The organism is Bradyrhizobium sp. BRP20, assembly GCF_020194215.1.
GTDB lineage: Bacteria > Pseudomonadota > Alphaproteobacteria > Rhizobiales > Xanthobacteraceae > Bradyrhizobium > Bradyrhizobium yuanmingense.
Map to the genome: position 1 here is coordinate 1 of NZ_JADYVY010000028.1, position 55,507 is coordinate 55,507.

At 64.7% G+C, this 55,507-nt stretch carries 55 protein-coding genes, 1 tRNA gene, 1 other RNA gene and 1 pseudogene (1 of these 58 cut by a window edge); 23 read left to right on the top strand and 35 right to left on the bottom strand.

The window, feature by feature from the left end:
• Positions 1-95: 95 nt before the first annotated feature.
• The 4 genes from I6F33_RS35075 to I6F33_RS35090 form a co-directional block, all read right to left on the bottom strand.
• A complete protein-coding gene (locus I6F33_RS35075) occupies positions 96-1,031 on the bottom strand; it encodes a transporter substrate-binding domain-containing protein (RefSeq protein ID WP_225114352.1) in 936 nt (311 codons plus the stop codon).
• 89 nt (positions 1,032-1,120) lie between these two features.
• A complete protein-coding gene (locus I6F33_RS35080; RefSeq protein ID WP_225145570.1) occupies positions 1,121-1,711 on the bottom strand; it encodes an SCO family protein in 591 nt (196 codons plus the stop codon).
• A gap of 24 nt (positions 1,712-1,735) precedes the next feature.
• Positions 1,736-1,930: a hypothetical protein gene (locus I6F33_RS35085; protein ID WP_036014155.1), complete on the bottom strand. Its 195-nt coding sequence runs from the start codon at positions 1,928-1,930 to the stop codon at positions 1,736-1,738.
• A 145-nt stretch (positions 1,931-2,075) separates the two neighbouring features.
• Complete coding sequence (locus I6F33_RS35090; protein ID WP_036014153.1) at positions 2,076-2,597, bottom strand: hypothetical protein; 522 nt, start codon at positions 2,595-2,597, stop codon at positions 2,076-2,078.
• A gap of 280 nt (positions 2,598-2,877) precedes the next feature.
• Between I6F33_RS35090 and I6F33_RS35095 the strand changes: the two genes are divergently transcribed.
• The 7 genes from I6F33_RS35095 to I6F33_RS35125 all read left to right on the top strand — a co-directional run bounded on the left by I6F33_RS35095 (position 2,878) and on the right by I6F33_RS35125 (position 10,672).
• Positions 2,878-4,536, top strand: coding sequence for an FAD-binding dehydrogenase (locus I6F33_RS35095; protein ID WP_225127023.1), 1,659 nt, complete (start codon positions 2,878-2,880; stop codon positions 4,534-4,536).
• 3 nt (positions 4,537-4,539) lie between these two features.
• Complete coding sequence (locus I6F33_RS35100) at positions 4,540-5,457, top strand: PHB depolymerase family esterase (protein WP_225145571.1); 918 nt, start codon at positions 4,540-4,542, stop codon at positions 5,455-5,457.
• Positions 5,458-5,591: 134 nt separating this feature from the next.
• Positions 5,592-5,942 (top strand): RidA family protein, encoded by a 351-nt coding sequence (locus tag I6F33_RS35105; protein WP_025032572.1) that lies wholly within the window; start codon positions 5,592-5,594, stop codon positions 5,940-5,942.
• 113 nt (positions 5,943-6,055) lie between these two features.
• Complete coding sequence (locus tag I6F33_RS35110) at positions 6,056-6,421, top strand: nuclear transport factor 2 family protein (RefSeq protein WP_036026464.1); 366 nt, start codon at positions 6,056-6,058, stop codon at positions 6,419-6,421.
• A 250-nt stretch (positions 6,422-6,671) separates the two neighbouring features.
• Positions 6,672-9,257, top strand: coding sequence for a ligase-associated DNA damage response DEXH box helicase (locus I6F33_RS35115; protein WP_225145572.1), 2,586 nt, complete (start codon positions 6,672-6,674; stop codon positions 9,255-9,257).
• A gap of 42 nt (positions 9,258-9,299) precedes the next feature.
• Complete coding sequence (pdeM, locus tag I6F33_RS35120) at positions 9,300-9,971, top strand: ligase-associated DNA damage response endonuclease PdeM (protein ID WP_050995974.1); 672 nt, start codon at positions 9,300-9,302, stop codon at positions 9,969-9,971.
• Between the two features lie 269 nt (positions 9,972-10,240).
• Positions 10,241-10,672, top strand: coding sequence for a hypothetical protein (locus I6F33_RS35125; RefSeq protein ID WP_036026470.1), 432 nt, complete (start codon positions 10,241-10,243; stop codon positions 10,670-10,672).
• Positions 10,673-10,733: 61 nt separating this feature from the next.
• On the opposite strand, the gene I6F33_RS35130 is transcribed toward I6F33_RS35125, so the two are convergent.
• Complete coding sequence (locus I6F33_RS35130) at positions 10,734-11,537, bottom strand: DUF2865 domain-containing protein (RefSeq protein ID WP_225145585.1); 804 nt, start codon at positions 11,535-11,537, stop codon at positions 10,734-10,736.
• Positions 11,538-11,754: 217 nt separating this feature from the next.
• Positions 11,755-12,318, bottom strand: a complete 564-nt coding sequence (gene pyrE / locus I6F33_RS35135; protein WP_036014130.1) for an orotate phosphoribosyltransferase — start codon at positions 12,316-12,318, stop codon at positions 11,755-11,757.
• Positions 12,319-12,502: 184 nt separating this feature from the next.
• Here pyrE and I6F33_RS35140 point away from each other — a divergent pair, with 184 nt between their 5' ends.
• The gene (locus tag I6F33_RS35140) at positions 12,503-13,129 is read left to right on the top strand and encodes a glutathione S-transferase family protein (protein WP_036026473.1); all 627 of its coding nucleotides are present in this window, start codon (positions 12,503-12,505) and stop codon (positions 13,127-13,129) included.
• A gap of 159 nt (positions 13,130-13,288) precedes the next feature.
• Here the strand turns inward: I6F33_RS35140 and I6F33_RS35145 are convergent.
• From I6F33_RS35145 to I6F33_RS35155, 3 genes and pseudogenes are all read right to left on the bottom strand, one after another.
• Positions 13,289-13,925, bottom strand: a pseudogene (locus tag I6F33_RS35145) (LysE family translocator).
• 266 nt (positions 13,926-14,191) lie between these two features.
• Positions 14,192-17,290 carry a DNA polymerase I gene (polA, locus tag I6F33_RS35150; protein WP_225145573.1) on the bottom strand — a complete coding sequence of 1,033 codons (3,099 nt, stop codon included), beginning with the start codon at positions 17,288-17,290 and terminating at the stop codon, positions 14,192-14,194.
• A gap of 248 nt (positions 17,291-17,538) precedes the next feature.
• A complete protein-coding gene (locus I6F33_RS35155) occupies positions 17,539-18,606 on the bottom strand; it encodes an acyltransferase family protein (RefSeq protein ID WP_225145574.1) in 1,068 nt (355 codons plus the stop codon).
• Positions 18,607-18,808: 202 nt separating this feature from the next.
• On the opposite strand from I6F33_RS35155, the gene I6F33_RS35160 reads away from it, so the two are divergent.
• The 4 genes from I6F33_RS35160 to I6F33_RS35175 all read left to right on the top strand — a co-directional run bounded on the left by I6F33_RS35160 (position 18,809) and on the right by I6F33_RS35175 (position 25,054).
• A complete protein-coding gene (locus I6F33_RS35160; protein ID WP_225134013.1) occupies positions 18,809-20,125 on the top strand; it encodes a UDP-glucose/GDP-mannose dehydrogenase family protein in 1,317 nt (438 codons plus the stop codon).
• A gap of 118 nt (positions 20,126-20,243) precedes the next feature.
• The gene (hrpB, locus tag I6F33_RS35165; RefSeq protein WP_225145575.1) at positions 20,244-22,718 is read left to right on the top strand and encodes an ATP-dependent helicase HrpB; all 2,475 of its coding nucleotides are present in this window, start codon (positions 20,244-20,246) and stop codon (positions 22,716-22,718) included.
• A gap of 127 nt (positions 22,719-22,845) precedes the next feature.
• Positions 22,846-23,358, top strand: a complete 513-nt coding sequence (locus I6F33_RS35170) for a TIGR02281 family clan AA aspartic protease (protein ID WP_225145576.1) — start codon at positions 22,846-22,848, stop codon at positions 23,356-23,358.
• Positions 23,359-23,554: 196 nt separating this feature from the next.
• Positions 23,555-25,054, top strand: coding sequence for a phosphomannomutase/phosphoglucomutase (locus tag I6F33_RS35175; RefSeq protein WP_225145577.1), 1,500 nt, complete (start codon positions 23,555-23,557; stop codon positions 25,052-25,054).
• A gap of 162 nt (positions 25,055-25,216) precedes the next feature.
• On the opposite strand, the gene I6F33_RS35180 is transcribed toward I6F33_RS35175, so the two are convergent.
• From I6F33_RS35180 to I6F33_RS35195, 4 genes are all read right to left on the bottom strand, one after another.
• Positions 25,217-25,726 carry an Lrp/AsnC family transcriptional regulator gene (locus I6F33_RS35180; protein WP_025032510.1) on the bottom strand — a complete coding sequence of 170 codons (510 nt, stop codon included), beginning with the start codon at positions 25,724-25,726 and terminating at the stop codon, positions 25,217-25,219.
• A 97-nt stretch (positions 25,727-25,823) separates the two neighbouring features.
• Positions 25,824-26,741, bottom strand: coding sequence for a sugar kinase (locus I6F33_RS35185; protein ID WP_225145578.1), 918 nt, complete (start codon positions 26,739-26,741; stop codon positions 25,824-25,826).
• Between the two features lie 12 nt (positions 26,742-26,753).
• The gene (gene nudC, locus I6F33_RS35190; protein WP_225127009.1) at positions 26,754-27,698 is read right to left on the bottom strand and encodes an NAD(+) diphosphatase; all 945 of its coding nucleotides are present in this window, start codon (positions 27,696-27,698) and stop codon (positions 26,754-26,756) included.
• A gap of 10 nt (positions 27,699-27,708) precedes the next feature.
• Positions 27,709-28,128 carry an HIT domain-containing protein gene (locus tag I6F33_RS35195; RefSeq protein WP_036041788.1) on the bottom strand — a complete coding sequence of 140 codons (420 nt, stop codon included), beginning with the start codon at positions 28,126-28,128 and terminating at the stop codon, positions 27,709-27,711.
• Positions 28,129-28,327: 199 nt separating this feature from the next.
• Here I6F33_RS35195 and ffs point away from each other — a divergent pair.
• The 5 genes from ffs (at position 28,328) to I6F33_RS35220 (ending at position 31,829) form a co-directional block, all read left to right on the top strand.
• An RNA gene (ffs, locus tag I6F33_RS35200) (signal recognition particle sRNA small type) lies at positions 28,328-28,424 on the top strand.
• A 95-nt stretch (positions 28,425-28,519) separates the two neighbouring features.
• A complete protein-coding gene (locus I6F33_RS35205; RefSeq protein WP_036014106.1) occupies positions 28,520-30,355 on the top strand; it encodes a DNA polymerase III subunit gamma/tau in 1,836 nt (611 codons plus the stop codon).
• Between the two features lie 26 nt (positions 30,356-30,381).
• On the top strand, positions 30,382-30,702 hold the full coding sequence (locus I6F33_RS35210; protein ID WP_036014105.1) for a YbaB/EbfC family nucleoid-associated protein: 321 nt from the start codon (positions 30,382-30,384) through the stop codon (positions 30,700-30,702).
• Between the two features lies 1 nt (position 30,703).
• The gene (gene recR / locus I6F33_RS35215; protein WP_036026497.1) at positions 30,704-31,306 is read left to right on the top strand and encodes a recombination mediator RecR; all 603 of its coding nucleotides are present in this window, start codon (positions 30,704-30,706) and stop codon (positions 31,304-31,306) included.
• A gap of 88 nt (positions 31,307-31,394) precedes the next feature.
• Positions 31,395-31,829 (top strand): hypothetical protein, encoded by a 435-nt coding sequence (locus I6F33_RS35220; RefSeq protein ID WP_036041781.1) that lies wholly within the window; start codon positions 31,395-31,397, stop codon positions 31,827-31,829.
• Positions 31,830-31,963: 134 nt separating this feature from the next.
• On the opposite strand, the gene I6F33_RS35225 is transcribed toward I6F33_RS35220, so the two are convergent.
• The 3 genes from I6F33_RS35225 to I6F33_RS35235 form a co-directional block, all read right to left on the bottom strand.
• Entirely contained in the window at positions 31,964-33,325 is a 1,362-nt protein-coding gene (locus I6F33_RS35225; protein ID WP_109145456.1) for an MFS transporter, read from the bottom strand.
• A gap of 195 nt (positions 33,326-33,520) precedes the next feature.
• Positions 33,521-33,823 (bottom strand): GIY-YIG nuclease family protein, encoded by a 303-nt coding sequence (locus tag I6F33_RS35230; RefSeq protein WP_225140955.1) that lies wholly within the window; start codon positions 33,821-33,823, stop codon positions 33,521-33,523.
• 133 nt (positions 33,824-33,956) lie between these two features.
• Positions 33,957-35,150 (bottom strand): DNA recombination protein RmuC, encoded by a 1,194-nt coding sequence (locus tag I6F33_RS35235; RefSeq protein ID WP_225145579.1) that lies wholly within the window; start codon positions 35,148-35,150, stop codon positions 33,957-33,959.
• A 168-nt stretch (positions 35,151-35,318) separates the two neighbouring features.
• Between I6F33_RS35235 and def the strand changes: the two genes are divergently transcribed.
• From def to truA, 3 genes are all read left to right on the top strand, one after another.
• Positions 35,319-35,846 carry a peptide deformylase gene (def, locus tag I6F33_RS35240; RefSeq protein WP_036041776.1) on the top strand — a complete coding sequence of 176 codons (528 nt, stop codon included), beginning with the start codon at positions 35,319-35,321 and terminating at the stop codon, positions 35,844-35,846.
• A gap of 136 nt (positions 35,847-35,982) precedes the next feature.
• Positions 35,983-36,906, top strand: coding sequence for a methionyl-tRNA formyltransferase (gene fmt / locus I6F33_RS35245; RefSeq protein WP_225145580.1), 924 nt, complete (start codon positions 35,983-35,985; stop codon positions 36,904-36,906).
• Positions 36,907-37,044: 138 nt separating this feature from the next.
• Positions 37,045-37,782, top strand: coding sequence for a tRNA pseudouridine(38-40) synthase TruA (truA, locus tag I6F33_RS35250; protein WP_036014097.1), 738 nt, complete (start codon positions 37,045-37,047; stop codon positions 37,780-37,782).
• A 170-nt stretch (positions 37,783-37,952) separates the two neighbouring features.
• On the opposite strand, the gene dapE is transcribed toward truA, so the two are convergent.
• The 11 genes from dapE to rpmH form a co-directional block, all read right to left on the bottom strand.
• A complete protein-coding gene (dapE, locus tag I6F33_RS35255) occupies positions 37,953-39,119 on the bottom strand; it encodes a succinyl-diaminopimelate desuccinylase (RefSeq protein ID WP_225145581.1) in 1,167 nt (388 codons plus the stop codon).
• Positions 39,116-39,760: a DUF805 domain-containing protein gene (locus I6F33_RS35260; protein ID WP_036014086.1), complete on the bottom strand. Its 645-nt coding sequence runs from the start codon at positions 39,758-39,760 to the stop codon at positions 39,116-39,118. The genes dapE and I6F33_RS35260 overlap by 4 nt, the downstream gene beginning before the upstream one ends.
• A 139-nt stretch (positions 39,761-39,899) precedes the next feature.
• The gene (gene dapD, locus I6F33_RS35265; protein ID WP_074448081.1) at positions 39,900-40,745 is read right to left on the bottom strand and encodes a 2,3,4,5-tetrahydropyridine-2,6-dicarboxylate N-succinyltransferase; all 846 of its coding nucleotides are present in this window, start codon (positions 40,743-40,745) and stop codon (positions 39,900-39,902) included.
• A gap of 199 nt (positions 40,746-40,944) precedes the next feature.
• Positions 40,945-41,634, bottom strand: a complete 690-nt coding sequence (locus I6F33_RS35270) for a pyrimidine 5'-nucleotidase (protein ID WP_225145582.1) — start codon at positions 41,632-41,634, stop codon at positions 40,945-40,947.
• A gap of 14 nt (positions 41,635-41,648) precedes the next feature.
• A complete protein-coding gene (locus I6F33_RS35275) occupies positions 41,649-42,635 on the bottom strand; it encodes a DUF1036 domain-containing protein (protein ID WP_225145586.1) in 987 nt (328 codons plus the stop codon).
• 161 nt (positions 42,636-42,796) lie between these two features.
• A complete protein-coding gene (argB, locus tag I6F33_RS35280; RefSeq protein ID WP_036014067.1) occupies positions 42,797-43,684 on the bottom strand; it encodes an acetylglutamate kinase in 888 nt (295 codons plus the stop codon).
• Positions 43,685-43,849: 165 nt separating this feature from the next.
• The gene (locus I6F33_RS35285) at positions 43,850-44,215 is read right to left on the bottom strand and encodes a DUF423 domain-containing protein (protein WP_225114333.1); all 366 of its coding nucleotides are present in this window, start codon (positions 44,213-44,215) and stop codon (positions 43,850-43,852) included.
• Positions 44,215-44,868, bottom strand: coding sequence for a ribosome biogenesis GTP-binding protein YihA/YsxC (gene yihA, locus I6F33_RS35290; RefSeq protein ID WP_225145583.1), 654 nt, complete (start codon positions 44,866-44,868; stop codon positions 44,215-44,217). Before yihA ends, I6F33_RS35285 begins: the two co-directional genes overlap by 1 nt.
• A 170-nt stretch (positions 44,869-45,038) precedes the next feature.
• On the bottom strand, positions 45,039-46,889 hold the full coding sequence (yidC, locus tag I6F33_RS35295) for a membrane protein insertase YidC (protein WP_036014059.1): 1,851 nt from the start codon (positions 46,887-46,889) through the stop codon (positions 45,039-45,041).
• Between the two features lie 16 nt (positions 46,890-46,905).
• On the bottom strand, positions 46,906-47,292 hold the full coding sequence (gene rnpA, locus I6F33_RS35300; RefSeq protein WP_109145452.1) for a ribonuclease P protein component: 387 nt from the start codon (positions 47,290-47,292) through the stop codon (positions 46,906-46,908).
• A gap of 27 nt (positions 47,293-47,319) precedes the next feature.
• On the bottom strand, positions 47,320-47,454 hold the full coding sequence (rpmH, locus tag I6F33_RS35305) for a 50S ribosomal protein L34 (protein WP_008542748.1): 135 nt from the start codon (positions 47,452-47,454) through the stop codon (positions 47,320-47,322).
• 350 nt (positions 47,455-47,804) lie between these two features.
• Here rpmH and I6F33_RS35310 point away from each other — a divergent pair, with 350 nt between their 5' ends.
• Positions 47,805-49,304 (top strand): HAMP domain-containing sensor histidine kinase, encoded by a 1,500-nt coding sequence (locus I6F33_RS35310; protein WP_036014057.1) that lies wholly within the window; start codon positions 47,805-47,807, stop codon positions 49,302-49,304.
• Between the two features lie 296 nt (positions 49,305-49,600).
• Positions 49,601-49,677, top strand: a tRNA-Arg gene (locus I6F33_RS35315).
• Between the two features lie 259 nt (positions 49,678-49,936).
• Here the strand turns inward: I6F33_RS35315 and I6F33_RS38690 are convergent.
• Both I6F33_RS38690 and I6F33_RS38695 read right to left on the bottom strand, forming a co-directional pair.
• On the bottom strand, positions 49,937-50,104 hold the full coding sequence (locus I6F33_RS38690; protein ID WP_225140945.1) for a hypothetical protein: 168 nt from the start codon (positions 50,102-50,104) through the stop codon (positions 49,937-49,939).
• A gap of 127 nt (positions 50,105-50,231) precedes the next feature.
• Positions 50,232-50,651 (bottom strand): SEC-C metal-binding domain-containing protein, encoded by a 420-nt coding sequence (locus I6F33_RS38695; RefSeq protein ID WP_369418358.1) that lies wholly within the window; start codon positions 50,649-50,651, stop codon positions 50,232-50,234.
• 137 nt (positions 50,652-50,788) lie between these two features.
• Here I6F33_RS38695 and I6F33_RS38700 point away from each other — a divergent pair, with 137 nt between their 5' ends.
• Positions 50,789-51,013 (top strand): hypothetical protein, encoded by a 225-nt coding sequence (locus I6F33_RS38700; RefSeq protein ID WP_225140943.1) that lies wholly within the window; start codon positions 50,789-50,791, stop codon positions 51,011-51,013.
• Between the two features lie 255 nt (positions 51,014-51,268).
• On the opposite strand, the gene I6F33_RS35335 is transcribed toward I6F33_RS38700, so the two are convergent.
• The 6 genes from I6F33_RS35335 to I6F33_RS35360 all read right to left on the bottom strand — a co-directional run.
• The gene (locus I6F33_RS35335; protein ID WP_225140941.1) at positions 51,269-52,573 is read right to left on the bottom strand and encodes a hypothetical protein; all 1,305 of its coding nucleotides are present in this window, start codon (positions 52,571-52,573) and stop codon (positions 51,269-51,271) included.
• Positions 52,574-52,802: 229 nt separating this feature from the next.
• Complete coding sequence (locus I6F33_RS35340) at positions 52,803-53,399, bottom strand: competence protein CoiA (RefSeq protein WP_225140939.1); 597 nt, start codon at positions 53,397-53,399, stop codon at positions 52,803-52,805.
• A gap of 111 nt (positions 53,400-53,510) precedes the next feature.
• A complete protein-coding gene (locus tag I6F33_RS35345; protein ID WP_225140938.1) occupies positions 53,511-53,948 on the bottom strand; it encodes a hypothetical protein in 438 nt (145 codons plus the stop codon).
• A 3-nt stretch (positions 53,949-53,951) separates the two neighbouring features.
• Positions 53,952-54,503 (bottom strand): hypothetical protein, encoded by a 552-nt coding sequence (locus I6F33_RS35350; RefSeq protein WP_225140936.1) that lies wholly within the window; start codon positions 54,501-54,503, stop codon positions 53,952-53,954.
• A gap of 47 nt (positions 54,504-54,550) precedes the next feature.
• Positions 54,551-55,072, bottom strand: coding sequence for an SbcC/MukB-like Walker B domain-containing protein (locus I6F33_RS35355; protein WP_225140934.1), 522 nt, complete (start codon positions 55,070-55,072; stop codon positions 54,551-54,553).
• On the bottom strand, positions 55,053-55,507 hold the 3' end of the coding sequence (locus I6F33_RS35360; protein WP_225145584.1) for a hypothetical protein. The gene runs 484 nt beyond the window's last position; the window shows 455 of its 939 coding nt (coding positions 485-939); its start codon lies beyond the right edge, outside the window; the stop codon is at positions 55,053-55,055. The genes I6F33_RS35355 and I6F33_RS35360 overlap by 20 nt, the downstream gene beginning before the upstream one ends.

The window sequence follows — 55,507 nt, forward strand, 5'->3', positions numbered from 1 at the left end:
GGACCGGGAATTTCAGGCGTGGTGAATGGGTATGACGCGCGCGTGATGATCTCTGCGATCGTCCGCACTCCCGCTGCAGGCGGAGAGGCGAAAGGTCAGAACGGACTGACCGAGAAATACCGTAGCCAGAGATCGGTGTAGCGGCCTTTTTCCCAGATCCGGAACATCGCCCAGTTCAGGGCCTGGCGCAGCACGTCGTTGCCCTTGCGCACGGCGATGCCGATGCCTTCGCCGAAGAAACGGCTCTCGACGAATGGGCCGCCGGAGAAGGCGCAGCAATCGGCCGAATCCGTGCCGTTGATCCAGAACGCCAGCGAGATGGCGTCGCCGAAGATGAAGTCGACCTCGCCTCTGCGCAGAGCTGCGCGCATCGCATCGTCATTGGGGTAGGCGTGCAGCTCGGCGTCGGTGAACATCGCCTTGAGATACGCCTCGTGCGCCGAGCCGGCGATGGCGCCGACCTTCTTGCCCTCGAGATATTCGGGGCGGATCTCCGGCATCACCGCATCCTTGCGCGAGACGAAGCGCGCCGGCACGCGGTAATAGGGATCGGTGAAGTCGACGCGGGCGCGCAGCTGCGGGCTCACCGCCATGGAGGCGATGATGGCATCGCCCCGGTTGGAGGTGAGCGCATCGACCAGCGTCTCGAAACGCCGCATCTGCACCGTGCAGGTGACCTTGATCTCCTCGCACAGGGCGCGGGCGAAATCGACGTTGAAGCCGGCCGGATTGCCGTCCGCACCGGTGTAGTTGAACGGCGGATAGTCGGTCTCGGTCAGGAAGCGGATCACGGTCAGGCGGGACAGGTCCGGCCGTTCGGGGCGCCGGCGCGGGTCCCAGAACCCGGGCACCGCCTGCGGGGCGGCCTGGGGCGCCGCCTGAGGGGTGGTCTGAGGTGCCGTCGGCGCCCGCTGGACGGGGGCTTGCGCGTTCGCCTCGGTGAGGCCGCCGAGCAGGCAAAGGCCAGCAGCCAGCCCTGCCAGCAAGCCACGGACAGATTTGAGCGATTTCGCCTGTTGCGATGGAGCCATCGGCCGAAGGAATGAATTTCGTCGGGATCGGAGGGCCTTATAGACCATCCCGCCGGGAACGCGAGCGCCGATTGTGGGCAGCGTGAAGCTCAGAGATACCGCTTCAAATCAACCGCTGCCTCTTCCGGCGTCCGCTTCAAATTGAACGGCGAGACGAACCTGCCCTCGCGGTCCATCAGGTAGATCAGCGCGGTGTGGTCCATCGTGTAATCGCCGTCCTTGGTCGGGACCTTCTTGGCATAGACCCGGTAGGAGGAGATCACCTTGGCGGTCTCGGCGGGGTCGCCGGACAGGCCCTGGAGGTGCGGATCGAAGCTCGACAGGTAATCCTTCATCGTCGCCGGCGTGTCGCGCTCGGGATCGACCGAAATGAAGATGGCATTGACCTTGTCGGCGTCCTTGCCCAGCGCGCGCAGCACTTCCGAGATCTCGAACAGCGAGGTCGGGCAGACGTCGGGGCAATGGGTGTAGCCGAAGAAGATCAGGGTCGGCTTGCCCTTCAGGCTCTTGTCGGTGACGGCCTTGCCGTTCTGGTCGGTCAGCTGGAACGGGCCGCCGATCGCGGCCGGCTGTGCCACCTTGCCGACCCCGCCCATGGCCCAGAACATGATCAGGAGCCCGACGACGAGGCTTGCGGCGAAGGCGGTCGCGATCACCAGCGGACGGGTGGCGGAGCTCATGGGCGGAAAACTTCCTGTCGCAGGTCAGAAGCAGGCGGCAAAGCCGGTCCTGATCATTTCGAAGAACACCTGGCTGCCATAGTGGAACCAGAGCGCCAGCGCGCCGATCACGGCGAGACCGCCGATTGCAGCGCCCGCCCACAGCAGCACGGATGGCATCCGCCCGGCAGTGGGCGAATTGTCCGATAGCCGATGTGCCGGGTGCAGCGGTTGAGCCATGACAACGATCGGGACGAAGGCCCCGGTTCCCTGGCTTTCAGATAGGCTTTGCGCCGGCTGCGGGCAAGGCGCCGCCAGCAGGCAAGGCTCCGCCAGCTGGCAAGACGCCGCGGCGGCGCCAGAGGACGCCGCCAGCCTGTGGATGTCAGTGGAGGAGCTGGCCCCGGGCGGATTCGAGCGGCTCCGCTTGCGGGAGCGACCGGCGCGACGGCCTGGTCGTCGAGGCCTGCGCGTCCAGGTAGCACGGCTTGTACATGGCCTGGAGCTGCTTGCCCCTCAGGAAGAGCATCCGCGGGGTGAGGCCGCCCCGCTGGCCGATCCAGCGCCTGATCTGCGAGGGATACATCGCATAGAGCATCTGGGTCGCTTCGGGATTGGTGATGGCGCGGCCGTTGGCGCCGAAATCCCACGCGGCATGGAAGCCCAGCGTCGCATGCGAGGTCACGCAGATCCGGTCGTGCGGGATAGCACCGAGAACGATGGTACAGGCCGAGGCGCAGAGGCCATCGATGATGACCGTCTCGCCCGATTGCCTGAGGTCCTGGTACTTGTCGACGTAGGTTCCGATCCGGCCGCCGCGGTCATCCGCGATCCGAACCACCGCGTGAGAAGCCCCCATGCCTGCGATCAAGAGAACCGCCGCAAGCAACCCCGTCAGAAAATTCATTTTCCCCCGCCCCAGTCGAATTCGAATCTGTGTGTCAGGTGATGATGCACGGCTAGCGTCGGTCGTAACCGAGGCTTTGTCTAGGCAGGCCTGCTGGCTCAAAACAAATTAAATCCAGTGTTGCGTCCGCGCTGCACCCGGCGGTCTCCATCCCAAAGTGGAACAAGTTAACGAGGTCTTGCGCGCCATACCCTTGATCTCAGTTGCAACCGCTGGCTTCAATCCGGGCAACTACAGGGGGGAACCCTTGAGGAGGAGAAGAACTTGGAGGGGGAAGCGCATGGTTCAAGAAACGGATGTCATCGTCGTCGGCGCGGGACTGTCGGGCCTCGTTGCCGCCACCGAGATTGCCGATGCGGGCAAGCGCGTGATGGTTGTCGACCAGGAAGGCGAGCAGTCGCTGGGGGGCCAGGCGTTCTGGTCGTTCGGCGGATTGTTCCTGGTCGATTCGCCGGAGCAGCGCCGGCTCGGCATCAAGGACTCCTACGAGCTTGCCATGCAGGACTGGCTCGGCACCGCCGGCTTCGACCGCGACGAGGATTTCTGGCCGCGCCAATGGGCCGAAGCCTATGTGGCCTTCGCGGCCGGCGAGAAGCGCGGCTGGCTGCGCGCGATGGGCCATCGCTTCTTTCCCGTGGTCGGCTGGGCCGAGCGCGGCGGATATGATGCGATGGGCCACGGCAATTCGGTGCCGCGCTTCCACGTCACCTGGGGCACCGGCCCGGGCATCGTCGAGCCGTTCGAGCGCCGCGCGCGCGAGGCGATGAAGACCGGCCGATTGATCTTCCGATTCCGCCATCGCGTCGATGCGCTCTCGGTCACCAATGGCACGGTGGATGGCGTCAGCGGCGTCGTTCTTGCGCCTGATGATGCAGAGCGCGGCAAGAGCTCCTCGCGCAACGTGGTCGGTGACTTCGCGTTGAAGGCGCAGGCCGTGATCGTCGCCTCCGGCGGCATCGGCGGCAACCACGAGCTGGTGCGGCAGAACTGGCCGGAGCGGCTCGGTGAGCCCCCGAAGTTCATGATCTCCGGCGTGCCCGAGCATGTCGACGGGCGCATGATAGGCATCACGGAAAAGACCGGCGCACGGCTGATCAATCGCGACCGCATGTGGCACTACGTCGAGGGCATCCAGAACTGGAACCCGATCTGGCCGCGCCACGGCATCCGCATCCTGCCGGGTCCTTCCTCGATGTGGTTCGACGCCACAGGCACGCGGCTGCCGGCGCCGCTATTCCCGGGCTCGGACACGCTCGGTCAGCTCAAATACATCATGTCGACCGGCTACGACTATTCCTGGTTCATCCTGACCCAGAGCATCATCAAGAAAGAGTTTGCGCTGTCGGGCTCGGAGCAGAACCCGGACCTGACCGGCAAGAGCTGGCGCATGACGCTTCGCCGCGCCACCAACAAGGGCGCGCCGGCGCCGGTGGAGGCGTTCAAGAGCCATGGTGTCGACTTCATTGTCCGCGACAAGCTCGATGAGCTCGTTGCGGCCATGAACAAGCTCGCCGGCAGCGATCTCCTCAAGCTCGAGCACATCAGGATGCAGATCGAGGCGCGTGACCGCGAGATCGCCAATCCCTACGTCAAGGATGCGCAGGTCATGAACATCCACAATGCGCGCCGCTATATCGGCGACAAGTTGATCCGCACCGCTTCCCCGCACCGAATCCTCGATCCCGCGCATGGACCGCTGATCGCGGTGAAGCTCAACATCCTCACCCGCAAGACGCTGGGCGGCTTCGAGACCGATCTCGACTCCCGCGTGTTCGGGGAGGAGGGCCGCGTCATTCCCGGCCTTTACGCCGTCGGCGAGGCCGCCGGCTTCGGTGGCGGCGGCGTGCATGGCTATCGCTCGCTGGAAGGCACCTTTCTGGGCGGCTGCCTGTTCTCGGGCCGCAATGCGGGCCGTGCCGCCGCCAAGGCAGTGGGCTAGACCATGCGGCGGCGGATGCGCATCGCCACGCTGATCGCTGCTTTGACGGCAGCTTCGGCTGCGTCCGCCGATACGGTCGATGTCAACGGGGTGAAGCGCTCCTACACCGCGCAACTGCCAGCCAAGCGGCCCGCACCGCTCGTAATCGTGCTGCATGGCAAGACCCAGCGCGGCGCCGACATGGTCACACGGACGGCCTGGCCGCAGGTCGCCAAGCGCGAGGGCCTCGCCGTGGTGTTTCCGGACGGGCTCAACAACGCATGGGCGGACGCGCGCACCAAGGCGGGGCCGGCCCTGCGCGGACCACCGGTCGGCACCGATGACGTCGCCTTCATCGCAAGGCTGGTCGAGAAGCTGGTGGCCGACGGCACGGCCGATGCGAAGCGCGTCTACATCGCCGGCGTCTCCAATGGCGGTGCCATGGCGATGACCATGGCCTGCGCGCGGGCCGATCTGTTTGCGGCGGCTGCGAGTGTGATCATGAACCTCAACGATGAAGCCGCCGTCACCTGTCATCCGTCGCGGCCGCTGCCGATGCTGCTCATGAACGGGACCGCCGATCCGCTGGTCCCTTATGAGGGCGGGCGCGGATCGAGCTATTTTGCCGCAGAGGGATTCTGGTCGACGGACGAGACGCTGGCGTTTTGGCGCAGGCTCAATGGCTGCGAGACCGACGACGCCGGGATCACCGACATGCCCGACGCGGCGCCGGCGGACCAGTCCACGGTGACGCGGATCAGCTCGCGCTGTCCGGCTGGGCACGACGTCGTGCTTTATCGCATCAACCACGGCGGCCACCGCATGCCAGGCTTCGCTCCGGATGCCCGATTCCCGAAGGTCGCCAGGAACCTGCTCGGATCGCAGAACGGCGACATCGACGGCGCCGAAACGATCTGGACGTTCTTCAGCCGGTTTCCGTGAACGGCGCATGCGTTGCTGGCCAACGCATGCGTGCCGGGCAACGCATGCGTGGCAGGCAACGCACGCGTGCCAAGGGGTGGCACAGTGCAAACCGCTGGGCTAGACAGGGCCGCCATTCCAGCCAGGAGATCCAGATGAGCATTCAGCGTTTTGAAACCGGCCCGCGCATGAGCCAGGTCGTCGTGCACGGCAACACCGTCTATCTCGCCGGTGTCGTCGCCAACAAGGCGGCCGGCGAAAGCGTGACGAAGCAGACCCAGGACATCCTGGCGACCATCGACGGTCACCTCGCCAAGGCCGGCACCGACAAGTCGAAGCTGCTCTCGGCCACGATCTACATCACCGACATGAAGACCTTCGCAGAGATGAACGCTGTGTGGGACGCCTGGGTCTCGCCCGGCAATACGCCTGCGCGCGCCACCGTCGAAGCCAAGCTGGCCGCCCCGCAATACACCGTCGAGATCATGGTGACGGCGGCGAAGTAAATTTTGCGAACACCTCACGCGCGTTGATGACCTCCGAGGTAATCGATCAACGCGCGTGAACCTTCGATAGTCACGGTCAGCCGGACAACACGGCGCCATCGAAGGAGAGAACCATGACCGACCCCGTCACCATCGCCCGCCGCTACATCGAGCTCTGGAACGAGCGCACCGCCGGCCGCCGCCGCGAGCTGCTGAGCGAAAGCTGGACGACGGATGCGAGCTACGTCGACCCCGTGATGAAGGGCGACGGCCAGGACGGCATCGAGGCGCTGATCGCAGGTGTGCAGCAGCGCTTTCCCGATTTCACATTCAAGCTGATCGGCGAGCCCAACGGCTACGGCGATCACATCCGCTTCTCGTGGGGACTTGGCCCTGACGGCGCCGACAGCCCGATCAAGGGCACCGATTTCGCCGTGCTGAAGGACGGCCGGATCAGAAGCGTGACCGGATTTCTCGATCAGGTCCCGGCCGGGGCGTGAGAGCGCTGGCCCTCGTCGCGCAGGCGAGGAGAGGACCGAAATTTGGACCTCACAAGCGGTCGTCATGCCCGGGCTTGTCCCGGGCATCCACGTTCTTCGTGCCGCGGGTAAGACGTGGATGGCCGGGACAAGCCCGGCCATGACGATGTCGAGTCTATCGTGCCTCAAATGGACAGCGCGTGTGCGATCGCCCTGTCGCAGGCCATAGCCCCCCTCGACGAAGCCATCCCTACGGCTTACCTGTCATGCCGTGCCGCCCCGTATCCTCGAAACATCGACCGAGCCGGCCGCCCTGCTGGCGGATCGCTTTCGGGCCTGGTTCGCAGCCCGCGGCTGGTCGCCGCGCGCGCATCAATTGGCGCTGCTGGAGAAGGCGCGCGAGGACCGGTCCGCTCTCCTGATTGCGCCGACCGGCGCCGGCAAGACGCTGGCCGGATTTCTGCCGACGCTGGTCGAGCTGTCGACGCAGCCGCTGACACGCGACGCGGGTGCGAAGAAGAACCTCGTCTCCACCGGCCGCAGCGTGCAGCGCAGCGGCGGCCTGCACACCCTCTACATCTCGCCGCTCAAGGCGCTCGCCGTCGACATCGCGCGCAACCTTGAGCGTCCGATCGCCGAGATGGACTTGCCCATCAAGGTCGAGACCCGCACCGGCGATACGCCGGTGTCGCGCCGTCAGCGGCAGCGGCGCTATCCGCCCGACGTGTTGCTGACGACGCCCGAGCAGCTCGCGCTGCTGCTCTCCTCCGACGACGCACCGTTCCTGTTTTCCTCTCTCAAGCGCATCGTGCTCGACGAGCTGCACGCGCTGGTCACGTCCAAGCGGGGCGATCTGCTCTCCCTCGGGCTGGCGCGATTGTGGCGCCTCGCGCCGCAGATGGGCGCGATCGGCTTGTCCGCGACCGTAGCCGAGCCAGAGCAGCTCGCGCGCTTCCTGGTGCCGCAGCCCGACGGCAAGGAGCGGGCAGCCGACATCGTCGTCGCCGGCGGCGCCGCGCCGCCCGTGGTCGAGATGCTCGATACGCGCGAGCGGCTGCCCTGGGCCGGCCACAGCGCGCGTCACGCGCTCCCTGAAATCTACGAGCTGATCAAGGCCAACAAGACCACGCTGGTCTTCGTCAACACCCGCAGCCAGGCCGAGATGCTGTTCCAGAATCTCTGGAGCATGAACGACGATGGCCTTGCCATCGCGCTGCATCACGGCTCGCTCGACGTCGCCCAGCGCCGCAAGGTCGAAGACGCCATGTCGGCGGGCCGGCTGCGCGGCGTGGTCTGCACCTCCTCGCTCGACCTCGGCGTCGACTGGGGTGACGTCGATCTCGTCGTCAATATCGGCGCGCCAAAAGGCTCCTCGCGTCTGATGCAGCGCATCGGCCGCGCCAATCACCGCCTCGACGAGGCCTCCCGCGCGGTGCTGGTGCCCGCCAACCGTTTTGAAGTGCTGGAGTGCCGCGTCGCCATCGACGCCATCGCCGAGAATGCGCAGGATACGCCGCCCTTGCGCACTGGCGCGCTCGACGTGCTGGCTCAGCATGTTCTGGGCTGTGCCTGTGGCGAGCCGTTCTTCAGCGACGAGCTCTATGGCGAGGTTCGCACCGCCGCGCCCTACGCAAGCCTGTCGCGGCAGGATTTCGACGACGTCGTCGATTTCGTCGCCTCCGGCGGCTATGCGCTGAAGACCTATGAGCGCTTTGCTCGCATCAAGCAGGACAAGGAGGGACGCTGGCGCGTCGCCAATCCCAAGGTGCGGCAGAGCTACCGCATGAATGTCGGCACCATCGTCGAGGACGACATGCTGAAGGTGCGGCTGGTGCGTTCGCGCGGCAGCGGTGCAGGATCCACAGGCGTGATCGCACGCGGCGGCCGACTGCTCGGCGAGATCGAGGAAGCCTTCATCGAGGGCCTCTCCCCCGGCGACACATTCGTGTTCTCGGGCGAAGTGGTGCGCTACGAGACCCTGGTCGAGGACCAGGTCTATGTCTCGCGCGCACATGACAAGGACCCGAAGGTGCCGTCCTACATGGGCGGCAAGTTTCCGCTTTCGACCTATCTCGCCGAGCGCGTGCGCCGCCTGCTCGATGATGGCCGCGCCTGGGGCGGCTTGCCGGAGCAGGTGCGCGACTGGCTGTCGCTGCAGAAGGATGTCAGCAGAGTGCCGGCGGTCCGCGAGCTGCTGGTCGAGAGCTTTCCGCGGGCTAACAAGCATTATCTCGTTTGCTACCCCTTCGAGGGCCGTCTCGCGCATCAGACCTTGGGCATGCTGCTGACGCGCCGGCTGGAGCGCGCTCGCGCGCGTCCGCTCGGCTTCGTCGCCAATGAATATGCCGTGGCGATCTGGGGGCTCGGTGATCTCTCCTTCATGATCCGCGATGGGCGGATCGACCTCAACGCGCTGTTCGATCCTGACATGCTCGGCGATGATCTCGAAGCCTGGCTCGCCGAATCCGCGCTGATGAAGCGAACCTTCCGCAACTGCGCCATCATCTCCGGCCTGATCGCGCGCCGCCACACCGGGGAGGAGAAGAGCCGCCGTCAGGTGCTGTTCTCGACCGATCTCGTCTACGACGTGTTGCGCAAGCACCAGGCCGATCACGTCCTGCTCCGCGCTGCGCGCGCCGATGCCGCCACCGGCCTGCTCGATTTGCGCCGGCTCGGCGACATGCTGATGCGCATCCACGGCCGCATCACGCACCGGGAACTCGACCGCGTCTCCCCGCTCGCCGTGCCCGTGATGCTGGAAATCGGCCGCGAGTCAGTTTATGGCGAAGCTGCAGACGAGCTTTTGGCGGAAGCCGCCGACGAGCTCGTCAAAGAGGCGATGGATAGAAGCGGGTAAGACGTGACGGCAGGCGCGCTGATTTCGGGAGATGTCGAGGACATGCGCGTTTCCAGAGTCACGATCAGCGATGTGACCTTTGCGGCCGATCTCTCCGGCGCGCTGTTCTGGGACGAGCAGCGCCTGCTCGTCGTCTCCGACCTGCATCTCGAGAAAGGCTCGAGCTTCGCCACGCGCGGCGTCCTGCTGCCGCCTTACGATACCATTGCGACGCTCGGCCGGCTCGCTGCTGTCATCTCCCGCCATGATCCGCGAGTGGTCATCGCGCTCGGCGACAGTTTTCACGACCGCAGCGCGCATGAGCGCCTGTCCGCCGAGGACCGCGACGCCTTGGCCGCACTCCAGACCGGCCGCGACTGGATCTGGATTTCCGGCAATCACGACCCCATGCTGCCGCGCGATCTCGGCGGCACCATCGCGGACGAAGTCGCGATCGGCCCGATCACCTTCCGCCACGAGCCCACCGGCGCCCACGGCGAGATCGCCGGTCATCTGCATCCGAAGGCGCGTGTCTCGGCGCGTGGCCGCTCGATGGAGCGCCGCTGCTTCGCCAGCGACGGGATGCGGGCGGTGATGCCGGCATTCGGTGCTTACGCGGGGGGCCTCAGCGTCCGCGATCCAGCCTTCGCAAAGATCTTTCCGGCGAATGGCTTTGTCGCCCATCTCCTCGGCGACCGCCGCGTCCACGCCATTGCGGCCTCGCGCTGCCATTGAGGCGCCGGCGCATTAGGACAGCACTACGACCGGTATTTTTCCGGAATCGCGCAAAGCCCGCTGTCGGTATTAACGTCCGCGCTTGCCGGGGCTGGATTTCATCCCGAACAAGATTGCAACCGGCAAAGGGGTCGCCTCGGGCGGCCCCTTTCGATTCCACGCGCGCCCAGAACAAATTAAGAACATTTTAGCAAGTCTTTGATATATCATTGTGATTCGGCGCCTCGCCGATACAATATCTAGCGTCTGTCCGACTTTGCGAGGACTACATGTCCACCATTGCCTTCGACCAGTTTGCCCTCACCCGGATCGCCGATTTCGCGCGCTCGCTGTCACGGCTGCATCAGGCCGCGCGGCGCCAGAGGGTCGATGACGACCAGTTCGACCGCGAGTTCAACGCGGTGTGCCAGTCGATCTGGGGCTACACCATCGACGATGTCAGCGACGATCTGTTCTCGTCCGAGGATCATCTGTTTCTCGACACGCTGGACGAAGCGCATGCGCGCATCTTCGCGGCGGAGCAGGGCTATGACCTCGTCGGCGATCAGGGCATGCTGACCGATTGGTGGGGCTTCTGCTGGATGATCCTGGCCGAGAAGCGCGGCCTCCTGACGCCGGAGAACCGCGCCTCCGCGCGCGCCGCGATCGAGGAGAAATATCTGGCGGCGCCGAATGTGATCGGCGTGATCATCGGGAGGTAGTGCCGCAAATTCCGTCATTGCTTCGCTTCGCTCGCAATGACGGTGTGGTTACAGGTGAGGCTTACTCCAACCCCGCCCGCTTCGCCGGCTTCGCGGCGGTCTTCGGCACTGTCACGTCCGGCAGCGGCTCGCGCACGATCTCGTTTGACGCTGGCGCATCTGCCGACACCGTCTCGGCGCGCACCGGCGCCACCTTCATCTCGCCGAGCCGCGCTCGAACCTGCGCGGTGAGGCCGGGATAGGAGGCAACCGGGGTGAAATCCGCAGCCTGGTCGTTGCCGACGCGGACGCCGGTATAGGCGACGAGGCCGTCGCTGGTGGCGATCACGTCGCCGGCCTTCAGGGAGGAATCCAGCGCAAGGTCGACCGGGGCAAGACCGACGGGTTCACGGCCGTTGCAGGTGCAGTCGGCGCGCAGCGCCTTGCGGTAGGCGAACGCGTTCTCGCTGTCGGCATAGCGCTCGCCGGTCTGTGAATAGGCACCGTCGATCGACGAGCCGAAATAGACCTTGGTCGCGCTGGCAGGACAGAACGCCTGACACATCTGCGCGGGTGAGACGAGACCGCGCATCAGCGGAAAGTATTTCCCGTCGCAACTGCGTACGCAGAAGGCCGGTCCCGAGCCACCGGCCGCGGCCGAGCGGGTCGGCGGCACATATTGCGGCGTGGCGCCATTCTGCTGGCTGCTGAAGGGATCGACGTGGGAGTTCGCCGGCGGCACCTCGCGCTGCGGCCGCTGCTGCATTCCGCCGAAGAGGAAATCGAACAGGCCTTCGGCCGCAACCGAGGTCGGCGCCGCCAGCAGCGGCGCTGCCAGCATGGCGGCCACAAGCGAAGCGCGACGCCGCTGGCGCGCATGGGACATGACTGTACGCAATGCTTACTCCACCCGACGCTACTGAATCGGCTGGGACCGAGCGATCTCAGCACACGATTCACCATAAAGCGGGATGGTAAATGAGCAGTTGAGCGTAGGCGGTTTCAAGACGAGGCGGTGGCCTCTTTAAGGCCGGGCGCAGCTTTGGACGGGTGGTTGCCACCGGGACACATTGAGGCATGACGGCGGAGAAATTTCCGCCACTTCACCCCTTCAAGAATTCCGACGCCTTGTACAGCGAGCGGAACGGCAGGCCAGCCGCACCGAACGTGTCGGTGGCGCCTTCCTCGCGATCGACCATGGTCAGCACCAGCACGACATTGGCCCCGGCCTCGCGCACCGATTCCACCGCCTTCATCGCCGAGCCGCCCGTGGTGGTGACGTCCTCGACGATCACGACGCGCTTGCCCGCCAGCGTCTCGCCCTTGGGCAGGCCCTCGATCGCGAGCTTCGCGCCGTGCTCCTTCGGCTTCTTGCGCACGAAGAAGGCCGCGATCGGATGCCCCTTGATCCAGGAGATCTGCGCCAGCGCGCCGGCGAGCGGCACCGCGCCCATCTCGAGACCGCCGATGAAATCGAGCTGGTCGTCCTTGAGCGCCTCGTAAGTCAGCTCGGCGAGCAGCGTTGCGCCCTCGGGGTCGAGCATGGTCGGCTTGAGGTTGAAGTAGAAATCGCTCTTGCGGCCCGACGCGAGCGTCACCTCACCGCGGCCGAATGAGCGCCGGCGGATGATCTCGAACAGGCGGGCGCGGGAGGCGGATTTCGACACGGCGGTCCCTCAAACAGCGTTTTTGGTGGGGGCGGAATTTATCCGCGACCGACGCGACATTCCAGAGGGGGCGTCTCCCGTCAACAGGGATCGGCCATCCCGGCCCAAAGGTTGTGAGGGCGCAACCTTCTGGAGTAGGTGAGGGGGCAAGCCTTCGGGCAAGCCTCTTGGGGAAGGACACGGAATGACCATCGAGCTCTATACCTGGAACACGCCGAACGGCCGCAAGATCTCGGTCGCGCTGGAGGAGATGGGGCTGCCCTATAAGGTGATCCCGGTGAACATCACCAAGGGCGAGCAGATGGCGCCCGAGTTCCTCAACCTCTCGCCCAACAACAAGATCCCCGCGATCGTCGACCCCGAGGGGCCTGAGGGCAAGCCCGTCAGCATCTTCGAATCCGGCGCGATCCTGCTCTATCTCGGCGAAAAGACCGGCAAATTCCTGCCGAAATCGCTTATCCAGCGCATTCCGGTCTACGAATGGCTGATGTGGCAGATGGGCGGCTTCGGCCCGATGCCCGGCCAGGTACACCATTTCATCGCACTCGAGAACGAGCAGGACCGGGCCTACGGCCTAAAGCGCTTCATGGCCGAGACCCGCCGGCTCTACGGCGTGCTCGACCGCCGCCTGGAGGGGCGCGACTTCGTCGCCGGCGAGCTGTCGGTTGCCGATTTTGCCATCCTGGGCTGGGCCTGGCGCCATCCTCGCCACAAGGTTGATCTGGCCGACTTCCCCAACGTCAAGCGCTGGTACGAGGCCCTGATGGCGCGCCCGGCCGTGAAGCGGGGGATGGAGGCGAAGCTGGATTAAGCTCTCTTCTCCCTCTCCCCGTTCTTACGGGGAGAGGGTTGGGGTGAGGGGCCTCTTTCCTCATGCGAGATGGTCGAGAGACCTGTACCCCCTCACCCGAATTCGATCTGCGATCGAATTCGACCTCTCCCCGCAGGCGGGGAGAGGTGAAGACCATCCTCACACCCTCTTCGCTTCCACCGCCATCCGCACCGCGAGTCCCGCCAGCACGGTGCCCATCAGCCAGCGTTGCACCAGCATCCAGCTCGGCCGGCTCGCCAGGAACAGCGCGATCGATCCGGCCGCGAGCCGCGATCATCGCGTTGACGCTGACGCTGATCGCGATCTGGATCGCGCCCAGCACCACCGACTGCGTCAGCACGCTGCCCGCTGTGGGATCGATGAACTGCGGCAGCAGCGCCAGATACAGCATCGCGATCTTCGGGTTGAGCAGGTTGGTGATGAAGCCCATCACGAACAATTTGCGCGGGCTGTCGACCGCGAGCTTCCTCACCTGGAACGGCGAGCGTCCGCCCGGCTTCACCGCCTGCCAGGCGAGCCACAGCAAATAGCCGGCGCCGGCAAAGCGCAGCGCGTCATAGGCGAAAGGAATGGCGAGCAACAGCGCCGTGATACCGAACGCCGCGCACAGCATGTAGAACACGAAGCCGAGCGCCACGCCGCCGAGTGAGACGATGCCGGCCGCGCCGCCTTGCGTGATCGAGCGCGAGATCAGGTAGATCATGTTCGGTCCCGGCGTGAGCACGAGGCCGAGGCTGACGAGGGCGAAGCCGAGCAAGGCGGAGGTGTGGGGCATGGTTGAACCGGTGCGGGAGATGGCACGGTTCTAGTATGCGCGGGATCGCGCGGCCATCGCGCAATTGCTCGGAGGACAATCGAGGTCTTGCGCCGGTGTGCTCCCTCGCCCCGGTTCTTACGGGGCCGGGACGAGCTTCGCTCGCCCTGAGAGGGTTGGGGTGAGGGGCTTTCTCCAACCGGCGGTCGTCGATGAACCTGTACCCCCCCCGGATCGCAGGAGCGATCCGACCTCTCCCCGCAAGCGGGGAGAACTAACGAAGTGCGCTAGTGCGCCTCGTCCCAATTGTTCGCGGCGCGGGCGTCGACATGCAGCGGCACCGAGAGCAGCACGGCCGGGAACGGCGCATCCTGCATCACCTTCTGCACGACGGGGAGCGTTGCCTCGACCTCGTCGTCCGGCACCTCGAAGATCAATTCGTCGTGCACCTGGAGCAGCATCTGCGCCGACAGCTTCCTCGCGGCCAGCGCATCCTCCACGCGGGTCATGGCGCGGCGGATGATGTCGGCGGCGGTGCCCTGAAGCCGCGCGTTGATCGCGGCGCGCTCGTTGAAGGCGCGCACTGAGGCATTCGAAGCCTTGATGTCGGGGTAGTGGCACTTGCGGCCGAACAGCGTGGTGACGTAGCCGTGGTTGCGGCAGAAATCGCGCGTCTCGTCCATATAGGCGCGGATGCCGGGGAACCGCTCGAAATACTTCTTGATGTAGGCGGAGGCTTCCTCGCGCGCGATGCCGAGCTGGTTGGCGAGGCCGAAGGCGGAGATGCCGTAGATGATGCCGAAATTGATCGCTTTCGCGCGGCGGCGGATCTCGCTCGGCATGCCCTTGATCGGCACACCGAACATTTCCGACGCGGTCATGGCGTGAATGTCGAGCCCATCGCGGAACGCCTGCTTCAGCACGGGAATGTCGGCGATCTCGGCCAGCAGCCGCAGCTCGATCTGTGAATAATCGGCCGAGACCAGCTTGTGCCCGGGCGTGGCGATGAAGGCGCGGCGGATCTTGCGGCCGTCCTCGGTACGCACCGGAATGTTCTGCAGGTTCGGCTCGTTCGACGACAAGCGCCCCGTCGTGGTCGCAGCCAGCGCGTAGGTGGTGTGCACGCGGTGGGTCTGCGGGTTGACGTAGGTCGGCAGCGCGTCGGTGTAGGTCGATTTCAGCTTGGAGACCTGGCGCCACTCCAGAATCTTCTTCGGGAAGTCGTGGCCCTGCTCGGCGAGCTCGTCGAGCACCTGTGCGGTGGTCGACCACGCGCCGGTCTTGGTCTTGGTGCCGCCAGGCAATCCCATCTTACCGAACAGGATGTCGCCGATCTGCTTGGGGCTGCCGACATTGACCGGCTCGCCCGCGATCTCCTGGATCTCGGCCTCGACGCGCGCTGCGGTCTGGGCGAAGTCGCCGGACAGACGCGACAGCACCTGGCGATCGATCGAGATCCCGCGCCGCTCCATACGCGCAAGCACGGAGACCAGCGGCCGCTCCAGCGTCTCGTAGACCGCACTCATGTGCTCGGAAACCAGGCGCGGCTTCAGCACGCGCCACACCCGCAACGCGATGTCGACGCCTTCGGCTGACAGCGGTGCGGCCTTGTCGATCGGCACCTGGTCGAAGGTGATCTTGCCCTTGCCGCTGCCGAGCAGCTCGCTGTCCTTCAGCATGGCATGGCCGAACCAGCGCTCCGACAACGATTCCAGCGCATGCGAGCCGCGGCCGGCATCGAGCACGTAGGAGATCAGCAGCGCATCGTCGATGTTGCGCAGGGTGATGCCGTGCTGCGCCAGCATCACGGCCGTGAACTTGACGTCGAAGCCGATCTTGAGGATGCCCGTCGATTCCAGCACCGGCCGCAGCGCTTGCAGCGCGTCGTCATGCTTGACCTGGTCCGGCGCGAGGCCGGCATCGAACAGGCCGGCGCCGCCGCCGGATTGCTTGTGCGCCAGCGGCACGTAGCAGGCCTCGTTCGGCGCCAGCGCCAGCGCGATGCCGCAGAGATCGGCCTGCATCGGATCGATCGAGCTCGCTCTCGTCTCGATCGCGACATGGCCGGCGTCATGGATGCGCGCAATGAAGGCGTCGAGCTCCTTCAGCGTCTTGATGGTCTGGTATTTGCCGCGATCGACAGGAAGCTTGCGCAGCGCCTCTTCGCGCGCGACGGCGAGCGAGATCGGCGCACCCTTCGGGCTCGCAGCCTTGTCCTCCTTGCCTGCCGATTTGTTGGGCTGGTTCGGCCGGGCTGGCGCCGGAGTTCCCGTGCCTGGTGTGGGCACGACGTCCGAAGGCGGCAGCGTCGTGAACACGCTGGCGCCGCTGGCGTAGCCGGGATCGGCATCGACATTGGCAGGATCGATCTGCGCATATTCGGCGACGCGCCGCGTCAGCGTCGTGAATTCCATCGCCTTGAGGAAGGCGATCAGCTTGCGCGCGTCGGGCTCGTGGACGGCGAGGTCGTCCAGCGGCACCTCCAACTCGACCTTGTCGTCGAGCAGCACGAGTTGCCGCGAGATGCGCGCCTTCTCCGCATTCTCGAGCAGCGCCTCGCGCCGCTTGGGCTGCTTGATCTCGCCGGCGCGGAACAGCAATTGGTCGAGATCGCCATATTCGGTGATCAGCTGCGCCGCGGTCTTGATGCCGATGCCGGGTACGCCCGGCACGTTGTCGGTGGAATCGCCCGCGAGCGCCTGCACCTCGACCACCTTGTTCGGCGGCACGCCGAACTTCTCGATCACCTCTGATATGCCGATGCGGCGGTCCTTCATGGTGTCGTACATCGTGACGCAATCGGTGACGAGCTGCATCAGGTCCTTATCGGACGACACGATGGTGGCGCTGGCGCCGCGCTCGCAGGCTTGGCGCACATAGGTCGCGATGAGATCGTCGGCCTCGAAGCCGATCTGTTCCAGGCAGGGCAGGTCGAAGGCGCGCACGGCTTCGCGGATCAGCGCGAATTGCGGAATGAGATCGTCGGGGGCCGGCGGCCGGTGCGCCTTGTAGTCCGGATAGATCTTGTTGCGGAAGGTGATCTCCGACTTATCGAAGATGATGGCCAGATGCGTCGGCCGATTGTCCTCGGGCATCTCGCGGAGCAGCTTCCACAGCATGTTGCAGAAGCCGAGCACGGCGTTGACCTGGAGCCCGTCGGATTTGCGGTTCAGCGGCGGCAGCGCGTGATAGGCGCGGAAGATGTAGGAGGAACCATCGACCAGGAAGACGTGGTCGCCCTTTCCGGCCGCCTTTGCCGCGACCGGTTTGGCAGCAGCTGTCGCAGCTTTGGCAACAGGCTTGGTGTCAGTGGCCGCCTTGGGCGCGGCTGTGGTGTCGGCTTTGGCGCTGGTCTTCGGAGATGTCTTCGGCGAGGTTTTGGGCATGGGCCGCAATGTATGAATTTTTGCGGGCTTTGACAGCCTTGGGCAGCGGATTTTTGGCGCGATTCCCACACCCTCGTCGTCCCGGACAAGCGCGCCCTAAGCGCGCGCAGATCCGGGACCCATAGCCACAGGATGTAGTTTTGCGAAGACTCGGGGTTGCCATCTCCCGCCATAACCGCTTCCTGGGGTTATGGATCCCCGCCCCGTGCGCAATTGCGCACTATGGGGACGGCCTCGGGGAGGGAGCGCTACTCGGCCGCCTGCAATCGCACGCCAGGCTTCTTCGGCGCGATCCAGAATGCCTCCGGCCGCTCGAACAGGAAGCGCGCATTAAGTCGCAACGCGGCCTGCCAGATCACAAGCGATCCAAGCACGCCGGCGATAGTGACGAGCAGCGACACCGTGCCGATATCAGGGATGACGCCGGTGCGCAGCAGCAGCGTTCGCGTCGCCGCCATCGGCAGGAAGAAGGCGAGATAGATCACGATCGAATGCTCGCCGCAGAAGCGGAGGAAGTTGAGCCAGTGCGCCCGCGCGAGCAGCGTGCCCGCCGCGATGATGGCGCAGGCGCCGGCGAAGCCGAGCGCGAGCGAGACGATCGCCCACTCGCTGGCGCCCGCTGCGACGAGGCCGGCATTGATCAGCGCCCAGGCAGCGAGCGCTGCAAGCGCCAGCGCCGGATGCTTCCGCGCCTGATCCGACAGGGCGAACACGTAGGGCGCGAACAAATAGCCCGAATAGAAATAGACGAAGCGTGCGCAAAACTCGTCGATGGCGGTCCAGCCGGTCGTGATGTGCGCGGTCTCCAGCGCGGCGGCGACGAGCCAGACCGCGAGCGATGGGACCTTGCGTGTCAGTTTCGTGACGACGAAGAAGACCGGCAACAGATAGATGAACCACAGCGTGCCGAACGGCTCGATGAAAGATTCGAGATACAGCAGGCCAACATGCTGCCAGCTGGTCTCGGCCGCAAAGGCCGGGGCCTTGAAGCCAAATTGGATTGTCACCCAGACGACATAAAAATAGGCGAAATGCACCACCTTGCGGTCGAGATAGGTTCGCCAGTCCCGATCGATCACCAGAGACAGGAACAAGCCCGAAATCAGAAAGAAATCCGGCATCCGGAACGGCTTTGCGAAGGCTACGAGCGCGTGCATGAACCCGGTCTGCCCGGCGGCAAGCTCCACCCCCAGCACCGAATGCATCATCACCACCATGACGATGCAGATGCCCTTGGCGTAGTCGACCCAGTCGATACGCGCGCCCGAAGCGGCCGTGGAGGGGCTGGCCGCCGCGATTGTGCCTGATCGTGCCATGGTGTCCCTTTTCGAGCGCGTTCCGCCCGTGCCTGTGCGGGCCTGGGGCAGTTTGGAGCCCAGTAGTTTCCGACTTCTTTACCGGTTCAAATCGCGGGCCGGTTTTTGCATGCGGACTGTTCCATGGCCTCGGGAAAATGCTAAACCGCCCCGGATTGGGCTGAGTTGGACGTCCGTTAACCAAGCTGGAACAGGATTTTTCATGCGAATTGCGATGATCGGCACGGGCTATGTGGGATTGGTGTCCGGCGCCTGCTTTGCGGATTTCGGCCACGACGTCACCTGCGTCGACAAGGACGAGAGGAAGATCGCGGCACTCCATCGCGGCGAGATCCCGATCTACGAGCCTGGCCTCGACGAGCTGGTCGCGAACAACGTGAAAGCCAAGCGGCTCGACTTCACCACCGACCTGAAGCAGCCGGTCGCCGATGCCGATGCCGTGTTCATCGCGGTCGGCACGCCCTCGCGCCGCGGCGACGGACACGCCGACCTGTCTTACGTCTACGCCGCCGCGAAAGAGATCGCGCAGTCGCTTTCCGGCTTCACCGTGGTGGTGACGAAATCGACCGTGCCGGTCGGCACCGGCGACGAGGTCGAGCGCATCATCCGCGAGGCCAATCCCAAGGCCGACGTGGTTGTCGCCTCGAACCCTGAGTTCCTGCGCGAGGGTGCGGCGATCCGCGATTTCAAATTCCCGGATCGCATCGTGGTCGGCACCTCCGACGAGCGCGGCCGCAAGGTGATGGGCGACATCTACCGTCCGCTGTCGCTGAACCAGGCGCCGCTGATGTTCACCGCGCGCCGCACCGCCGAGATGATCAAATACGCCGCCAACGCGTTCCTCGCGACCAAGATCACCTTCATCAACGAGATCGCCGATCTGTCCGAGAAGGCCGGCGCCAACGTTCAGGAGGTCGCGCGCGGCATCGGGCTCGACAACCGCATCGGCACGAAATTCCTGCATGCCGGTCCCGGCTTCGGCGGCTCGTGCTTCCCGAAGGACACGAAGGCTCTGATCAAGATCGCGCAGGACTACGACGTCTCCTTGCGCATCGTCGAATCGGTGCTGGCGGTCAACGAGAACCGCAAGCGCGCGATGGCGCGCAAGGTGAGCCAGGCGCTCGGCGGCAATCTGCGCGGCAAGACCGTTGCGGTGCTCGGCCTCACCTTCAAGCCCGACACCGACGACATGCGCGATGCGCCGTCGATCCCGCTGGTAACAGGCCTGATCGACATGGGCGCGAAGGTGAAGGCGTTCGATCCCGTCGGCATGGAGCAGGCCAAGGGCGAATTGCCCGATATCACCTATTGCGAGGACGCCTATGCCTGCGCGCAAGGCGCCGACGCTCTCGTCATCGTCACCGAATGGGTCCAGTTCCGCGCGCTCGATCTCGACCGGTTGAAGGCGACCATGGCGCAGCCGGTCGTCGTCGACCTCCGCAACATCTACCGCCCCGAAGACATGGAAGCCGCCGGCTTCGTCTACGAGAGCGTCGGTCGTCCGCCAGTGCAGGGCTGATCGTTCCCAGCTCCACATAAATTCGTCATGGCCGGGCTTGTCCCGGCCATCCACGTCTGTTTTCTGGTCGAGGACGTGGATGCCCCGGACAAGCCCGGGCATGACGAGTGGATGGATCTTGCCCCGCAGCTTCGACACGCCCCTCCCGATCGATGCCGTGCTCGACGATTTGTCGCGTACGCTGGAGGCCAGCAACGCCGCAGTGCTGGTGGCCCCTCCCGGCGCCGGCAAGACCACGCGCGTGCCGCTGGCCTTGCTCGATGCGCCCTGGGCCAAGGACAAGAAGATCATCGTGCTGGAGCCGCGCCGCATCGCTGCACGCGCCAGCGCCGACCGCATGGCCAAATCGCTCGGCGAGCGCGCCGGCGAAACCGTCGGCTATCGCGTCCGCTTCGGCTCGAAGATCTCGCGCGCCACACGCATCGAGGTGGTGACCGAGGGCATCTTCACCCGCCAGATCCTCGACGATCCCGAACTAACAGGCGTTGCCGCGATCCTGTTCGACGAATTTCATGAGCGCTCGCTCGACGCCGACATGGGCCTCGCGCTGGCGCGTGATGCGCAAACCGGCTTGCGCGAGGATTTGCGTATCCTGGTGATGTCGGCGACGCTCGACGGTGCGCGGGTGGCAAGGCTGCTCGGCGATGCCCCCGTCGTCGAGAGCGAGGGCCGTGCGTTTCCGGTCGAGACACGCTATCTCGGCCGCAAGGCGGATGCACCGATCGAACGGCAGATGGCGGATGCGATCGCATCTGCGCTGCGCGCCGATAGCGGCTCGGTGCTGGCCTTCCTGCCGGGTGCCGCCGAGATCCGCCGCACGCAGAATTTCCTCTCCGAGCGCGTGCAGGACGCCTCCGTCGAGATCGTGCCGCTGTTCGGCGCGCTCGATGCTGCCGTGCAGGACCGCGCCATCGCGCCGGCTCCCAGAGGCACGCGCAAGGTGGTGCTGGCGACCTCGATCGCGGAGACCTCGCTCACCATCGAGGGCGTGCGCATCGTCGTCGATAGCGGTCTTGCCCGCGTGCCGCGCTATGAGCCCGATATCGGCCTGACCCGGCTCGAGACCGTGCGCGCCTCGCGCGCGGCGGTGGACCAGCGCCGCGGCCGTGCCGGCCGCACCGAGCCCGGCGTCTGCTACCGGCTCTGGGACGAGCCGCAGACCGCATCGCTCGCGCCGTACACCCAGCCGGAAATCCTCAGCGCCGACCTGTCCTCGCTGGTGCTCGATCTGGCGCAATGGGGCGTCAGCGATCCCGCGGCTCTATCGTTCCTCGATCCGCCGCCGCAGCCGGCCTGGAAGGAAGCCAAGAGCCTGCTGAGCGAGCTCAACGCGCTCGACGGCGACGGCCGCATCACCGCCGAAGGCAAGAGTTTGCGTGCGCTGGCGCTGCCGCCTCGGCTGGCGCGCATGATCGTGGATTCGCATCGCGCCGGCGAGGGCCAGGCCGCCGCCGAGATCGCGGCCATCATCACCGAGCGCGGCCTTGGCGGCGACAGCGTCGATCTCGAGCACCGCCGCGACCAGTTCCGCCGCGACCGCTCACCACGCGCGGCAAGCGCGCGCGATCTCGCGCACCGCTGGGCTTCGCAGGTCGCGGCGTCGGAGAAGGTGGCGCAGCAGGAGGATCTGTCGACCGGCCTGATGCTCGCCTATGCGTTCCCGGACCGCGTCGCGCGCAATCGCGGCAATGGCAGCTTCGTGCTGGCCAACGGTCGCGGCGCCTCTGTCGAGCAGACCTCCTCGCTCGCCCGTGCGCCCTACATCGCGATCGGTGAGATGACCGGGACGGCGGCGAGCGGACGCATCCTGCTCGCTGCACAAATCACCGAGGACGAGATCGAGCAACATTTCGCCGAGCATATCGAGACCGCCGACGAGATCTCCTTTGATCGCGGCGCGATGGCGCTGCGGGCGCGGCGCAAGCGCGTGCTGCACGCGATCACTCTGTCTGAGGCAACGCTTTCAGTATCGCCCTCGGAGGAGACCGCGCGCATCTTTGCCGACGGACTGATTGCGGCCGGCCTCGACCGGCTGCCCTGGTCGAAAGCCGCCAAGCAATGGCGCGACCGCGTGATGTTCCTGCGCAAGGCCGAGGGCGACAGCTGGCCCGATTTGTCGGACGACGGTCTGATCGCGCGGCGCAATGATTGGCTGGTGCCGGCGCTCTACGACAAGATCGCGCTCAAGGACATCTCCGCGGGCGATCTCTCCGATGCCCTGATGGCGCTCCTGCCTTGGGAGATGCGCGCGCGGCTCGATCGCGAGGCGCCGACCCATTTCGAGGCGCCTACGGGGAGCGTGCTCGCGATCGACTACGAGGCCGAGCAGGGGCCGACGATCGCGGTCCGGCTGCAGGAACTGTTCGGCCTCAACACCCATCCCTCGATTGCCGCCGGCAAAGTGCCGCTGGTGCTGGAATTGCTCTCGCCGGCCCAGCGGCCGGTGCAGGTGACGCGCGATCTGCCCGGCTTCTGGCGCGGCAGCTACGCCGCCGTCCGCTCCGACCTGCGCGGCCGCTACCCGCGTCACCCCTGGCCCGACGATCCCGCGAGCGCCGTGCCGACAAGGCGGGCGAAGCCGCGCGGGACGTGAGAACTCGCAACCGGCATTAACCCTCCGCTCATCCTTTTCGTCAAAATGACAGGAGCCCCGGCGTGCCTGCGCTCGCCGCCGGCCTCGTCGCGTGATGAAATCGAGCTTTCGGCTCGGAAGTGGTGTGATGCGTAACATTATGATCATCGCGGCCGTTATGATCGGCCTCGGCACCTTCATGGCGCAGATGGCGGACAAGATGAGCTCGGCTTCCGCCACGTCAGTGCCGCGCACGACGGTCGCAGTCGCGGCCACAGCGCCGGCCAGCGGCCGCAGCCTGGCCATTGGACGTGACGGCCGCGGTCATTTCCAGACCGAGGGCCGGATCGACGGCCAGCGCATCGGCTTCATGATCGATACCGGCGCCTCCGTCGTGGCGCTGAACGAGACCTCGGCCGCCCGCTTTGGTCTCCGTCCCTCGCGTGGCGAGTACAACGCCACCGTTTCCACCGCCAACGGCACCATCAAGGCCGCGCGCACCCGAATCGCCATGCTCGACGTCGGCGGTCTCATCGTGCGCGACGTCGATGCCATGGTCCTGCCAGACGAGGCGCTGTCGGAGAACCTGCTTGGCCTCTCCTTTCTGTCCCGCCTGAAGCGTTTTGAGTACGCCAACGGGCAGATGGTGCTGGAGCAGTAGAGGCGCTGCCCGCGCGACCGCGCAGTCGCCAATTTCAAGTAGATGATATCCTTGCTCCGGCCGCCCTCCCGGTAACGTTTCTTCGTTACCAAACTGCCGCAATTATCGGCCATAAGCCTTCATTCCCGCCTTTCGCTGCGGTTTGGCATTCGCTAAGCCTGCAGCAACTCCCGCCCCCTTTCACGAGACCGACTCAATGTTCCCGAAGCCGAAATCCGTATTGTTGCCCAACACCTACGCCTTCGAATCCGAGCCGATGGTGAAGCCGACGGGCTTTCGCGAATACGACGCGCGCTGGTTGTTCCAGAAGGAAATCAACCTGATGGGTGTGCAGGCGCTCGGCATGGGGCTCGGCGCGCTGATCGCCGAGCTCGGCGTCAAACAGGAGATCGTCACCGGCCACGATTTCCGCGGCTACTCGGCCTCGATCAAATACGCGCTGATCTCCGGCCTGATGGCGGCGGGCTGCAAGGTGCACGATATCGGTCTTGCGGTGACGCCGATGGCCTATTTCGCGCAGTTCGATCTCGACGTGCCCGCCGTTGCGATGGTTACGGCCTCCCACAACGACAATGGCTGGACCGGCGTGAAGATGGGCGCCAACCGCCCGCTGACCTTCGGCCCTGACGAGATGACGCGGCTGAAGGAGATCGTTCTCAACGCCGAGTTCAAGAATAAGGCCGGCGGCTCCTACCAATTCCACGAGAATTATCCGGCGCGCTACATCGCCGACCTCACCTCTCGTCCGAAGCTCAAGCGCAAGCTCAAGGTGGTCGCGGCCTGTGGCAACGGCACCGCCGGTGCATTCGCGCCGCAGGTGTTGGAAGCGATCGGCTGCGAGGTGATCCCGCTCGACACCGAGCTCGACCACACCTTCCCGAAATACAACCCGAATCCGGAAGACATGGAGATGCTGCACGCGATCCGCGACGCAGTGCTGCAGCACAAGGCCGATGTCGGCCTCGGTTTCGACGGTGACGGCGACCGCTGCGGCGTGGTCGACAACACCGGTGAGGAGATCTTTGCCGACAAGGTCGGCGTGATGCTGGCGCGCGACATGTCGGCGATTCACAAGGACGCGCAGTTCATCGTCGACGTGAAGTCCACCGGCCTGTTCATCACCGATCCCGTGCTGCAGAAGCAGGGCGCGAAGACCGCCTATTGGAAGACCGGTCATTCCTATATGAAGCGCCGCACCAACGAGACCGGCGCGCTCGCGGGCTTCGAGAAGTCCGGCCACTTCTTCTTCAACAAGCCCTATGGCCGCGGCTATGACGACGGCCTGGTCTCGGCGCTCGCGATCTGCGACATGCTCGACCGCGCGCCCGGCAAGTCGATGGCCGATCTGAAGAACGCGCTGCCGAAGACCTGGTCGTCGCCGACCATGTCGCCGCATTGCGCCGACGAGACCAAATACGGCGTCATCGACAAGGTGGTGAAGCACTTCGAAGGCCTGCAAGCAAAGGGTACGAAGATCGGGGGGCAGGCCATCCGCGATCTCGTCACCGTCAACGGCGTGCGCGTCACGGTCGAGGACGGCAGCTGGGGCCTGGTGCGCGCCTCGTCCAACAAGCCCGAGCTCGTCGTCGTGGTCGAAAGCCCGGTCTCGGAGCAGCGCATGCACGACATGTTCGAGATGGTGAACAGCGTGCTGCGCACGCATCCCGAAGTCGGCGAGTACAATCAGAAGATTTGAGGAGCACCTGAGAGAGGCGCGATCCGTCCCTCTCGCTCCGCTGTCATGCCCCGGCTTGACCGGGGCATCCAGTACCCCGCGGCTTCTCGATTCTATCACCGGCGTCTGGAATACTGGATCGCCCGATTAAATCGGGCGATGACACTTTCCGCGTGGCGCAAATTAAGCCGCCACCACCGCCGGGATCGGCAGCGCCGTCACCGACTTGATCTTTTCCATCGCGAAGCGCGAGGTGACGTTCTTCAGCGGCACGGCGCTGATCAGCTTCTTGTAGAACACGTCATAGGCCTGCATGTCGGCGACCACGACGCGCAGCATGTAATCGACGTCGCCAGCCATGCGATAGAACTCCATCACCTCCGGCATGGCGCTGACGGCCTCGGCGAACCGTTTCAGCCAGGCATCCGAATGATCGGAGCTCTCGACCGACACGAACACGGAGATGCCGAGCCCGATCTTGTTCTGGTCGACGAGCGCGACGCGCTTGATGATCACGCCGTCGGCCTCCAGGCGCTGGATGCGCTTCCAGCAGGGGGTCGAGGACAGGCCGACCCGGTCGCCGATCTCGGCGACGGAAAGGGAGGCGTCTTCCTGGAGCACCATCAGGATCTTGCGGTCGATGGCGTCGAGGCGGCGGCTGGTCTCGGGAATTTGGACGGCGACATCAGTCATTTGAAGAACTTTGTTTCATTTCAGGGGCAGATTTCCCTGATATAGAGAAAATCTTTCCACAGCAAGCCCATAATCTCGGCACTTCCATGGAATCGCTCTACGGACGATCGCGCAAAAACCTTTCAACTTCAACGCGTTGTGGGGCGGCCAGGCCGCCGCCATGGCGGGTGCATTTCAACGCTGCGGCGGCCGTGGCGAATCGCATCGCTTCCCGCAACCCCTTACCCTCAGCGAGGCCGAGCGCGAACGCGCCATGGAAGACGTCGCCAGCGCCGAGCGTATCGACCGCCTGGACCGGGAAGGCTGGTGTTTCCTCCAGCGCGCCCGCCTGGTTCAGCCAGATCGTGCCGCGCGGGCCGCGGGTGGCCGCGAGGAAGGCGGGCGTCAGCTCCGCCAGGCGCTTCAAGGCCGCACCGTCGTCAGCGATGCCGGCCGTCTCCTGCAGCTGGGCGCTGGCGAACAGCAGATGCGAGGCGGCCGTGAGCAGGCCGTCCTGCAGCGCCATCGCGCGGTCGACGCCGACGATGACGGGAATGCCGCGCCGGCGTGCCTCGGCGCAAAGCGAGGTCGCGAACGCCGCGCAGCGGCTTTCGACGAGCACCGCCTGACAATCGGCCAGCAAGGCGTCGGCCTCGGGTAGCCTCACGGTCCACAGCGCGGGATCGCGATAGATGGTGAGCGTCCGCTCGCCGGAGGGCTCGATCATGATCGCCGAGACCGGCGTGCTCAGGCCCGGCATGCGCACGATGTGAGTGTTATCGACGCCCTCCTGCGCCATCTGCGCGAGGATGAAGGCGCTCGACGTCTCCTGCGCATCGCCCATGGGACCTGCGAACGCGACGCGGCCGCCAAGTCGCGCCATCGCGATGGCAGCGTTGAGCGCATTGCCGCCGCAAATCTCGGCGAGATGGCCGGCGTTCGCCTTGCCGCCGCGTTCGGGCAGGGCCTCGACGCGCAGGATGAGGTCGCGCACCGGCATGCCGATGCAGAGGATGCGCGGCGCGATCCCGGCCATCGTCGGCTCGGCTCAGGCGCTGCTCTTGTCGTGCACCCAGCGGCCGAGCAGATGATGGGCGATCGCGAACGGATGCGGGCCGGCAAGCCCGTCGGGATGCGTCCGCGTCAGCATCTTCGCCGCCTCCTCGCGCGTGAACCAGCGCGCGTCTTCCAGCTCCATCCGATCGACGACGATGTCCTCGTTCAGCGCCTGCGCGCTGCAGCCGATCATCAGCGACGACGGATAGGGCCAGGGCTGGGTCATGTAATATTGCACGTCGGTGCAGCGGATCCCGGACTCCTCAAAGATCTCGCGGCGCACCGCGTCCTCGATGGTCTCGGCAGCCTCGACGAAGCCGGCGAGGCAGGAATACATCCCTGCCGGAAACTGCTTCTGCCGGCCGAGCAGGCACTTGTCGCCGGACGCCACCAGCATGATCACGACCGGATCGGTGCGCGGAAAATGCTCGGCCTTGCAACTCGGGCAGTCGCGCTTCCAGCCGCCTTCCTTCATGCTGGTGCGTACGCCGCAATTGGCGCAATAGCCGTGGCGCTGATGCCATCCCACCATCGACTTCGCCATCGCGACGGCCGAGAGCTCCTCGGGCGGGATCGCGCCCTGCATCGCCATGCCGCGCAGCTCGGTCACGGTATAATCCTCGCGGCCGACCAGCTTCTCGGCGGCGGCCTGCGACAGGCCCATGCCGAACACGGCCGCACCGTCGCGAAGCCCGAGGAACACCGTGCCGGGATTGGCGCCGCATTTCAGCGCTTCGTCGATTCCGAGCAGCGCGCGCACCTTGTCGCCCTCGCGCTTTACCAGCAGCGAGTCGCGATAGACCACGTAGGCGCGCGAGGATGGCTTCTGCTCCAGCGCGAACAGCTTTTCGTCGTCGCGGCGCAGATGCGCGGCGCGGTCGAGGACGTTGGTGACGAAGGCCGGCTGCCCCAGCGGAAACGCGTTGAATGCTGACATTATTGTTCTTTCAACCCAACCAGATCTTGCGGCGAAGCGCGCTGATGAAATTCTGAACCTCCGCGGCGTCGTGTGCCAGCGGCGGCATCACGCCCCACACCGGCCGCGGCCAGGCCGCGTCACTGGTGCGGCGCGCGATGATGTGGACGTGCAGCTGCGGCACGAGGTTGCCGAGCGCGGCGATGTTGAGCTTGTCGCATTTGGTGATCTCCTTCAGCGCGCGCGAGACGCGGGAGATCTCGGTCATCAACTGCGCCTGCTGCACCTCGTCGAGATCGATGATCTCGACCGTATCGGCGCGCCGCGGCACCAGCAGCAGCCAGGGATAATGCGCGTCCTTGATGACCAGCACCTTCGACAGCGGCAGATCGCCGATATCGATGGTGTCCTCTTTCAAGCGGGAGTGCAGCGACCAGGCGGGTTCGGGCATGAAGGCTCTCTGGATTGATTCTTACCGTCGCAGAGACCACGCCCCCAGACAACATCCGTATGCGCCGTGGTCCTTATGCGCCGGACCCGGTGGGACAGGCCGAATGAGGGCGAATTCGGCGCCGGAAGTCCTCAAGCGCCGTCGGAACAGCCCCAGACCCCGCTTGCTTTCCGCTCCCTTTGGCCCCAAATAGGGACCGGGAGATTGGCGGTGGACGAGCCACTCGCCAACCGGGTCAGGTCCGGAAGGAAGCAGCCCTAACGAGGTCCGGATCGGGTCGCTCGTCAGTCTCCTACCTGTTTTTCGAGCGAACCAGCGCCGGCGGCACCAGCCGCCAGCGCGCTCCTTTCCGCAAAAGCCGGCCAAGAGACATTTCATTGCGGATCGACCGATGACCGACGCTGGCGCCCCTCCCGATCCCGACAGCGCCGGCCAGGCCGGCAATGCGCCCTACCGGGTGCTGGCGCGCAAATACCGCCCATCCTCGTTCGACGACCTGATCGGCCAGGAGGCCGTGGTCCGTACCGTCTCCAATGCGTTCGAGACCGGCCGCATTCCGCAGGCCTGGATTCTCACCGGCGTCCGCGGGGTCGGTAAGACCACCACCGCGCGCATTCTCGCCCGCGCACTCAACTACGAGATGCCGGATGGATCGGTGAAGGGGCCGACCATCCACATGCCGACGTTGGGAGTTCATTGCCAGGCGATCATGGAAAGCCGGCACATGGACGTGCTGGAGATGGACGCCGCCTCGCATACCGGCGTCGACGATGTCCGCCAGATCAATGACAGCGTGCGTTATGCCCCCGCCAGCGCCCGCTACAAGGTCTACATCATCGACGAAGTCCACATGCTGTCGACGGCGGCGTTCAACGCCTTCCTGAAGACGCTGGAGGAGCCGCCGGAGCACGCCAAGTTCGTGTTCGCGACGACGGAGATCCGCAAGGTTCCGGTCACCGTGCTGTCGCGTTGCCAGCGCTTCGACCTGCGCCGCGTCGAGGCCGACGTGCTGATGAAGCACCTCGCCAGCATTGCGGCGAAGGAAAACGTCGAGATCGAGCCGGAAGCGCTCGGCATCGTTGCGCGCGCCGCGGAGGGCTCGGTGCGCGATTCGCTGTCGCTGCTCGACCAGGCGATCGCGCATGCGGCGGGGCAGGTGAAGGCCGATGCCGTCAGGCAGATGCTGGGCCTTGCCGACCGCACCCGGGTCATCGACCTGTTCGAGTCGCTGGCGCGCGGCGACATCGCGTCCGCCTTCAAGGAGTTCCGCGACCAATACGATGTCGGCGCCGATCCCATCGTCGTGCTCTCGGACCTCGCCGAGTTCGTCAATTTCGTCACCCGTGTGAAGGTCATCCCGGCGACCGCCGACAACGTCGCCTATGGAGAGACCGAGCGGGTGCGCGCCAAGGAGTTCGCCTCCAAGATCTCGATGCGCGTGCTGTCGCGGATGTGGCAGATGCTGCTTAAGGGCATCGCCGAGGTGCAGGCCGCAACGCGTCCCGCAGCCGCGGCCGAAATGGTTCTGGTGCGCATCGCCTATGTCGCCGACCTGCCGACGCCCGACGAAGCGATCAGAATGCTCGAGCAGAACGGCGGCGGCTCGCCGGTCGTGAACGGCGGAAGTAGCGCGCGCAGCGGCGCGCCGGCCGCGCCGGTTGCCTCCGCAGCGCCGATGTCAGCTGCGCCCGTGCGCATGCCGACAGCCTCGGCTCCAGCGTTTGGCGGTGGCGCCCGGCCGCAGATGGCGGCCCCCGCGCCGGATACGCAAGGGGCGGCGCCCCAGCTGCGCATCGCGAGCTTCACCCAGCTGGTTGCGCTCGCAGGGCAGAAGCGCGACATCATGACCAAGAGCGCGCTCGAAGGCGACATGCGCCTCGTCCGTTTCGAGGAGGGGCGGCTGGAAGTCGCGCTCGAGCCCAACGCTTCCAAGACCATGATCTCGGAACTTGCGAAGAAGTTCGAGCTGTGGACCGGCCGTCGCTGGACCGTGATCGTCTCCAACGAGCAGGGCCAACCGACTTTGCGTTCGGTGAACCAAGCGGCCAAGCAGGAGCATGCCCGTACCGCGGAAGCCGATCCGCGCGTGCAGGAGGTGCTGTCGCGCTTCCCCGGCGCCAAGGTCGTCGAGGTCCGCAGGCTTGCTCCCGAGACGCCGGAAACCGATATTAACGCCGACTATGGCAGCGACGATCCGCCCGACGGTTCCGACGGCGACGATCTCTGAACCATTCTTTCCAAGGACACGCACCCATGGCTGATTTTCTCGGCATGATGAAACAGGCGGCGCAGCTGCAATCCAAGATGCAGGAGATGCAGGACCAGCTCGCCAACGTCGAGGTCGAAGGCATCTCCGGCGGCGGTCTCGTCGCCGTGCGCATGACCGCGAAGATGGACGTCAAGAGCATCAAGATCGATCCTTCGCTGATGAAGGCCGAGGAGCGCGAGGTGCTGGAAGACCTGCTCGTCACCGCCCTCGCTGATGCGCGCCGCAAGGCCGAGACCGCCATGCAGGAGAAGATGCAGGCCCTCACCGGCGGGCTCGGCCTGCCGCCGGGGCTGTTCGGCCAATAAGATGGGCGCTGTTGCAGGTCCCGAGATCGAGCGGCTGGTCCAGCTGCTCGCGCGGCTGCCGGGCCTCGGTCCGCGCTCGGCGCGGCGCGCGGCGCTGCATCTGATCAAGAAGCGCGAAGCGCTGATGATGCCGTTGTCGAGCGCCTTGCAGGTGGCGCTGGACAAGGTCCAGGTCTGCAAGACCTGCGGCAACATCGACACGCAAAACCCCTGCACCGTCTGCACCGATCCGAAGCGCGATCCTGCCATCATCGTCGTCGTCGCCGATGTCGCCGACCTCTGGGCGCTGGAGCGCGCCAATGCCACCCAGGGGCGCTATCACGTGCTGGGCGCGACATTGTCGCCGCTCGACGGCGTCGGCCCGCAGGACCTCACCATCGACGCGCTGGTGGCGCGCGCGCATGATTCGCAAGTGCATGAAATCATCCTAGCGCTGAATGCGACGGTGGACGGCCAGACCACGGCGCATTACATCACCGACCTGCTTCAGGACGCCAATGTGAAGGTGACGCGGCTCGCCCACGGGGTTCCCGTCGGCGGCGAGCTTGATTATCTCGATGAAGGTACGCTATCGGCTGCGATGCGGCAGCGCACCCTGTTCTAGAGCGTTTTCGAGCGAAGTGGATACCGGTTCGCGTGAAGAAAACGCGTCAAAACAGGAATCTCCATCCAGACTTTACGGAACGGACGACATGACGAAACTTTTCGCCACGCGATGGGCTTTGGTCGCGACGATGCTGATGCTGGTGACCCCGGCCATCTCCGCGCAGCAGGGCGACGCGGCGCTGCCGCCGTCCAAGCCCGGCAAGCCGATCAACACTGGCGATGTGCTCTCCGGCGAGCTCAACGCGATGAAGGTGCGCGACGTCAAGAACGGCAAGCGCGTCGCGACCTACCAGATCACGTCGGAACCGCGCCGCCTGCCGCCGCCGAACGGGCTCTGCAATCTCGAAACCGGCCCCGAGACGTTCCAGCTCGTCACCTCCAGCGAGGCGCAGGCCGCCCAGCTGAAATCCTTCGTCGGCAAGGAGATCTCCGTGAAGGTGGACGAGGTCGCCTGCGCCAGCGATCCCGGCCAGATGAGCGAGGCCGTGATCACGAAGTGGAGCCTGATCAAGAAGCAGTAGGGGTGGAGTCGTCTCCCCGATTCCGGTGTCATCGCCCGCGAAGGCGGGCGATCCAGTACGCCGCAGCTTCTCGGTCGATCACGACTGTCTCGGAGTACTGGATGCCCCGCCTTCGCGGGGCATGACAGGGGTGCCTACACCCGCACCGGCCCCAGTGCCTCGAAATGCCCGCGCTTCTGCAAGTACGCCAGCAACATCAGGCTCGGGATGGCGACGAGGACGGAGATCGCGAAGAACATCGGCCAGCCCGTCGCTTTCGCCAGATAGCCTGCGCCCGACGACAAATAGGTCCGTCCTACGGCGGCGAGCGCCGTCAGCAGTGCATATTGGGTCGCCGTGTGCAGCGGGTTCTGGCACAGCGCCGAGAGATAGGCGACGAAGATCACGGTGCCGATGGCGTTGCAGAAATTGTCGGAGGTGATCGCCAGCGTCAGCGCCCATTCGTTGACGCCGACAATCGCAAGCCACGAGAACGACAAATTGGACATCGCCTGCACGATGCCGCCGATCCACAGGCTGGTCGCGAGCGAATAGCGTCGGGCCACGAAGCCGCCGGCAAAGCCGCCGGCCAGGGTCGCGATGATGCCGACGCCCTTGACGATCACGGCATAGTCGTTCCGCGTGAAGCCGATATCGATGACGAACGGCACGGTCATGTTGCCGGAGAACGCGTCGGTGAACTTGAACAGCACGACGAAGGCGAGCACGACCCATGCTTCCTTGCGTCGCAGGAATTCCGAGAACGCGCCCAGCGCCGCATGGAACACCCGCGTGAGCGCGCCCTCGTCCTGCGTGGCGGCCTCGGCGCGCGCGGATTGTGCGGGCTCGGTAGCGGCGAGCGCAGTCACCGTGCCGATCAGCACCAGAGCCGCCATCACCACATAGCCCCACATCCAGGCAGCGCCACGAGGGACGATCGCCTCGAAGCCGGTGACGATGAACAGGGCGCCTGCGGTCGATACCAACATGCCGATGCGATAGGCGGCGACATAGGCGGCCATGCCGGCGGCCTGCTCGCTTTCGGGCAGGCTCTCGACGCGGAAAGCATCGACCACGATGTCCTGCGTCGAGGACATCGTCGCGACCAGCAGCGCACCAAGCGCGACCAGCAGCGGCGAACGTGCCGGATCGGTCAGCGCCAACAGCAGAATCGCGCCGATCAGCAGCAGCTGCGAAAACACCAGCCACCCGCGGCGGCGTCCGAAGGCATGCGTGAAGAACGGCACATGCAGCGCATCGACCAGCGGCGCCCACAGGAATTTGAGCGTGTAGGGCGTTCCAACCAGCGCAAACAGCCCGATCGTTCCAAGATCAACCCCGGCCTCGGCCATCCACACCAGCAGCGTCGATCCCGACAGCGCCAGCGGTAGCCCCGAGGAGAAGCCGAGAAACAGCACGATCAGCACCCGCGGCTGCAGGTAAACGGCAAGGCTGTCGCGCCAGGAGGACGAGGCGGCAGAAGCCGCGGCAGGGGAGGTCGCGTCGGGTGCGGTCATGGGGGGCGTGTTAGCAGATTCTGGGGGAAAAGACTCTCGCGGTAGCTGGTGAGACGGGAGAGCTTCCAACACGCTCGGTGTCATCGTCCGCGAAGGCGGACGATCCAGTACTCCGCGGCGTCTCGGTTCAACCACACGGGCTGCGGAATACTGGATGCCCCGCCTTCGCGGGGCATGACATTGAGCATGACGCCATCATGATGGTCCGGCTATCCCAGGATAGAGGTCATCCCAGTTTGGGTTATGCTGCTCGATCAAGCGGACCTTCCAGGCCCTATTCCACTTCTTCAACCGCTTCTCCCGCTTGATCGCATTCTCGGGATCGTCGAACTGCTCGAAGTAGACAAGTCGGGCGACGTCGTACTTTTCCGTGAAGCTTTCGATGACCTTCAACCTGTGCTGCGCCACCCGGCGGATGAGATCGTTCGTCACGCCGATATAGAGCGTGCCGCCAATTCGGCTGGCGAGAATGTACACGTCGTACTGGCGTGGATCCATCTTCGCCTTCCATTCCGCCGTCATCGTCCGCGAAGGCGAGCGATCCAGTAAACACCGGCACGTCGGCTTAACAACGATCGTCACGGCGTACTGGGTGCCCCGCGTTCGCGGGGCACGACAGTGTGCCCTAGTCTCACTCCCCCGCCTGGAGCTTGCGCGGAAACAGCTCTGCCGCTCCCGTCGCCACCAGCCGCGGTGTCTCCGGCGCATCGCTCTTGCTGAAATCGAGCTCCTCGATGCGGCCTGCGCGCTTTTCGATCTTGTCGGCGGAGATCAGCACCTGGCGGACGTCCTCGTTCACGTCGGCAAAATGCTTTTGCAGCTTGAGCACGCGGTCGCGCAGGCGCCCCAAATCGTCGCCGAGCTTGATCACCTCGGTGCGGATCTGGTCGGCGGCATCGCGCATGCGCGCGTCCTTCATGATCTGCTGCATCACCTGGATCGCGAGCATCAACAGCGACGGCGATACCAGCACGACGCGGGCGCGATAGGCTTTCTGGATCACGTCGTCGAATCCGTCATGGATCTCGGCATAGACCGATTCCGACGGCACGAACATCAGCGCCATCTCCTGGGTCTCGCCGGTGACGAGGTATTTTTCCGCGATGTCGCTGACATGCTTCATCACGTCGCCGCGCAGCCGCTGCGTGGCAACGCGCCGCTCCTCGTCGGTGCGGGCGTCGTGCAGCGCCGTCATCGCCTCCAGCGGAAACTTCGCGTCGATGCAGAGCGGGCGCTGGTCGGGCAGGAACACGACCGGTCGTTTTCCGGTCGAGAGCGTGAACTGGAACTCGTAGGAGCCTTTGGGCAGACCGTCCTGGACGATCGCCTCCATCCGCGCCTGGCCGAAGGCGCCGCGCGACTGCTTGTTGGCGAGCACGTCGCGCAGGGTGGTCACCTGCGTGGTGAGGTCGGTGAGGTTCTTGTGCGCGTTGTCGATGATGCCGAGCCGTTCATGCAGCGCGCGCAGGCTCTCCATGGTGTTGCGGGTCGAATGTTCCATGGACTGGCCGACCCGATGCGTCACCGAATCAAGTCGCTCGTTGACGGCGCGCGCCATCTCGGCCTGGCGGCCGGCGAGCGCCTGGGTCATGGCGTCGACCCGCCCCGAGGCCTCGCTCTGGGCGTGCAGCACCTGGGCGAGCCGCTCCTCGAGCTCGTCGGCACGGATTGCGTTCGCCATGGCGAGTTCCGCGCCACGCCGCCCCGAGCGCGCGATCACAACCGCAATCACAACCAGCAGGATGAGGACGAGCGCACCGAAGCCGATCAGCGCATCGACGATGCGCACCGGCCAGTCGCCCAGCATGACAATGATCTCGTTCATGCCGCCTTGTAGCCGATTCGCTGCGCTCTCGCGAACGAAGAGGGAACATTCTGGGTTAACCGGGCCCTAATTTCATGGTTAATGAAAGGTGAAGTTTTATGGTTAGCGAGGGGTTAACGGGTTCCGGGCCGCATTGACCGCATCCGGCGCGCGGCTTAAATCGCGGCCATGGCCCTCAGAGAAATCATCATCCTGCCCGACAAGCAGCTGCGCCTGGTCTCCAAGCCGATCGAGAAGGTCACGGCGGAGATCCGCAAGCTTGCCGACGACATGTTCGAGACCATGTACGACGCGCCCGGCATCGGGCTGGCGGCAATCCAGGTCGCGCAGCCGCTGCGCCTGATCACCATGGACCTCGCCAAGCGCGACGAGAACGGCGAGACTAAGCCGCTGCCGCGCGTCTTCATCAATCCAGAGATCATCGCCTCGTCCGAGGAACTGTCGGTCTACGAGGAGGGCTGCCTCTCGATTCCCGAATATTACGAGGAGGTCGAGCGTCCCGCGAAAGTGCGCGTGCGCTTCACCGATCTCGACGGTAAGGTGCACGAGGAGGATGCCGAAGGCCTCTACGCCACCTGCATCCAGCACGAGATCGACCATCTCAACGGCGTGCTGTTCGTCGACTATCTGTCGAAGCTCAAGCGCGACCGCGTCATGAAGAAGTTCGAGAAAGCCGCCAAGCGCGCGGCGGAGTGATAATTCCTCCGCCGTCATGCCCGGGCTTGTCCCGGGCATCCACGTTCTTTGCCGCCGCGAGCAGGACGAACGTGGATGGCCGGGACAAGCCCGGCCATGACGAGTACCTTGCTCGTTTCAAGGATTGTCTCGTCACATGCCCCTCCGCCTCATCTTCATGGGCACGCCCGATTTCTCCGTGCCGACGCTGCTCGAGCTGGTCGCGCATGGCCACGAGATCGCGGCGGTCTACACCCGCGCGCCCAAGCCGGGCGGCCGGCGCGGCCTGCAATTGCAGCCGACGCCGGTCGAGGAGGCCGCGCGAAAGCTCGGCATTCCCGTGCTGACGCCGAAGACGCTGAAGTCCGAGCAGGCGCTGGCGGAGTTCCGCGCGTTCGATGTCGACGCGGCCGTTGTCGTCGCCTACGGCATGATCCTGCCGCAGGCGATCCTCGATGCGCCAAAACTCGGCTGCTACAATCTGCACGCCTCGCTGTTGCCGCGCTGGCGCGGCGCCGCGCCGATCAACCGCGCCATCATGGCTGATGATGCCGAGAGCGGCGTGATGGTGATGAAGATGGATGTCGGCTTAGATACCGGCGACGTCGCCATGGCCGAGCGCATCACGATCACCGACAACATGACCGCGCTCGACCTGCACGATCGTCTGTCCCGCCTTGGCGCCGACCTGATGGTGCGCGCGATGGCCGCGCTCGAACGCGGCGGGCTCCAGCTCAAGGCGCAGAGCGAGGACGGCGCCACCTATGCCGCCAAGATCGAGAAGGCGGAGGCGCGGATCGACTGGACAAAGCCGGCGCGCGCAGTGCTGCGCCACGTCCATGGCCTCTCGCCGTTCCCCGGCGCCTGGAGCGAGCTTGACGATGCCCGCGTCAAAATCCTGCGCTGCGAATTGGCGAAAGGCTCCGGCGCGCCTGGCGACGTGCTCGACGATCAGCTTACCGTCGCCTGCGGCGACGGTGCCATCCGCATCATCGAGCTGCAGCGCGAGGGCAAGGCCCGCATGCAGGCCGCGGACTTCCTGCGCGGCGTGCCGTTAAAGGCGGGATCCAAATTCACCTGACACTGTCATACCCCGCGAAGGCGGGGTATCCAGTACGCCGAGGCTTCTCGGTCAATCGGATAAGCTGCGGAGTACTGGGTTGCCCGCCCCAGTGCGCAACAGCGCACAAGGCGGGCAATGACGACGAAACTGGACACGATGCCCCGCTACAAGCTCACCATCGAATATGACGGCGCGCCGTTCTTCGGCTGGCAGGTGCAGGACACGCTGCCGTCGGTGCAGGGCGCGCTCGAGGCGGCCGTGAAGGCGATGACCGGGGCGGATCTGCGCGTGCACGGTGCCGGCCGCACCGATGCCGGCGTGCATGCGCGCGGCCAGGTCGCGCATGTCGACGTCGACAAGCAGTTTCCGCCGGGCCGTTTTCGCGACGGGCTCAACGCGCATCTGCGCCCGCATCCGATCGCGGTGCTCGAGGCCGAGATCGTGCCCGACGATTTCGAGGCGCGCTTCTCGGCGGTCAAGCGCCACTACCGCTATCGCATCGTCAACACTCGCGCCAATCTCGCGCTCGATGTCGGCCACGCCTGGCGCGTGCCGCGCAAGCTCGATGCCGACGCAATGCACGCGGCGGCGCAGCGCCTGCTCGGCAAGCACGATTTCACCACCTTTCGCGACACCGAGTGCCAAGCCAAATCGCCGGAGAAGACGCTCGACCAGCTGGACGTGATCCGCGATGGCCGCGAGATCAACGTCATCACCTCGGCGCGCTCGTTCCTGCACAGCCAGGTGCGCTCGATGGTGGGATCCCTGGTCTGGGTCGGCGAGGGCCGCTGGACCGCCGACGATCTCTCCGCCGCACTCAAAGCCCGCAACCGCACCGCCTGCGGCATCGTCGCCCCGCCTGAGGGGCTGTATTTGATGAAGGTGGATTATTAGGCGAGCGGCGCAGAGAGTGGGCATGCTCTCGCCAAACCTCGGTGTCATGCCCCGGCTTGACCGGGCATCCAGTACGCCGCGGCCTCGGCTCAATCACTGCCGTCTCTGGAATACTGGATCGCCCGGTCAAGCCGGGCGATGACGGTCGTGTTTGTGGAGGCAACACTGCCTCAAGCAAAATACCGCGCCAAAATCCCGCGATACACCTTCGTCAGCCTCTCCAGATCCGCCACCGGCACGCGCTCGTCGACCTGGTGCATGGTCTGCCCGACCAGGCCGAACTCGATCACGGGGCAATAGCTTGAAATAAACCGCGCATCCGACGTGCCGCCTGACGTCGAGAGCTCGGGCTTGCGTCCCGTCACCTCCTTGATCGCGGAGACCGCGAGATCGGTGAACGGACCCGGCTTGGTCACGAACACGTTCGAGTTGGAGGGCTCCCACACGATGCGGGCCTTGATGCGGTTGCCGCAGGCTTTGGCGAGACGCGTCTCCACCAATTCACGCAAGCTCGCCTGGGTGTGGTTGTCGTTGTAGCGGATGTTGAATCTTGCGCGGGCCTCGCCGGGGATGACGTTGAAGGCCTTGTTGCCGACGTCGACCGAGACGAATTCGAGATTGGACGCCTGGAATTGCGCGCTGCCATGGTCGAGCGGCTCGTCGGAGATCGCGACGATCAGCCGCGAGATATCAGGCACCGGATTGGAGGCGCGGTGCGGATAGGCGACGTGGCCCTGCACGCCGTCGACGACGAGCGTGCCGGATTGCGAGCCGCGCCGGCCGATCTTGATGGTGTCGCCGAGCGTCTCGACGTTGGAAGGCTCGCCGAGCACGCAATGGTCGAATTTCTCGCCGCGCTCGGCGACCCATTTCAGCAGCTTGATGGTGCCGTTGATCGAGACGTCTTCCTCGTCGCCGGTGATCAGGAACGAGATCGAGCCCTTTCCGTCGCTGCGCGGCTTGCCGCCGTTGGCGGCGAGATGCTCCAGCACCGCGGCGACCGAGCAGGCGATGCCGCCTTTCATGTCGACCGCGCCGCGGCCATGCAGCACGCCGTCCTTCACCTCTCCGGAGAACGCGCCGACGCTCCAGGCGCTCTCGTCGCCGGGCGGCACCACATCGGTGTGGCCTGCGAAGGTGATGTGCGGACCGTCGGTGCCGATCCGAGCGTAGAGATTGTCGACGTCGGCGGTGCCTTCCTCGCTGAAGGTCACGCGGTGACAGGTGAAACCGGCAGCGCCCAGGATTTTTTCGAGCACCCCGAGCGCGCCGGCATCGGCCGGAGTGACTGAGGGGCAACGGATGAGGTCGCGGGCGATCGAGAGGGCATCGGTCATGCGCCCCGCTTAACATGCATGCCGCCGGGTGGGCTAGCGCTGGGCGGAACAATTTCGATCTCGCGGCCCTGGTCCCAGCTCTTCGCAGGCGGCGAGGCGGGCGTGGACTCATACGCGATCCCGGCCAGCGGATCAGGCCCGAACCGGTTATCGCCGACAGTGCCGGGCACGCAGAGCATCTCGACGAGACCCCACAGCCACAGCATCGAAGCGGCGAGGTTGAAAAGAAGCATCACGCTGGTGTCGGGGAGCAGGTCCGAGAACTGGTTGAACAGGCCGGGCACGAGGAAAAACGGAACGAGCCACCAGCCGCTCCTGTCACGGTCGTGCAGCCGCTTGATCGCCGTTGCCAGATAGACCCACAGGAACAGCGACATGCCGAATGCCCTTAGGATCAGGGGCGCGCGGTCGGTAGACGCGAGTGAAGGGTGTTCCCGGGGATCGGCCAGCTTGAACAGATCGCCAAGGCCGAAATCGAGCTTGAGCGAGAGCTTCAACGATCCGTCGGCATTGGGCAGATGAATGATCTGACCGATCACCTCCAGCAAGCCTGCCAGCAGGGCAACGATCAGCAGCGCCTGCCACAGCAGGGCGCGATTGATGCGGCCGTCGAAGCGGAATAGGTACCAGATCCAGTCCATGCGAGTGGCTCCGGGCGGAATGGCCGCCCGGAAATTGGTCGCGATGGAGGGAGGGTGGGTTCGATCCTGGCAGCGAATGGTGAATGGCAAGTAGGATTGGCGCCCTATTCGCCACTGGCCATTCGCTACTCGCCTTGCATCAATCCCGCAGCAGCTCGTTGATGCTGGTCTTCGACCGCGTGCGCTCGTCGACGCGCTTGACGATCACGGCGCAAGCGGTGCTCGGGCCGATCTGGCCGTTCTTCATCGGCTTGCCGGGCAGCGCGCCGGGCACCACGACGGAATATTCCGGCACCTCGCCCATGAAGACCTCGCCGGTCTCGCGGTCGACGATCTTGGTCGAGGCTCCCAGGAACACGCCCATCGCCAGCACCGCGCCCTTGCGCACGATCACACCTTCGGCGACTTCCGAGCGCGCGCCGATGAAGCAATCGTCCTCGATGATGACCGGCTCGGCCTGCAGCGGCTCGAGCACGCCGCCGATGCCGGCGCCGCCCGAGATGTGCACGCGCTTGCCGATCTGTGCGCAGGAGCCGACGGTGGCCCAGGTGTCGACCATCGTGCTCTCATCGACATAGGCGCCGAGATTGACGAAGGACGGCATTAAGACGACGTTCTTGGCGATGAAGGCCGAGCGGCGGACGATCGCGCCGGGCACCGCGCGAAAACCGGCATCGCGGAAGCGGTTCGGGCCCCAGCCTTCGAACTTCGAGGGCACCTTGTCCCACCAGCTTGCCTTGCCGGGGCCGCCGCCAATGACGTCCATGTCGTTGAGGCGGAACGACAGCAGCACGGCCTTCTTCAGCCATTGATTGACCTTCCACTTGCCGTCGCTGCCGCGCTCGGCAACGCGCGCCTCGCCCTTGTCAAGGATCTCCAGCGACTGGTCGACGGCCTCGCGCACCTCGCCCTTGGTCGTGGTCGAGATGCCTTCACGCGCCTCGAAGGCGCTGTTGATGGTGGATTCGAGGGCTGCAAGGGACATCGTGATTTCCTCTGGGAAGCGCGTGGTTTCGCGAGAATTGGAGCGCTTTTTCGGGATTTGGCGGAGCGGAGTCAAGGCTGCGTTCTGGATCACCACCCGGGAAGACCCGTAGCCCGGATGGAGCGAAGCGCAATCCGGGACAGTCTCTCCGCAGCTACGCCAGCCACGGATTACGCTGCGCTCCATCCAGGCTACGAAATCACCCCGACAACTTTGCCAAAAACCCCGCCAGATCATCCGTGACGTGGTCGACATGGGCGGCGTCGCGGCCTTCCAGCTCCCAGTCCTCGCGCACCACCTCCTTGGTGCCGTCGGGCACCACCAACACGGTGGTCATGCCGAGCCGGTAGGGGACGGTGAGGTTGCGGGCGAGGTCCTCGAACATGGCGGCGCGGGTCGGATCGACCGCATGCTGGCCGAGGAACTTGCGGTAGGTCTGCTCCGCCGGCTTCGGTTCGAACTCGGCGGCGATGATGTCGAACACGCCGTCGAAATGGCCGGCGAAGCCGAGCCGCGCCAGCACGGCATCGACATGGTCGACCGAGCCGTTGGTGAGGATCAGCTTGCGGCCCGGCAGCTTTGCGATGGCCGCGCCAAGCGCCGGATTCGGCTCCAGCGGAGAGTGGTCGATCTTGTGGACATAGGCGAGGTAGTCGTCGGCGGAGACGCCGTGCAGGGTCATCATGCCGCGCATCGTGGTGCCGAAGCGGCGATAATAGTCTTTCTGGATCGCCCGCGCTTCCTCCGGGCCGACATTCAGCCAGTTGCAGACGAACTCCCCGATCCGCGCATCGACCTGCTGCCACAGATTGACGTGATGCGGATAGAGCGTGTTGTCGAGGTCGAACACCCAGGTGTCGACATGGTTGAAGCTGCGGGGGGATTTCATCGCAAGTCTCTCGCTCACGGCACGGCAAAGCGCAGCGTCTTGCCGCCGCTCGACATGTCTACCGCGCCGAAGCCCGTTGGCGCAAAGCCGCGCGCGCCGCAATCGGTCTGCTCGCTGGTCTCGAACTTGGTCTCGCGTGTGCAGAGCTGCCTGTCGCCGCCCCAATTCAGCGGCTTGTCCTTCAGCTTGACGATTCGGTTGTCGGCGTCGACCGCTTCCGCGAAGCTGAAGATCTGCTTCGGCTGGCCTGATACATCGGGGTGCAGGCAGGTCTTGGGATCGATGCGATACCAGCCGCGGCTGGTCACCGCCTTGCCGTCGTCGGTCGCGATCGCCGCCATCACCTTGTGCGGCGTGTCGTTGCACCAGGTGAGGCCGGTCGCGGACGGCGTCTGCACGGCATCGACCATGGTCTTGAAGAAGTTCTGCGAGCCCACGATGTCGGACGACAAGCCCCGGCTCTTCAGGAATGCGGCCAGCGCGCTCTGCGTCTTCGGCCCGTCGACGCCATCGATCGGCGCGGCGTCGTAGCCTGCGATCACCAGGAGCCGCTGGATGCCGGCGAGGCGCGCCTGCTCGTCGTCATATTCGGAATCCTCGGCGAGATAAGCGACGAGGTTGCCGTCCGGGCTTTGCGTCGGCGTCACCTGTGTGAAGGGAACCTGCGTCTGGCCGCTGCGGCACTGCCTGGCCGCCGCGATGACGAAATTGTCCTGCGCGACGCACAGCATGTCGTTGCCGCTTTGCGGGATCGGGGACGCGCCGTAGAGGCCGAGCGCGCGCGCGTTGAGCAGGATGCGGTCGGCGGTCAGCGTGCCCTGCACCACCACGCGGCAGGCGGCGGGATCGATCCTGAACCAGCCGCGCGTCGCGGTGGCCGCCTTGTCGTCGATGCCGATCGCGGCCTCGACCACATAGGACATGCGGTTGCAGATCTTGAGGTCGGCGATCGCCGGCGCCGAGGAGAAGAAGAAGGAGACAGTTGCGGCAGGCAGCGTCATCAGGAAGCGGGTGAGGGGGGAGCGGCGTGGATGACGCTCTCTCAAATCGTCATGGCCGGGCTTGACCCGGCCATCCACGTCTTTGCCGCGAGAAGAAAGGTCGTGGATGCCCGGGACAAGCCCGGGCATGACGACCTTCTTCCGCTGCTCGCGTTCCCGCATCACTTGTGGATCAGCGTGCCCGTGCCCTGGTTGGTGAAGAGCTCGAGCAGCACCGCGTGCTGCATCTTGCCGTCGATGATGACGACGCCCTCGACGCCCTGCTCCAGCGCGTAGATGCAGGTCTCGACCTTCGGGATCATGCCGCCGGAGATGGTGCCGTCGGCGATCAGTTTTCGCGCGTCCTTCACCGACAATTGCGGGATCAGCTTCTTCGACTTGTCGAGCACGCCGGGCACGTCGGTGAGCAGCAGCAGGCGCTTGGCTTTCAGCGCGCCGGCGACGGCCCCTGCAAAGGTGTCGGCGTTGATGTTCAGCGTCTGGCCCTCTTTCGAGGTTGCGAGCGGCGCCAGCACCGGGATCAGCTCGTAGCCGATCAGCTGGTTGAGCAAAGTGAGGTCGACCTTCTCGGGGTCGCCGACGAAGCCGAGATCGATCGCCTTCTCGATGTTCGAGTCGGGATCGACAATGGTGCGCGTCGTCTTGGTCGCCTTCACCATGTTGCCGTCCTTGCCCGACAGGCCCACCGCCTTGCCGCCGGCCTCGTTGATGTAGCCGACGATCTGCTTGTTGACGGAGCCGGCGAGCACCATCTCGACGATCTCGATGGTCGCGGCATCGGTGATGCGCAGGCCCGCGGCGAATTCCGAGACGATCCCAAGACGCTTGAGCATGGTCGCGATCTGCGGCCCGCCGCCATGCACCACCACCGGATTGATCGCGGTCTGCTCCAAGAGCACGATGTCGCGGGCAAAGTTCTTCGCGGTCTCCTCGTCGCCCATGGCATGGCCGCCATATTTGATGACGATGGTTTCCTCGTCATATTGCTGCATGTGCGGCAGCGCTTCGGACAGGATGCGGGCCTGGTCGAGCGGAGAGATGTCGGTCATGTCGCGGTCTCGCTGGCGGGTCGAATGGTGCGCGTTCTATCCGATTGGCGGGGACAGCGCAAAGGTGTGGCAGCTATGTAGCCCGGATGGAGCGCAGCGTAATCCGGGATTCGTCGCCGCAGACACCGGCCCCGGATTGCGCTTCGCTCCATCCGGGCTACGGATTCAGCGCTTCGCCACCACCGCCGCCACGCTTACCGCCAGCCAGCTCGCAATCATCACCATCCCGCCCGTCGGCGCCGCCATCGGAAACAGCGCGTGCCCGGCATACTGCCGCAAGGTGAGGTCGCCTGCGAACAGCGCGGCACCGATCGCGAATCCGAACGTCGCCACGATTCCAATTCCGCCGTGCAGAAGGCCGCGCGTGAGCAAGGCGATGGTCGCAAGTATGGCACTTGCATGAAACAGCAGCATGGCGCTGGCGGAGGCAAGACGGCTCGCGTCGGCACCATGGGCGGACGCGGCGGCCAGCGCGACGCCGGCGGCGCCCATCAAGCCGGCAAGCCCGATCAGCAGGCGGTGCGCTGCCATCACGAGGCCCGCTCTTCCAGGAGCTTCGCCATCGCGGCGCGAAGCTCGGCCATGCCGGTCGCGCTGCGCGACGAGGTCGCGAGCACGGTCGGGAACGCGGCCGGATGCTTGGCGAGCACGGCCTCGGTCTCGGCGATGCGTGCTTGCAGCTCGGCGACTTTCACCTGGTCGGCCTTGGTCAGCACGATCTGGTAGCTGACGGCGGAGCGGTCGAGCGTCTTCAGCACCTCGAGATCGACATCCTTGATCCCGTGCCGCGCATCGATCAGCACGTAGACGCGCGCGAGACTGGCGCGTCCCAGCAGGAATTTGTGGATCAGCTCGGTCCAGGACGCGACCTGGCTCTTCGGCGCCTTGGCATAGCCGTAGCCGGGCATGTCGACGAGGCGCAGGTCGTTCTTGCCGGGGACCTCGAAGAAGATCAGCTCCTGGGTGCGGCCCGGCGTATGCGAGGTGCGCGCCAGCGCGTTGCGCCCCGTGAGCGCGTTGATCAGGCTCGACTTGCCGACATTGGAGCGCCCGGCAAAGGCGATCTCCAGCCCCGCCATCGGCGGCAGCGTTTCGATCGAAGGCGAGGCCCAGATGAACTGCCAGTCACGAGCGAACAGTTTTCGCCCGGCCTCGATCAGTCGCTCGTCGGTCTTCTCGTTCATGCGAGCGGTCTATCCTCTCGTCATGGCCGGGCAAAAGCGCGAAGCGCGTCCCTCCCAACCAAATGTCCCGGCCATCCACGTCTGACTGTGAGGCACCCTCCTAAACGTGGATGCCCGGGACGAGCCCGGGCATACGCTGTGGAGGCAGTTTGCCTGACATTATCGAAGGACTACGTCGCCTTCCTCGCGAACGTCGCCTTGAGATTGTCGAGTAATTCCACCTTCACGCCGTTGCGGCGCATGATGTAGCCCTGCTGGACCACCGAGAGCAGGTTGTTCCAGGCCCAGTAGATCACGAGGCCCGCCGGGAATCCCGCCAGCATGAAGGTGAAGATCAGCGGCATCCAATTGAAGATGATCTGCTGGGTCGGATCCGGCGGCGTCGGATTCAGCTTCATCTGGATCCACATCGTGATGCCCATGATGATCGGCCAGATGCCGAGCGCGAGGTAATAGCCGAACACCGGAATCGTGGTCGGATCGAACGGGAGCAGCCCGAACAGGTTGAAGAGGTTGGTCGGGTCAGGCGCGGAGAGGTCCTTGATCCAGCCGAAGAACGGCGCGTGCCGCATCTCGATGGTGACGAACAGCACCTTGTAGAGCGCGAAGAACACCGGAATCTGGATCAGCACGGGCAGACAGCCGGCGACCGGATTGATCTTCTCCTTGCGGTAGATCTCCATCATCTCCTGCTGCTGCTTCACCTTGTCGTCGGGATAGCGCTCCTTCAGTGCCAGCAGCTGCGGCTGGATCGACTTCATCTTCGCCATCGAGGCGTAGGACTTGTTCGCCAGCGGGAAGAACAACAGCTTCACGATCACCGTGACGAGCAAGATCGAGACGCCGAAATTGCCGAAGAAGCGGAAGAAGAAGTCGAGGCCGAGGAACATCGGCTTGGTGAGGAAATAGAACCAGCCCCAGTCGATCAGCAGGTCGAACTGGTTGAGGCCGAGCGCCTTGTTGTAGCCGCCGAGGCCCGCGAGCGGGAAGTTGATGCCGACCACGCCGGCTTCCTTGGCGCCTGCGAACAGCCGCGCGTTGGCCGTCGCGGTGCCGCCGATCGCGACTGTGACGGGGTCGAGCAGATAGTCGGTCTGGTAGGTATGGACCTTGCCGACCGGGTTGGACGAGAAGCGCGCCTGGAGCTGGGCGTTGGTATCCGGCAGCAGCGCGGAGGCCCAGTATTTGTCGGTGATGCCGAGCCAGCCATTGGTGGCCTTGAAGTTCACCTGCTTGGCTTCGTCGATCTTGCTGTAGGCATATTCCTGCAGCCTGTGTTCGCCGAGATAGCCGATCAGGCCCTCATGCAGGATATAGTAGCCGGAGACATGCGGCGCGCCGTGGCGCGAGATCAGCGCGAACGGATAGAGCGTGACGGGCGCGTTGCCGACATTGCTCACCTCGTCCTTGATGGTGAAGAGATAATGGTCGTCGACGGCGATGGTGCGGCGGAAAGTCAGGCCGTCGCCATTGTCCCATTTCAGCACCACGGGCGTCGACGGCGTCAGGCTGCCGCTGCCCTCCTGCTGCCAGACGGTCTGGGCATCCGGCATCTTTGCCGTCACGCCCGTCGCTGCAACCCAGCCGAACTCGGCGTAATAGGGCTCCGCCGTGCCCGACGGCGAATAGAGGACGATCGGCGGCGATTTCGGATCGACCGTCTCGCGATATTGCACCAGCGCGATGTCGTCGATGCGGCCGCCCTTCAGCGAGATGCTGCCGGCGATCCGCGGCGTCTCGATCTTGACGCGCGGGCTCGCTGCAATGGCAGTCTCGCGCGAAACGACCGCTTGGGGCGGGCTCGCGGCCGGCGTCGACGGCTGGGCCGCGCCGGGCTGCGGCGCGCTGCCCGGTGTCGGGGACGCGCCCGGCTGCGGCGTGCTGCCCTTCTGGAGCTCGGACTGCGCCTGCTGCTGGGCGCGCTGCTTCTCCATCTGCGGCACATTGTAGAAGTACTGCCAGGCGATCAGCACCAGGCCGGACAGAATGACGGCGAGGATGGTATTGCGATTGTCGGTCATCTCGATTGTCTCGTCATCAATCCGGTTTGCGGCTGGTCGCTGCGGCGTGACCCGGCCTGTGGCCGCGCGCTTTGGCCGTATGCCGCGCGGGCTTCGTGAACGCTATGCGCAGATCGTCGAGCATGGTGGCGAAGTCGCGCGAGAGCGCGTCCTTTCGTCCGACCAGGACATAATCATGGTGGGGCTGCATCGATGTCGGATCGAGCCGCTTCACCAGTTCGCGCAACCGGCGCCGGATGCGATTGCGCTCGGGGGCGTTGCCGTTCTTCTTGGTGACGGTGAAGCCGATCCTGACAGGGCCGGAATCATCGCGGCGGCGGCTTTGCAGGACGAACGCGGGACTATTCACCCGCGCGCCATTGGCAACGGCGAGGAAATCCGCCCGCTGCCTCAGCCGATCCATGATGAAATCCCAAAAAGGGGGTCCGGCTCAGGCGCTCAGACGCTTGCGGCCGCGGGCGCGGCGGGCGGCGAGAACCTTGCGGCCGCCGGCAGTGGCGAGACGGGCGCGGAAGCCGTGACGGCGCTTGCGCACCAGTTTGCTGGGTTGATAAGTCCGCTTCACGGGTTTTTCTCCGCTGACCGGGCAATTTGCCTGTAGAATTGATGGTAAAGTCCGGAAGATGCGGCCCAAAACGGGCCCTTTTTCGGCCCCAAGAGAGCCGCTCCCGGTGTCGCACCGGGTCATCGCGGACAATTCGCGCGGCTTATAAGGGAGCGCCTTGTCTTCGTCAACGCCGCACAAGCGCGCGATTGTGGTGAATATCGCTGTTTGCGCGGCGTTTTTAACCCTTGAGGTGGCGACTCGCGCTATCAGCGCTTACATCACACCTCGGCAGATTAGCGATCCGTAATTTGACCGGACATCGGTCGGGTCGCATCCTCCATCAGCCAAGGCCAACAGGGGCGAGTTTCGTGCCAGCCACAGATCGCCAGCCGATCCAGGATCTGGATCAGCCAGACCAGCCGGCGACGCGGCCCCGCGGCTCGCGCGGGCTCGGGTTGTCCGGCAAGCTGCTGCTGCTCACCATTCCCTTGGTGATGATCGCCGCGGTGCTGCTCTACGTGCCAGCCATCGCGAATTTCTGGGTCAACCGGCTGAATGATCGCGTCGCGGCGGCCAACACCGCGGCGCTGGTGCTGGATGCGGCGCCGCTCGGCATGGTCCCCGATTCGCTGTCGCGGCAGATCCTGAAGAGCATCAACGCCCGTGCTGTTGCCATCAAGATGGGCCAGCAGCGCCGGCTGCTCGCCAGCGACAACATTCCGGCCGCCATCGAGCACGACATCGACCTGCGCGACATGACGGCCTGGGAGGCCATCACCGGCTCGTTCCGGATGATGCTGGAGACCGGCAACCAGGCCATCCGCATCGTCGGCCCCGGGGTCGGCAATGCCCAGTTCATCGAGATCGTCACCGACGAGCTGCCGCTGCGGAAGCAGATGTACCGCTTCTCCCGCAACCTCGTCGTGGTCGCGTTGATCATCGCGGTGCTGACCGCGGGCCTCGTCTATCTCGCGCTCCATTATCTGTTCGTGCGCCCGATGCGGCGGCTGACCGCGAGCCTGGTCGGCTTCCACGAGAATCCCGAGAGCTCGGCCGGCATCATCGTGCCGAGCCAGCGCAGCGACGAGATCGGGGTCGCCGAGCGCGAATTGTCCGACATGCAGCGCGACCTGATGTCGATGCTGAATCAGAAGAGCCGGCTCGCTGCCCTCGGCCTCGCGGTCTCCAAGATCAACCACGATCTGCGCAATCTGCTCGCCTCGGCCCAGCTGCTGTCGGATCAGCTCGCCAGCGTGCCGGATCCGCGCGTGCAGCGCTTTGCGCCCAAGCTCGTGCGCTCGCTCGAGCGCGCCATCGCCTTCTGCCAGTCGACATTGTCCTACGGCCGCGCCCAGGAGGCCGCACCCGACCGCCGCATGATCCTGATCGAGCCTGTTGTGATGGAGGTGCGGGAGACCGCGGGGCTCGCCAACGACGCCTCGATCGCCTGGGTCGCCGCGATCGAGCGCGGGCTCGCGGTCGACGCCGATCCCGACCAGCTGTTCCGCGTCTTGCTCAACCTCGTCCGCAACGCCGCCCAGGCGCTCGAAAGCCATGCGGCGGGTGAGGGGCGTGTGCAGCAGATCCGGATCACCGGGAAGCGCGAAGGCGCCGTCGCCATTCTCGAGGTCTCCGACACCGGCCCCGGCGTCCCCCCGAAGACCCGGGAGCGCCTGTTCGAGGCCTTCCAGACCTCGGGCCGCCCCGGCGGCAGCGGCCTTGGCCTCGCCATCGCCGCCGAGCTGGTCCGCGCCCATGGCGGCGAGATCCACCTGGTCGAGGGCACCATCGGCGCCACTTTCCGCATCGTCATCCCCGACCGTCCCGTGGAACTGCTCTCCATCCGCAACGAGCGCCAGAGGGCTTAAGGCTAGGCCAGCGGCCGACTGAAACGAGCTGGGCCATCGCCATTCCTTCCGTCATTCCGGGACGACCCGAAGGGTCGGGCCCGGAATCCATAACCCCGGCTGGTGGTTATGGATTCCGGGCTCGCGACTTCGTCGCGCCCCGGAATGACGAAGAGAAGTGCGGAAATGCCCCAAAATACCGGCGAGCCGGACCTTGCCAATCGGGACAAGAGCGGTTAGTCAGAGCGCTCTTTCGCACCCCCTCCGGCTCCGCCGGGGGCTGCTTGCGGGCCCCGCCCGCGCTGTTTGCGAAACACGCGCCCGTAGCTCAGCTGGATAGAGCATCAGACTACGAATCTGAGGGTCGGACGTTCGAATCGTTCCGGGCGCGCCAGCTAACTCCTTAAAATAACACAGGTTTCGAGATTGGCCTGGAGCAACCCCGGACTAGAATTTCCATTTAGTCTGGGATTTAGTCTGGGGATTTTATTGCGATTGCGGATCCCGTGACGGAGAACGAACCCAAGAGGAGCGCTGGATTTCCCGAGCTGCGTAACCGACCATCGAAGATCGTGCGGCGGCGCCATCAGAAAATATGGCTGGGTCGGTCTGCGAGAAGGTCCACCGGCTGAAAGTTGCTAGTACCTCGCCACTCAAGCCGCCAGCGGTTGCTTTTCACTTTCGGAAAGCCACTTCGCATCGTCGATTCCATTGCTGAGAAAGGACAGAATGACGAAGTCGAGGATTGCAGCCGGAAGAGCCTCGATGATGAACATCCATTGCCAGCCGTGCATTTCCTCAGCCTGCGAGAAGACATCCATAATCCAACCGGAGAGCGGTGCGCCAAGTATGAGGGAGATCGGCTGCGCAACGAATAGCAGGGCGGCGACGCGTCCCGGACGTTGCGAGGGATGCCAATAGTTGACGATGGGCGGGTGCCGTTGTCGATCATCGGCCGTGACAATGCTTGTATTTCCGGCCTGACTGGCACGGGCACCGCTCGTTTCGGCCGACCTTGGTTCGACGCTGCTGGGGTGGCGCCGCTGGCCCGTTGCGCGCCGCAAGAAGCTTCTGCATTGCCGGAGGAATAACAACCTTTCTCTGCGGCGGCGGGCCGGACCGGCGAAGGCGTGTAATGAGGCGGCGCCGCCCCTTGGGCAGCAGCGGGCGGATGGCTGGCGGGTTTCTGCCAATGACCTGCTCTGGCGATAGGCCAAGGAGGTCATAATACTCTTCACCGAGCCGTTCCGTTTCCTGGAGCGTGAGGTCGTAGGCCCCGAGCTTGAACATCGCCAGTGCTCGGTTGTAGCGAAAGATGCGATGGTGCTGGTCGCTTTTTGGAAGGCGCTCCTCAACCTCGGCAAGCATGTCCCCGCATTCAATACATAGTAGGGCAGCCCGCCGGTGAGACGCGACAGACGCTCGCAATCCGCGTAGTCGGCCACGCAGCCGACCTCGGCGACCACCGCCGCAATGGTGTCCTCGTCCCAACCACCCAGCGTTTCATGCTCGACGCCGAGGAGTGCCGCGATCTCCTGTGTCACGATGCCCGGCTGGCACAGCAGAAGAAAGCGGACGTTCTGCGCCTGGTCGACAATCGGTTTCAGGTCCGCCGGCGTCAGGCGATGGGCATTGTCGATCACGACATCGACACTCAGCGCGTCCTGACCGAGCTTGATGTTCAACGGCCAAGCGTCTCCATGCCCGACGCGCCCGGGAGGAGCCCTTGATGTCGCCAGCTTCCAGGAGTCCCTGGCGCGTCTTCACCTGCACATAGAAGCAGTCGGCCGCCCGATGCAGTTCTACGTCCTCGTCTCCTTCGACGACGATTTTGTCGACGCCGGCCGATCCGGCGCGCAGCAAGCAGTTCGCCAGATAGAGGTGCTGATACAGGAAGCCACGATGCACCGCTTCGATACGCACCAGTTGGCGCGGATCGAGCACGTTTGGTTTTGCCTCTTCGTTCTGCTGGGTCATTCCAACGCCTATTTCGATAGCGGCGCAATCGCGGCTGCTTGCTCGAACTCTGTAATGGAGCGCGCAGGCGGCCGACCGTAGGCGTCCATCAAAGTGTTCCAGAATCGGAACAGGAGCGCCCGCCGTTCGTTCGGCGTCCAGGACTCAAGTTCTTCGCCCACATCCGCACGCCCGCTGACAGCCGGGAAGCGTTGCGATTGGTATTGGCCAGGCAAGACAGTGTCGGTCAGATCGCCAGCACCCAGCTTGATCCCGATCCGGCCTTTACCGCCCATGGCTCTGATGGCGGCAATGCCCTTACGAAGAAACTCATCCAGCGGTGTGAACGGCAGCGCGGACGCGAAACACAGGCCGCCGCTGTTTTCAGCGAAGCAGTTGCTGTTGACCCCCCAAAGCTCGCCGTTCGACTGGAACCATTGCGTCGCATTCGTGACGTCCGTGTCGTCAGCGTTCCCCGCGATCCGCCCCCAGACTGACAGCGCGCCATCGCCATTGAGGCCCCAATCACCGTCCCGCCCCCGAATGTTCAGTCCCACGTCGGAGATGCGCTGTTCAAGCTCGACCCGGGCCGGCGCTGACCATTCGCTAGGCGCGATGCGTGCGAAGATCCGCGTCCCTTTTCCCAGTCGGACATTCCGGCGCTGCTCCTCCATTGCATTGTTGCGAAATTCGAGCTTCTTCTCAGCCGCCGGCCAAATGGTCGGATCGCTACTGCTCGACGGTTGCCAGGAAATTGGGGGTGGTGGTGCCTTTACCGGAGCCTGCTCAGCCAGGATGGGCATGATGCAGCTCTTCAGCACCTCCGCGAAGCGCTTCTGCTCGGCCTTGATCTCCTCCTTCGTGGCTCCATCCTTGAGGGTGTAGACCTTCGCGCCGCTTCGGTGACGCCAATCAAAGGGAAGCGCCACGGGACCGGGATAGTGCGCGCCGTTCGCTACGAGAATAATGCGGCCCTGTGAGAGCGCATGCTCGGCGTAGCCGAGTTCGGACATGACGTTCGGGTTCTGGAGGTATTTGGGCTCGGAACGCTTTTCGGCAGCTATGTTGGGCTGAAGTGCTACAGGGGCCGTCATGCCCACCGGGGTCATGTCCGCGACAAAGACGTTCGCGCCGGCGATCTTCTCCAGGATGGTCTTCGTGATGTCCGGCGTTCCAGCGACATTCTTGGTATCGTGATCGACCTCGGGACGCTCCGCCTCCTCATAGTCGGGATCGATGGCGATGAGCTTGCAGGCGTCCTTCAGCGCATCGCGCACAAAGTAGTGATGCAACTTCGGATCGCGATCACTCTGCCATGACCAAAATATCTTCATTGGAAAACATCACCTTCTACTATCAGCGAGCTTTGTCCCGAGCGCTCGCATTGTGTTTAATCAGGAATACCGGCAGCCATGCAAAGTGATCTGGCGTGGCGCCGCTCAATACGAGCACGCCGTCAAGAAGGAGCAGTATCCTCCCAGCGGACAGCTCGCAGAAACTCATCGCGGGTCAGGGCGCAGAGAGCGAATTCGCCGCGCTTCAAGGGGCCTCCAAGACGAGACGCTACGCCGGGGCCTGCAAGGTAGAAGATGTAAGGCCCTGCATTGAAGAGACGTGGGCTACCGCACGCTTCCACTTCTCGATGAACTGCTTGTTCGGGCCCACCCAGCGCATGATCGCGAATTCCTTGCCGTCGAGATTTACGACCCGTGATCCGAAATCGAGCGACATGTTGAAATACGTCCCAAGGAACGAGCTTTCGCTGTGAATGTGGACCAGCCAGAACATCCGGTTTCCGCGCCGATAGAAGGCCTCCCGCGCGTTTCGCTCGTCCTCGCTGATCGAGGAGTGCTGCAGCTCAAGGACGGTCGCGCGCGGGGTGCCGCTGCCGACGAGGACGTCTGCGCGGTGCAGCTCTCCTGTCGTCGGGTCGCGTAGAGCGATCTCGCGGCAGGACATATCGAAGAGTTCTTTCCAGCCGAGGTGCCAGGCTCCCTCCGGCTCGCTCCAGGGATCGCAATCACCCGCCTTGTGCCGCCAGTGGGACGTGTTCTCGACGGGCATGACGGCGGTGAGCAAGCCGCCGCAGTCGCGACACGTGGTCCGTTCACCCTTCGCGACGGGGGCGCGCTTCTGGTCGCCGACCCAGGCATAGAGCACGTTTATGGCTCCCCTTTACGCTTCGCTAAACCCAACAAGCACGACAATGGCGCTGCCGCCAGCCGATCGGCCGAGCCTTTGGTCAAAATGCATCCTCCCCCAGCAGACATCCTATCTCGCCGTCATTAGTCGACAGGCGAGCTCCTGCTCGCCCCAACGCGCAGCGAAAGTATCGGATACCTCGAACCAACTGCCGTCATTTCCGGCGCCGTGATAGAGGCCCATGCAGGAGCACTGGCACTCATGCCCAGTCGCATTCTGGCACGCAGGAGAGCATTTCTCTTGCTCACGGTAGGGCTGAATAACGTAGACTTTGCCATATTCGGCCAACGAGCGTTCGACGAAATCGTTGAACCAAGCTTTCGGCAGTTCCCAGTATTTCTTGCCGGCAATCCAAATAGGCGACGTTCGTCTACCATTCTGAAGCCACTGGCAATTCGTTTCCGCGAAGGGAAGTCGAACGCGCAAGCGCTGCCCTCTTCCCGTCCGCCGCAGTACGACCGGTATCCGCTCCTGCCCCCAGACGTAGTTCAGCGTCAGTTTGTCCATGTTCTATCGAATTTGTTTGACCGCCCGCATGACGCTCTCGGCTGTCGTCAAGCTAAGCCCCATGTCGAGGCAAAGTTTGAAGAACTCTTCTGGTGCATCCGTCTTGTCCAGACGATATTGGCGGGTGAGATCCCGAGCAAACTTTCCGATCGGAATGACATCACTAGAGGAAACCCACTGTGGGTTACCGACTTTTTCCTCAAATGCTGCAATGACGTCGTCGGGAAGATCGGCACCAAACAGAAAATATCGAAGATAACGGATAAAATGTGGATGCGTGTAAATGTCCGTACCTCTGCAACCATTTCTCTCGAATAGACCCTTGCGCGACGCTTTGATCCTCCCGTGATGGTATCGGGGGTCATTCCAGTAATTCAGCCTTTCTTGGGGAACTGCGGACCTGTCGCTCAGAGATTGGAGCAAGGTAAGGATCGGCTGCGCATTGGCTTTATAAGCTGCGTGGCCCTCATCATGATTGCAATGAGATTCCCTGAGATCGATCTTCGCGAGTGTCGCGGCCTCGCTCTCAGTCAGCTTGATATGATATTTCTCCATGTATCCCCTCTTCCGGCCTGAACACTCCGAGGCCGCTTCGCCTGATATTATTGTGCGCTACTCGTCGCAGGCCACGCGGCTCCCTTGCCACCAGAAACTCTAATCTCGGATCGACCTGCACCGCGCTTTTCCACGCGCACCTGCACGGCAATCCGCTCGATCATGGCAGCGACGTGCGTGATGACGCCAACCTTCTGACCTCTACCCTGTAAGGTCTCCAGCGCATCTACTGCTAAGTCGAGGGTCTCCGCATCGAGCGAGCCAAAGCCTTCATCGATAAACAGCGTGTCGACAAAGGACGATCGACCCTCAAGACCTGACAGCGCCAACGCCAGCGCAAGGGAGACGAGGAAACGTTCACCGCCTGACAGGCTTCGGGTGCCGCGGACCTCGTCGCCCATGTCGCGATCAATAATATGCAGCGTGAGATCGGACGCAGCCCCCCGCGCGAGCCTGTAGCGGGGTGTCAATGCATGGAGATGATCATTCGCCAATTGCACCATGTGGTCGAGCGTGATGCCCTGCACAAAGCGACGGAAACGATCACCGCTAGCCGAGCCGATGGGCATCGTCGACTGCTTGCCAGATTACGAGTTCCGCTTTCGCAGTTTCGATTTGCGCGGATAGATTTGCAGCGGCGCCGCGCGCCTCGTCGTCTCGCGCGAGCGTAGCGGCAAGTGCACCTGTCCGTTGTTGCAAGTCTCCGATTTCGGTTCCCAACGCCGCGACGACTGCGGCCAACTCCTCGACATCGGTGGTCTCGTCGAACCCTTCTAACGCCCGGTGTAAGTCATTCTGACGCGTCAGCACTGCGGTGCCCGCATCGTTCACGCCTCGATCGATCTCTCGAATTCGGACCCGTAACGCTCCGCTCAATGCTGGGTCGGTTGCGATCAGCGCCGCAACCTGATCTGGCGGGCGAGCAATATCCATGCAGGCCGCGTTGAATGCCTTTTCGGCTAAAGCGTTACGGCCTTTGGCAGTCTCCAATCCGGCGGCGGCCT

Excerpts from the sequence above, each read along its gene's own strand:
- I6F33_RS35075 (WP_225114352.1), bottom strand. The coding sequence starts at position 1,031 with ATGGCTCCATCGCAACAGGCGAAATCGCTCAAATCTGTCCGTGGCTTG.
- I6F33_RS35080 (WP_225145570.1), bottom strand. The coding sequence starts at position 1,711 with ATGAGCTCCGCCACCCGTCCGCTGGTGATCGCGACCGCCTTCGCCGCA.
- I6F33_RS35085 (WP_036014155.1), bottom strand. The coding sequence starts at position 1,930 with ATGGCTCAACCGCTGCACCCGGCACATCGGCTATCGGACAATTCGCCC.
- I6F33_RS35090 (WP_036014153.1), bottom strand. The coding sequence starts at position 2,597 with ATGAATTTTCTGACGGGGTTGCTTGCGGCGGTTCTCTTGATCGCAGGC.
- I6F33_RS35095 (WP_225127023.1), top strand. The coding sequence starts at position 2,878 with ATGGTTCAAGAAACGGATGTCATCGTCGTCGGCGCGGGACTGTCGGGC.
- I6F33_RS35100 (WP_225145571.1), top strand. The coding sequence starts at position 4,540 with ATGCGGCGGCGGATGCGCATCGCCACGCTGATCGCTGCTTTGACGGCA.
- I6F33_RS35105 (WP_025032572.1), top strand. The coding sequence starts at position 5,592 with ATGAGCATTCAGCGTTTTGAAACCGGCCCGCGCATGAGCCAGGTCGTC.
- I6F33_RS35110 (WP_036026464.1), top strand. The coding sequence starts at position 6,056 with ATGACCGACCCCGTCACCATCGCCCGCCGCTACATCGAGCTCTGGAAC.
- pdeM (WP_050995974.1), top strand. The coding sequence starts at position 9,300 with ATGCGCGTTTCCAGAGTCACGATCAGCGATGTGACCTTTGCGGCCGAT.
- I6F33_RS35125 (WP_036026470.1), top strand. The coding sequence starts at position 10,241 with ATGTCCACCATTGCCTTCGACCAGTTTGCCCTCACCCGGATCGCCGAT.
- I6F33_RS35130 (WP_225145585.1), bottom strand. The coding sequence starts at position 11,537 with ATGTCCCATGCGCGCCAGCGGCGTCGCGCTTCGCTTGTGGCCGCCATG.
- I6F33_RS35140 (WP_036026473.1), top strand. The coding sequence starts at position 12,503 with ATGACCATCGAGCTCTATACCTGGAACACGCCGAACGGCCGCAAGATC.
- polA (WP_225145573.1), bottom strand. The coding sequence starts at position 17,290 with ATGCCCAAAACCTCGCCGAAGACATCTCCGAAGACCAGCGCCAAAGCC.
- I6F33_RS35155 (WP_225145574.1), bottom strand. The coding sequence starts at position 18,606 with ATGGCACGATCAGGCACAATCGCGGCGGCCAGCCCCTCCACGGCCGCT.
- I6F33_RS35160 (WP_225134013.1), top strand. The coding sequence starts at position 18,809 with ATGCGAATTGCGATGATCGGCACGGGCTATGTGGGATTGGTGTCCGGC.
- I6F33_RS35170 (WP_225145576.1), top strand. The coding sequence starts at position 22,846 with ATGCGTAACATTATGATCATCGCGGCCGTTATGATCGGCCTCGGCACC.
- I6F33_RS35175 (WP_225145577.1), top strand. The coding sequence starts at position 23,555 with ATGTTCCCGAAGCCGAAATCCGTATTGTTGCCCAACACCTACGCCTTC.
- I6F33_RS35180 (WP_025032510.1), bottom strand. The coding sequence starts at position 25,726 with ATGACTGATGTCGCCGTCCAAATTCCCGAGACCAGCCGCCGCCTCGAC.
- I6F33_RS35185 (WP_225145578.1), bottom strand. The coding sequence starts at position 26,741 with ATGGCCGGGATCGCGCCGCGCATCCTCTGCATCGGCATGCCGGTGCGC.
- nudC (WP_225127009.1), bottom strand. The coding sequence starts at position 27,698 with ATGTCAGCATTCAACGCGTTTCCGCTGGGGCAGCCGGCCTTCGTCACC.
- I6F33_RS35195 (WP_036041788.1), bottom strand. The coding sequence starts at position 28,128 with ATGCCCGAACCCGCCTGGTCGCTGCACTCCCGCTTGAAAGAGGACACC.
- I6F33_RS35205 (WP_036014106.1), top strand. The coding sequence starts at position 28,520 with ATGACCGACGCTGGCGCCCCTCCCGATCCCGACAGCGCCGGCCAGGCC.
- I6F33_RS35210 (WP_036014105.1), top strand. The coding sequence starts at position 30,382 with ATGGCTGATTTTCTCGGCATGATGAAACAGGCGGCGCAGCTGCAATCC.
- recR (WP_036026497.1), top strand. The coding sequence starts at position 30,704 with ATGGGCGCTGTTGCAGGTCCCGAGATCGAGCGGCTGGTCCAGCTGCTC.
- I6F33_RS35220 (WP_036041781.1), top strand. The coding sequence starts at position 31,395 with ATGACGAAACTTTTCGCCACGCGATGGGCTTTGGTCGCGACGATGCTG.
- I6F33_RS35225 (WP_109145456.1), bottom strand. The coding sequence starts at position 33,325 with ATGACCGCACCCGACGCGACCTCCCCTGCCGCGGCTTCTGCCGCCTCG.
- I6F33_RS35230 (WP_225140955.1), bottom strand. The coding sequence starts at position 33,823 with ATGGATCCACGCCAGTACGACGTGTACATTCTCGCCAGCCGAATTGGC.
- I6F33_RS35235 (WP_225145579.1), bottom strand. The coding sequence starts at position 35,150 with ATGAACGAGATCATTGTCATGCTGGGCGACTGGCCGGTGCGCATCGTC.
- def (WP_036041776.1), top strand. The coding sequence starts at position 35,319 with ATGGCCCTCAGAGAAATCATCATCCTGCCCGACAAGCAGCTGCGCCTG.
- fmt (WP_225145580.1), top strand. The coding sequence starts at position 35,983 with ATGCCCCTCCGCCTCATCTTCATGGGCACGCCCGATTTCTCCGTGCCG.
- truA (WP_036014097.1), top strand. The coding sequence starts at position 37,045 with ATGCCCCGCTACAAGCTCACCATCGAATATGACGGCGCGCCGTTCTTC.
- dapE (WP_225145581.1), bottom strand. The coding sequence starts at position 39,119 with ATGACCGATGCCCTCTCGATCGCCCGCGACCTCATCCGTTGCCCCTCA.
- I6F33_RS35260 (WP_036014086.1), bottom strand. The coding sequence starts at position 39,760 with ATGGACTGGATCTGGTACCTATTCCGCTTCGACGGCCGCATCAATCGC.
- dapD (WP_074448081.1), bottom strand. The coding sequence starts at position 40,745 with ATGTCCCTTGCAGCCCTCGAATCCACCATCAACAGCGCCTTCGAGGCG.
- I6F33_RS35270 (WP_225145582.1), bottom strand. The coding sequence starts at position 41,634 with ATGAAATCCCCCCGCAGCTTCAACCATGTCGACACCTGGGTGTTCGAC.
- I6F33_RS35275 (WP_225145586.1), bottom strand. The coding sequence starts at position 42,635 with ATGACGCTGCCTGCCGCAACTGTCTCCTTCTTCTTCTCCTCGGCGCCG.
- argB (WP_036014067.1), bottom strand. The coding sequence starts at position 43,684 with ATGACCGACATCTCTCCGCTCGACCAGGCCCGCATCCTGTCCGAAGCG.
- I6F33_RS35285 (WP_225114333.1), bottom strand. The coding sequence starts at position 44,215 with ATGGCAGCGCACCGCCTGCTGATCGGGCTTGCCGGCTTGATGGGCGCC.
- yihA (WP_225145583.1), bottom strand. The coding sequence starts at position 44,868 with ATGAACGAGAAGACCGACGAGCGACTGATCGAGGCCGGGCGAAAACTG.
- yidC (WP_036014059.1), bottom strand. The coding sequence starts at position 46,889 with ATGACCGACAATCGCAATACCATCCTCGCCGTCATTCTGTCCGGCCTG.
- rnpA (WP_109145452.1), bottom strand. The coding sequence starts at position 47,292 with ATGGATCGGCTGAGGCAGCGGGCGGATTTCCTCGCCGTTGCCAATGGC.
- I6F33_RS38690 (WP_225140945.1), bottom strand. The coding sequence starts at position 50,104 with ATGGATGTCTTCTCGCAGGCTGAGGAAATGCACGGCTGGCAATGGATG.
- I6F33_RS38695 (WP_369418358.1), bottom strand. The coding sequence starts at position 50,651 with ATGCTTGCCGAGGTTGAGGAGCGCCTTCCAAAAAGCGACCAGCACCAT.
- I6F33_RS38700 (WP_225140943.1), top strand. The coding sequence starts at position 50,789 with ATGCTCGACGCCGAGGAGTGCCGCGATCTCCTGTGTCACGATGCCCGG.
- I6F33_RS35335 (WP_225140941.1), bottom strand. The coding sequence starts at position 52,573 with ATGAAGATATTTTGGTCATGGCAGAGTGATCGCGATCCGAAGTTGCAT.
- I6F33_RS35345 (WP_225140938.1), bottom strand. The coding sequence starts at position 53,948 with ATGGACAAACTGACGCTGAACTACGTCTGGGGGCAGGAGCGGATACCG.
- I6F33_RS35350 (WP_225140936.1), bottom strand. The coding sequence starts at position 54,503 with ATGGAGAAATATCATATCAAGCTGACTGAGAGCGAGGCCGCGACACTC.
- I6F33_RS35355 (WP_225140934.1), bottom strand. The coding sequence starts at position 55,072 with ATGCCCATCGGCTCGGCTAGCGGTGATCGTTTCCGTCGCTTTGTGCAG.